The following is a 57,671-nucleotide window of genomic DNA, read 5'->3' as shown; positions in this document are numbered from 1 at the left end:
CAATTTTCTGCGGTACCAGTACATTATAGAAGGTGACAATAGCCGTTGGGTCATTCTCGAAATCATAGAAGCGGATATTTCTGCGTTCCGTCCACTTTGTTGCTGGTCCGGAATATTCCATGAACTCGCTATACCAAGCCGTATCATAGAAATGATCCAAGGTCACCAGCCCATCAACAGAGGACAGGAATCGATGATATGGATTGTCTACATACAGATAGAAGGATTGAATATAGGGCTTGGAGCTCGTAAAAGCATTCAGAAAGCTGGAAATAATCGAATTGGCTGTCGAACTCTCATAGGTGTAAGAGGGATTTTTGAGCACAGAAGACAACTCATTGAAAATATTCGTATTATCATACAGAGCCAGATACAACGTATCCAACTCATTCAGAATCATTTCCAGTTGGGTCTGCGATTGCAGCAGCAGGAAGCTGCTGTTCTGATTAATATCTGCCTTAATATCATGCTGTACCGAAATGGTAGAGAGCGAGCCGAGAATAATGATAGGGATGAGCAATGGGATCAGAAAAGTCATCAGCTGCTTAATAAAATATTTCTCTCTCATATAGAGGCTTGTCCACTCCGGTATTCACTAGGCGTCTTCCCATAATAACTTTTAAAAGTCCGAGTGAAATTTTTGGCGTTGCTGTAGCCGACCATCTCGCTGATCTCATAGGTTTTATAATTGAAATCCTGCAGCAGGTGGAGAGCCATCTCCATCTTGGTCTGAATCAGGTAGTCAGAGAAGTTCTGTCCCGTCTTCTGTTTAAAGAAAAAGCTGAGATAGTTGGCGTTCATATAAACCTGCCGAGCCACTTCCTCAAGCGTAGCCTCCTTGTAGTTCTGCTTCACGTATTCCTTCACTTTCTTGATGACCAGGCTCTCGTCACCCTTGCTATAGCTATAATCCGGTGCGGTATCCTCCGATTCTAAAGAAGTTCCTCCCGCCTCCATTTCGTTACGAAGCTTAACGAATACATCCATCAGCACATGATATTTGGCCGGCTTGAGCACATAATTCATGACCCGGTAATGCAGCGCCTGCCTGGCATATTCGAAATCCCGATATCCGCTAAGAAATACAATCTTAATATTTTGCTTATGGTTATATAAATTCTCCGCTAATTCGATTCCGGACATAACGGGCATTTTAATATCAGTAAAAACAATATCTACGCGTTCCTCTCCGTCTATGAATTGGAGGGCTTCCAGTCCGTTATTGACCTGGCCAACAATTTGGAAGCCAATATCATTCCAGGGAAAATAAATGGCTAAGGCTTCACGCGTCTCCGCCTCGTCATCGACAATTAGAAGATTATACATCATTTCACCTCATGTATTTTAAGGAACTCTTTAGCAGCTTACAGTAATTATATCAGAGTCACTGTATTTGTAATGTAAGCGATTTTAAAAGATTGCGGAATGCTGTAAAAATGATTCTTTTTACAACAATAAGATACCTGGAACCGATATACAGTGTATAAATGATACCTTTTTCTAAGATGGGCTACCTTAAAAAAAAGGGAAATCGGCCGCATAATTAATGAAACGCTTACAAATAATCAGCGATCCAGATCAACTCTAGCGTTTCACTCTATAGAGACTTACACGGTCTCATCCCAATGGAAAGAAAATGTGGACAAAGGAGACATGAGATGATGAGAGGAAAAAAAGTAGGACTGGCATTTATTGCCACGGTGATGGTTCTTGTCCTTCTTAGTGGTTGTTCCGGGGGGAATAGCAAATCAGAGGATGGAAAAGCGAATGCTGGCCCAGCGGAAGGAGATAAGAAAGTTACCCTGCGTTTCAGCTGGTGGGGGGGAGAGGATAGACACGCGGCTACAATTGCCGCAATCGAGGCTTACAAACAAATAGCCCCGAATGTGACCATCGAAGCAGAATATCAAGGCTTTGACGGGTATGAGCAGAAGATCAAGACCCAGCTGTCCGGTGAGACCTCTGCTGACATCATGCAGCTTGACTTGCCATGGCTGCAGGAGTTGACCAGCAAGGGAGACTTCTTCGTTGATTTGAAGGACTTTTCGAGCTTTGACTTAAGTGGGTTCGATTCGAACTTCCTGAACAACTTTGGTCAATACGACGGTAAGCTGGTAGCTGTGCCTACCGGTGTGAATGCCTATTGCATGATTATTAACAAGACGCTGGCGGACAAGCTGGGCATCGCAGTCGATACGCAATGGGACTGGGATTCTATCTATGAAGCCGGGAAGAAGCTGCATGCGGAGGACAGCTCCAAATATTTGCTGCTCGCCGACCACGCGGCATTGCGCCAGGATATGATCACGATGTTGAAGCAGCGAACGGGCAATCAATGGGTGAACGAGGACTACACCGTAGGCTTCAGTAAAGAGGATGCTACGGCAAGCTTTGAGTGGCTTCATAAGGCGATGGAAGCTGGCGTATACCAGCCGATCGGAGAGAGCGATCTGTTCTTCGGCAAAATCGATCAGAATCCGAAGTGGATTAATCAGGAGATCCCGATGGCTCCGTCCATGAGCAGTACGATGCTATCGCTCAAGACCGTCCTGCCGGATGATGTAGAGATCGTTACCAGCCTTCCGGTAATCGCCAAAGAAGCCAAAGACTCGGGCGTTCTGGTCAGACCTTCCCAATTGTTCGCCATTAGCAACAAGAGCAAGCATCAGGAGGAAGCGGTTAAATTTTTGAACTGGTTCATGAATGATCCGGATGCGGCTGCGATCCTGGGGGATGTACGATCTGTTCCACCGGTGAAATCGGCTCAAGCGGCAGCAGTTGCGGCAGGCAAGATCGATCCGGCGATTACGAATGCAGTTGAATTAGGCCTTAGCCATGCGGGGATCGTTGACAATAGCATCGCGAACAACTCGGAAGTGCAGAAAGTACTTGAAGATATTATTCAGAAGGTTAGCTATGGAAAATCAACACCGGAACAGGCTGCGGATGAATTGATATCCAGTCTGACATCCAAGCTTGAGGAGATCAAGAACAGATAGTTAAGCAGCGAATCATGTGAGAGCTCGTAGGGTAGGAAGGGAGAGAGTCCGTTATGTCTATGTCTCCAACTGCATGGACCAAGCCACAGAGTCAGACGGGACACAAGATAAAGGCCAAGAAAAACTACCAGTACATCGGACTGTTATACATCGCACCTTGGATTATAGGCTTGCTAATCTTTCAATTTTATCCGTTTCTATCATCCTTGTACTATTCGTTCACGGATTACAATATGGTCAGCACTCCTAAATTTATCGGCCTGGACAACTATATTAAGATCTTTACAGCGGATCCAGAGTTCTATCAATCATTAAAGGTGACAGGGATATATGTGTTGCTCGCTGTTCCCGTGAAGCTGGCTTTTGCGCTGTTCATCGCCGTGCTGCTTAGCGCAAAGCTAAAGGGGATTAACATCTTCAGAACGGTGTACTATTTGCCTTCCATTCTGGGCGGGAGCGTCGCAATCTCTGTATTATGGCGCTTCTTGTTCATGAAGGAAGGGGTTATCAACAATCTGCTGAGCTATTTGCATATCGGTCCGGTTGATTGGCTTGGCAGTCCGGATGTGGCTCTGTATACACTCGGCTTGCTTACCGTATGGCAATTCGGTTCATCCATGGTGTTATTTCTGGCCGGTCTGCAGCAGATCCCTAAGGATTTATATGAAGCCGGGGCGATCGATGGTGCTTCCAAGCCGGGCATGTTCTTTAAGATTACGGTGCCGCTGCTTACGCCTATCGTATTATTCAATCTGGTCATGCAGATGGTTAACGCCTTTCAGGAATTCACCGGAGCGTTTGTCATCACAAACGGCGGACCGATGAAGTCAACCTTCCTTTATGCGTTGAAGCTGTATGAAGAGGCCTTTAGCTTCTTTAAAATGGGTTATGCTTCGGCTCTTTCCTGGATTTTGTTCATGATTATTATGGTCGTTACGGCGATTATCTTCAAGACATCCAACAGCTGGGTATATTATGAGGACGGGAGAGGATAAATGATGAAAGATTCCAGCAGCAGGTCCAGCACGATACTCAATTATTCTTTTCTAATTATTCTTGGCTTCGTAATGGTATACCCGCTCATCTGGCTGTTCGCGTCATCCTTCAAGACGAATGCTGAAATATTTGGCTCCAGCAAGCTGATGCCAACGACCTTGGTGTGGGATTCCTACACATTGGGTTGGCAGGGCACCGGACAATACGGATTTAATGATTTCTTCATTAATACATTGCTCCTGGTTGTGCCAACGGTGCTGTTCACGATTATTTCCAGCGTGATCGTTGCCTACGGCTTCGCCAGATTTGAGTTCCCTATGAAAACAGCGCTGTTCTCAATCATGATCGCTACGCTTATGCTGCCGAATGCTTCTATTATGATTCCACGCTACATTTTGTTTAACAAGATGAAATGGCTGGATACCTACTTGCCATTTATTGTTCCGGCGGCTTTCGCAACGGGGGCCTTCTTCGTATACATGATGATTCAGTTCCTGCGCGGTCTTCCACGTGATTTGGACGAAGCCGCGACGATTGATGGCTGCAACTCCTTTACAGTATTGACGCGGGTGTTGATGCCGCTTTGTAAACCGGCGATCTTCTCCGTGGGCATCTTCCAGTTTATGTGGACATGGAATGACTTCTTTAACTCGATTATCTATATCAGCAGTGTGAAGAGATTTACCGTATCGCTGGGTTTGCGTCTATCCCTGGACGCATCCTCGGCCGTATCCTGGAACCAGGTGCTGGCGATGTCTGTAGTCAGTATTGTTCCTTGCATTCTGCTCTTCTTCTTCGCCCAGAAATACTTCGTGGAAGGCATATCGACAACGGGGTTGAAGGGGTAGGAGATATAGTAAAATCCCGATGATTATGTGATCATCGGGATTTTAATTTTAAATTCAGGATTGGATAGGGGCGGCCCTCGCCATCGGTCGGTTTCTCGCTAACCACGGTAAAGCTGCTTTTTAAATAGAATCGTGTGGCGTTTTCATTGTCTTTATTCACATCCACACTCGTTACTCCATAATCTTCGATCAAAGAGCGGATCATTTGTGTCCCATATCCTTTTCCGGTCAGATCGGGATCTAGAAATAACATTTCGAGATGGGATTGATGAACCCCCGAGAATCCGATCAATTGATCTTCAATATACCACAGCCGGACATCAAGATTGGGAAAATATGAAGGAATCTCTTCCTTTAGCTTAAGCCTATCATCGACCGCCAAAAAATGATGGGTAGCTATAACCGACCTCTCCCATAGCTCCAAAATAAGCTCGTAGTCGTTCTTCGCAGCTTTTCTATTAAGCATTTTATACTCCTTTCATAATAACTCTCCACCGAGAAGAGATTCAGCACCAGAATATACGCCAGTTCATGAACGGCAATGCCCAGCTTCAAGTTAATTAGCCTTATTATCCGCAATCATAAAGTTTACGAATTCTTTGACGACGGATAATTCCAGGGAAGACTCCTTGTAGTTGATCCAGCTTTCTGTGTAAAATTCTTCATCCATATCTTCCGTTTGAATTTCTTCGATAAATAAGGGATCATTCTCTTCCAGGCAGAAGGAAGGGACAAATGCCGTGCCTAGCCCGTTCATAACCATATGTTTGCAGGTCTCGACATAATCTGTTCTGATTACGATCTGCGGAACGGAGTGGAATCTGCGCGGCCACCATACATTAAAGACCCTCTCAACAGAGGGAGTTCCAACATAGATCAAAGGCTGCTGCGGCAAATCTTCCAGACGGAATTTATTTTTTGATATCATACATATTTTACTGCGGTCAATCAGGGTTTTCTGCCCGACCCACCGGTGCCCTCCGCTTTCAATCCCAATATATATATCGCCGTTCTCAAGCTCTTTCAGAATCTCTCTTCCTAATCCGGTTTTAAGCATTATTTTTACTTTGGGGAACTTTCGGCTGAATCTTCGAATAATAGGAGGCAGTTTATAGAGAGCAAAATTATTGGACACTCCAATTTTTAGTGTTCCTTGGACTTCATCGCCCATGTTTTGGATATGTTCGATAATGCGATCCCGTTCGGCCAACAGCTCCCTGCTGTGTTCAACCAAATATTCCCCGGCAAGTGTGAATTGAACTCCCTTTTTCTCTCTGATCAGAATATCGGTATTTAATTCCTTCTCTAATTGATGAATTCGATAGGTAATGGCGGGCTGTGAGAGAAAAAGAAGGTCTGCTGTCTTTTTTATGTTTTTTTCTTTATAAAGCTGCTGCAGAATGGCGATATCCCTGAAATCCATAAACTGATCCCCCCATCTAAAGTGATTTGCTATAAAATTTTTTTTCGATTCTCGATAAAAAACCAATATTTTATAGGAAAGCGGATTCAACTTATGATTATACCATAAACAAACGGTTTGTTAGTTTTTTCACAAAAGACGTCTTTTGTAAATGATCAGGAATATTTAGTAGGCCACGGAAGGGAAGAAGACCAGGATGATGAGAATTTCAATTACTTCTTACAAGACGGATTTTACGGACCAGGAATTAAAACAATTAAGCCAGCTTGGGGTGGATTGCATTGATTTTGGCGGCGGCAACGCCTTTCCGGGTGTAAAGGAGCAGGGGTATCCGGATCTCGACGCCATACTGGCCTTAAGAAAAAGGCTCCGTTCATTTGGCTTGGATGTTAATCGAGTGACCTTGCCCGACATTACCAAGAAATTTATGAATAATGAACCAGGCAGTGAAAGGGAAGTCGAAAATTCAATCCAGGCGATAAAAGCATTTGGCGAGGCGGGAATTACCTTAGCGAGGCAAAGGTTTGAAGGCGACACTTTTCCGAACTCAACAATAAAGTATCGCGCTCTGCAAAGAGGGGGAGCTATTGCCCGCGGAGAGAGTATTTCTTTTACAGAAGAAAAGCTTCCATACACTACGCTGGAGAACTATGAGAAAATGCTGGACCGTTTCTGTGACGCCTACAAGCAACTGGTTCCTGCAGCCGAGGCCAGCAACGTCTTGCTGGGCATGCATCCTTCCGATGTTCCGCACCCGGGAACACTTTTTGGCGGGCTTGGCTATCACAGAATTATTGACCTGTTCCCAAGCAAAAATGTCGGTTATGTCTACTGCGTAGGGACTAGGGCAGAGGAAGGCGGCAGCTCGCTAGTGCTGGATGAAGTTAGTAACTACGGAAGGAAAGGCAAGATATTTCTTGTGCATTTAAGAAATGTCAGAGGAAGTCTGGCAACCACGCGAGCCTTTGAAGAAACCTTATTGGACGACGGGGATATCAATATATTCAAGCTGTTGCTCGAACTGGACAAAGTGGGATACGACGGCTGCCTGAATCCTGACCATGTCCCGATTCTCGAAGGCGCTGAGCCAGATATTCATCCCAGCTGGCCTAATACTTGTATCAAATGGAACTACAACAATGTCGGCTACGCCTATTCGATAGGTTATATCAGGGCTCTGCTGAACGCATTGACAGAATACCGGGGCAAATAGATCGCCTTGACAGGCCAAATCCATCGATTTAAGAGGAGGTATTGCAATTGAGTTCTGAAAGCGTCGAATACGCCAATCAAAATGGCCCCGCTCCGAATGTGCCTGCACCGCGCAGAAGCAATGTCCGTTATTTGATCCTGGCGATGCTGTTTATTGTAACGGTCGTGAACTATATAGACCGCTCGGCGTTAGGAGTTGCGGCCCCGCTGCTGCAGGAGAGTCTGCTTATCGACTCCGTGAAGTTGGGTCTGGTCTTCTCTGCCTTTAACTGGGCCTATACCATATTTAATATTCCCGGTGGCTGGCTTCTCGACAGATTTGGTGCCAAGAGAGTCTACGGGATAGGTCTGCTGCTGTGGTCCGCATTTACGATGTACCAGGGCTTCGTCAGCACGATCGTGGCGTTGTTTATATTACGGTTTTTGGTCGGACTCTGCGAAGCCCCGTCATTTCCCGGCAACAGCCGATTGACCACGATGTGGTTCCCGCAGGATGAGCGCGGCAGAGCGGTATCTATCTACAACTCGGCGCAATATTTCGGTTTGGCCCTTTTTACGCCGGTAATGGCCTGGATCTCGGAACGCTTCGGTTACGAATATGTTTTCTATTTAGCCGGTGGACTTGGCATTATTATAGCGATTCTCTGGTTTATATTTATCCATGAACCTTCCAAGCATCCCTATGTCAATCAGGCGGAGATCGACTATATTAATGCCGGCGGCGGGTTGACGGACGCGGATTCCAAGAAGGTAAAGGTGAAGTGGAGTCATATCAAACTGCTGCTGACAAACCGCCAGTTGATTGGAATTTACATTGGTCAATATGCCTTAAATACTATCGTCTGGTTCTTCCTGACCTGGTTCCCGTCCTATCTGGTCAAAGAGAAGGGAATGTCCTTGATCCAGACCGGATTTGCCGCCTCAGTGCCTTATTTGGGAGCTTTTGTTGGCGGAATTCTCGGCGGAATTCTTTCCGATCTGCTTCTGAAAAGAGGGAAATCGCTTGCTGTGGCCCGTAAGGTCCCGATCGTTATCGGCTTCCTGTTGTCCAGCACGATCGTCTTAGCCAATTTTACGCAAAATCACTTCCTGGTCATTATGGTTATGGGCATCGCGTTTTTTGCCAAGGGCATGGCCGGTCTTACCTGGTCCCTCGTTGGGGATATGGCTCCCAAAGAGCTTATCGGCCTGAGCGCGGGTATCTTTAATACCATCGGGAATACGGCGGGGATTGTGACTCCGATCGTGGTCGGCTATATTATCGCCCAGACGAATTCTTACAGCGGGGCATTAACCTTTGTTGGCGCCGTCCTGTTAGTTGGTGCATTGTCTTATATCTTTATTGTTAATAACCCGCAGCGGATCGAGCTGCCCGAAGAAAGATAGAAGTACAATAAATTCAATTTGGAAGGGGAGTAAAGGAATGAAAGTTGGTTTTATTGGATTGGGAATTATGGGCAAGCCGATGGCAAAAAACATCCTGAATGCAGGTTATGAGCTCACGGTATTTGATATCCATGAGAAGAACATGGAGGAACTGGTGAAGTTGGGGGCGAAAAAAGCGTCGGACGGCAAGAAGACAGCGGAACAGTCGGACGTAATTATTACGATGTTGCCCAATTCGCCCAATGTTGAAAATGCTTTATTTTCTAAAAACGGCATAGCAGAAGGTTTGTCTAAGGATAAAGCTGTCATTGATATGAGTTCCATATCTCCCGTTGCAAGTCGGGAATTTTCACAGCAATTAGCAGAGCTGGGCGTTGAGTTTTTGGATGCGCCTGTTTCCGGAGGAGAACCCAAGGCCATTGACGGAACAATAGCTGTTATGGTTGGCGGCAAAAAAGAGGTTTTCGATAAATATTATGATTTATTGATGTCTATGGCCGGATCGGTAACCTATGTCGGTGATGTAGGCGCAGGCAATATTACAAAGCTGGCCAATCAGATTATCGTTGCTTTGAATATCGCAGCAGTCAGTGAAGCGATGGCTTTGTCCAAGAAAGCTGGGGTAGATCCCCAACTGGTCTTTGAGGCGATCCGGGGAGGACTCGCCGGAAGTACGGTAATGAATGCGAAGGTCCCTATGATTTTATCGAGAAATTTCAACCCTGGATTTAGAATTGAGCTGCATATTAAAGATTTGCAAAACGCTCTGGATACCTCTCATTCCATCCATGCATCTCTTCCGTTAACCTCGCAAATTATGGAGATTCTACAGGCTCTTAAGGTGGATGGACATGAAAAGGACGACCATGCCAGCATCGCCAAGTATTACGAGAAAATAAACAATTTGACGATTGAATAGAGGTCTGTGCCCTGACTTCCTTATAAACGGATAGGAGAATAAAATGCTTAATACTGACCCGATCAAAGGAATCATTGTTCCGATTGTCACCCCGGTAGACAAAGACGAGAGACTGGATGAAACCAGGCTGCGTTTTATGGTGGACCATGTCATAGAAGGAGGTGTCCACGGTATCCTTGCTTTTGGGAGCAACGGGGAGTTTTATATGTTTGAGGAGAATGAACTTCAGCGGGGATTGGAAGTGATCCTGGAGCAGTCACATGAGCTTGTCCCGGTATTTTTCGGAATCGGAGCGATCCGTACCCGAAATGCAGTGCGCCTGGCCAAAATGGCTGAAGCTACGGGAGCCGATGGAGTCTCCATTCTGCCGCCGATGTTTATCAAACCTAGCTCCGAAGAACTGTTTATTCATTTTAAGACCGTCGCGGAGGCAATCCCCGATACGCCGGTACTGCTCTATAATAATCCCGGAAGAATCGGCTACTCCATGTCCGCTGATCTGGTAGAGAGTTTAGCGCGTAATGTGGAGAACATTGTGGGAATCAAAGATTCAAGCGGTGATTTTACCCTATTAAGCGAGTATATCAGGCGGACCCGAGATATCGGCTTTAAAGTTCTGGCTGGCAAGGATACGTTAGTATATGCCGGGTTATGTACGGGAACCGTAGGAAGTGTCTGTTCGACGGCGAATATGTTTGCTCCGCTTGTAACGTCGATATATACCAAATTCGTTGCAGGGGACTTGGAGGGCGCCTTGGAGGCGCAATTCAGGTTAAATCCGGTAAGGATATCCCAGGACAAAGCGGGCTTCCCGGCTGCGACCAAGGACATGGCGAATATACTTGGGCTGGATGTCGGTAATCCAGTCAAACCGAGTCTGCGAAGTGAGGACGGATTGCTGGATTATATGAAGAAATACATGCAGGAAGCAGAACTGCTTGATTAATCATGCTTCCTCAGACTAAATTTATGCATGATCAAAACCCAAAGAGATGGCCTCTGTTTTATGAGAAGCCATCTCTGTTTTGCGTTTCAGGCTGGTCTGGCAAAGCAGGAAGTGGATGAGGAAAATCTTGTCCATGTTTCTCAGGTTTCACCCTGTAGCGTTTTGGGCTCGTACCGTAGTATGCGCTGAAATGTCTTGTAAACGGATGGATAGACACATATCCTAGCCTTTCAGCAATGGAGGTTATGCTCAATTCGCTCTCAATGAGCAGCTGGGATGCTCGCTGCATACGCAGTTTATGGTGATAAGCTCTTGGTGTCATCCCGGTCTCACGGAGAAACAGCTCATGGAAATAAGTGCGTTTGAGTCCGCAGAACAAGGCCCAGGCTTCCACCGATCCTCTCTGATCCGGATGCTTATTCAAATGTGATAGCAGACGGATAATCCGATAATCAGAAAGTTGATAGGAATGAAGCGCACTATACCAGTTCAATATCCAGGCATAGAGCAGGCTGTTTGCCGCTTCATTTGAATAGTAACGGGATGCGCTGAAGGTGTTCACAACCGTGGTGAACAGGTCAAGAAGCATAGGATAGGACTGCAATGAGAACACGCTAGGCAGTTGATCCAGTTCGCTGCACGGGAGAACTGACGAGAGAAGGCTCTCATGCAGCCGTTCAGGCGCATAAGCAAACGAGCGGTTTAAAGAACGCGGCTGAGTTGTATCCCACAGATCAAAATAAATATTGTAGGAAGATAAGGGATGATCCGAGGAAATATGAAAGGCATGTTTTTGACCTGGACGGAGAAACACCAGGGTCTGCTTATCTATCGGATAAATCAGCCCGTCGACTTCCATCTTTCCCGGCCCGTCTGTGAACAAATGAAAGGCGAATACGCTGCAGGAGCGAAGCCGTTCATTGGAACTGCCATCATATAAATAAGTCATCACATCGCCTACATAAGGAGTCAGCTCTTTTAATGATTTCAATGGTAATATCCCCTTTGATCCTATTACGAAGATTAGCGGATAATTTATCAAATTAATGAATGGTTGTGCAAATACAATAGATCATACCAATGATACTCTATAAATAATATTTGCAACAAGAACAAGGCTTGGAATAGCGGATGAAATATCAAATAAAAACAGATTTTCGATAAAAAATGGATTCAGGAGAGTTAAAAGCGATGATGAATGAATGTAAGTTATGGTACGATCATCCGGCTGCCCATTGGTCGCAAGGATTACCGATAGGCAATGGAAGAATCGGAGCGGTTATTTGTGGCGGAATCGAGCGGGAAAGCTGGAGCATGACCGAGGTTACATATTGGTCAGGTCGCCCGGAGCGGGTTGTATCTGCTTTTAAAGGGAAGGCCGATTTAGAGAGAATACGGCAGCATTTCTTCTCCGGAAATTTTGCCGAAGGAGATCGGCTGGCGAAGGAGCTGCTGCAGCCGCAGAAACCTAACTTTGGAACGAATTTGCCGCTGTGTGAATTGAAATTTGCTTATAAGGCTACCGGAACGGTGACCGACTTTATCCGGGAACTGCTGCTTGATCAAGCCATTTCAAGAGTCTCTTATCAGCTCGATGGGGCAGTAGTGAATCGTGAAGTATTCGCGACGCAAGCTGGCGATATTGTTGCATCTCGAATATGGGCGGATCGTCCAGGCATGGTATCCTTCACACTTGGTATAGAAGGCAGTACAGAAGCTTTTGAGATAGAAACTGCCAGTCAGACCCTCCATTTTAAGAGTTGTGCGCTGGAGAAGGTGCATAGTGACGGAACCTGTGGGGTACGCAGTCAAGGTCTTGTGCATGTCCAAGCTTCCGGTGGCGCAGTGTACAGTCATGCGGATAAGCTTGTTGTTTCCGATGCGGATGAAGCCTGGATTTATTTTGCTGTGGGTACGGATTATCAAGCGGGGGATCGCTGGCATGAGATTCCTGAGCAGCGGTTGGAAACCGCACTTGTCAAAGGATATGACCAGCTCCGGGAGGAGCATGTTGCAGATTATCGCGGCCAGTACGACAAAGTAAAAATTCAATTGGGTTTATCGGAACAGGCGACTCTTCCCACGGATGAACGAATTCGTATGTTCAGAGAGGGGCAAGACCGAGATCCACAACTGTTTGCTTTATTTCTGCAATATGGACGTTATTTAACCATTTCGGGATCGCGTGCAAGTTCACCGCTGCCGATGCATTTGCAAGGCATTTGGAATGATGGTGAAGCTTGCCGTATGGGCTGGAGCTGTGATTACCATCTTGATATTAATACAGAGATGAATTATTTCCCGACGGAAGTAACGAATCTGGCCGAAAGCCATCTCCCTTTAATGCGGTATATCCAGAGCCTTGCACAAGCTGGGCGGACAACGGCAGAGGATTTTTACGGCTGCGAGGGCTGGGTGGCTCATGTATTCTCAAATGCTTGGGGGTTTACGGCTCCGGGTTGGGAGACATCCTGGGGGTTAAATGTAACGGGCGGACTTTGGATTGCCCGGCAAATGATTGAGCATTATGAATTTAATCAGGACATTCAATTTCTGAGGCAAGCGGCTTATCCTGTACTCAAGGATGCGGCAGCTTTCTTTCTGGATTACATGACAGTACATCCTGATTACGGTTGGCTGGTGACAGGGCCGTCGAATTCGCCGGAGAATCATTTCTATGGGGTGGACCGAAGCCAGGGAGTCCAGCAATTATCCATGGGCCCCACATTAGATCAGGCACTGGTCAGGGATTTGTTTACCTTCTGTCTGCAAGCGGCCGGATTGCTGCAGATAGATGATATGCTGCAGCAGCGTTGGAAGGAAGCTATAGCCAAGCTGCCGCCACTTCAGGTCGGCGGAAAGGGGCAGCTTCAGGAATGGCTTGAGGATTATGAAGAAGCCCAGCCTGAGCACCGCCATCTGTCACATCTGTATGCATTGTATCCAAGCAGCCAGATCACGCCGGAAGGAACGCCGGAATGGTCAAAAGCAGCCAGAGTCAGTTTAGAGAACCGAATGCTGCAGGATGAATTGGAGGATATTGAATTTACGGCAGCATTATTCGGTTTGAACTTCGCTCGTCTTCACGATGGAGAGAGGGCATACCATCATATCTCTCATTTAGTTGGAGAGTTATGCTTCGATAATCTGCTTACGTACTCCAAGCCAGGAATCGCTGGCGCAGAGTCCAATATTTTCGTCATTGACGGGAACTTTGGCGGTACGGCCGCTATTGCCGAGATGCTGCTGCAGAGTCATACGGGTGTTATTCACTTGCTTCCGGCTTTGCCACAGGCTTGGCAGACCGGCTCCGTACAGGGATTTCGCGCCATAGGAAATGTGGAGATCGATATGGCCTGGGAGAAGGGGCTGTTAACGGAAGCTGTGGTACGTACTTTTTCCACATCTCCCGTAGTTATCCGGTTCGGAGAATACCAAGTCAGACTTGACGCTGAGCCGGGTGGTTTGTACCGCCTGGATAGCCGTTTGAACCTGCAATAACTTAACGAATTAATAGTAGAGGACAACGTACAGTCGGGGAATTGGGCTGGGGTTGTTTTTTTTGAAGATATAGTAGAATCCTCTCAAATAATCCCTTGTTTTGGGGATGAAGTCTGGGAAATTTACTGTGATGCTAGAGAGCCGGAAGCTAAGATCATGGTTTATGGAGTATGGACGATGATGTGTGATGATTAGCAAACTAAGCTGGATACTTCGAAGTGGTTAAAAAAAGCTTCATGTAATTGCAAGTATTTGCAATCACGCATTAATAAGTAAGGAGCCTTACGCTAACGCGCCTTTTAGCGGGATAGTCGCTTTTAAGGAATGGTGGTCGGCCGAAAGGCTAGCTCTACGTGTTCTACGTATTCTACGTACGAAGAGCTAAGTTGGGAGATCTAAGTTCGGAGATCTAACGGAAATGTAGTCCGTTATAGGGCTAAAATCAATAGGATGCAGATTCTAACGGAACTGAGGTGCGTTATTTAGGCAAAAACCAAGGGAAAACCCTTGGTTTGGATCAAATAACGTCCCCTAGTTCCGTTAGAAATTTAAATAGCCTTATTTCATCGAAATAAGGGCTGTGATTTCCGTTAGCAGTATTTGGAGTTCAGCAAATTATGCGCAGAATCTTGGAAGGCGCAAAGGTTAGTGAAGTGCGGAAGCTGGGGCGCAAATGCAAAGTGTTGAAACTGCGCATTAGCTAAATTTGGAGATCTAACGGAAATGTAGTCCGTTATAGGGCTAAAATCAATAGGATGCAGATTCTAACGGAACTGAGGTGCGTTATTCAGGCAAGATCCAAGGAAAAACCCTTGTTTTGGATCAAATAACGTCCCCTAGTTCCGTTAGAAATTCAAATAGCCTTATTTCATCGAAATAAGGGCTGTGATTTCCGTTAGCATCATTTGGAGTTCAGCAAGTTAATGTGCAGAATCTTGGAAGGCGCAAAGGTTAGTGAAGTGCGGAAGCTGGGGCGCAACGGCTAGAGTAGAAGTGAAGTGCGGAAGCAGATGTGCAACGGTTAGAGTAGAAGTGAAGTGTGGAAGCAGATGTGCAACGGTTAGAGTAGAAGTGGAGTGTGAAAGCAGATGTGCAACGGTTAGAGTAGAAGTGAAGTGCGGAAGCTGGGGCGCAACGGCTAGAGTAAAAGTGGAGTGTGGAAGCAGATGTGCAACGATTAGAGTAGAAGTGAAGTGTGGAAGCAGAGGTACAAAGGTTAGAGTAGAAGTGAAGTGCGGAAGCTGGGGCGTAAAGGTTAGAGTAAAAGTGAAGTGTGGAAGCAGAGGCACAACGGCAAAGAAGTTGGAAACAGAGCACTAAGAGCTAAGCCGGAGAGCTAACGGAAGTGTAGGCCACTATAGAGCCGAAAATAATAGGTTGCAAATGCTAACGGCTGGGTCAGTCAAAAGTTCTTAGGTTCTGAGGTCTAAGAAGCCAGCGAATCCGCTGCCCTCCTTATGGGGAGAACCTAAGGTTACAGGTCATAGCCTAATTGGGCTGTCATTTTTCTGGGCTATGATTTTTCGAGATGAACTTTTGACTGACTAATATCTAACGTACCTGGCCGTCATAAATATAAAGTTGGTTGAAAGACTACGCCCTGCCGAATAACACACACTATTCGCTTAATCCGTACTAAATTTGATGCGACTAACTCTTAATGGCCCCCATCATGATCCCTTTAACAAAATATTTCTGAACGAACGGGTAGACGAGTATGATTGGCAGGGTAGCTACCATAGTTACAGCCATCCGGATGCTTTCGCTGGATACCGGCATTCGGGTATTGCTCTTAGCAAGCTGCTGTGCGTCTGACATCATACTTGCTGTCTGGAATTGATTCAGTATTTTAACCATAACCGCCTGCAATGTTTTAAGCTCCGGCTTATAGGTGTAGATATATGAATCATACCAGGAATTCCAATGGCCGATGGCCAGAAACAAGCCAATGGTAGCCAGCACAGGGACACAGAGAGGCATAATAATCCGGAAGAAGATATGAAGATCGTTCGCACCGTCTATTTTGGCAGACTCTTCAATTTCACCGGGAAGCTGCTCTATGAAAGTTCTTACCAGAATCATCAAGAATACGCCGATTAGGCCCGGAAAGATGAACACCCAGAACGAGTCGATCAGTCCAAGCGATTTGATAATCATATAGGTTGGAATCAACCCTCCGCCAAAGTACATGGTAAAGACAAAAAATAAAGAGAAGAACCTCCAGCCTAGCAACTGCCGTTTGCTTAGAACATAAGCCAGCATGGAAATGCAAAAGATGGATATCGCCGTCCCTATGACAGTACGCAGTGCGGTAACCTTAATGGCACTCCATATTTCAGGATTTCGGAAAATAGTACGATAGCTGTCAAATGTGATCTCTCGCGGCCAGAAGTAAAGCCCACCTCGCAGGGTGTCGGTTGCATCGTTCAATGAGATAACGAGTATATTCCAGAACGGGTAAAAGGTCACGATAAAAATACCTGTCAGAAATAAGTATAAGGATGCATCAAAGATATATTCGGTTATGTTTTTTTTGCTCTTCACTTGGGGACCTCCTCGCTGACTAGAATAATGATTGACCATTCAACTTTTTGGCGGTGAAATTCACAATGCAGACGATGATAAAGGCCACGACTGAACTGAACATTCCAACTGCTGAGGCATAGGAGAACATGCCATTCTGAATCCCATACCTGAACGAATAAGTTGACAGGACATCGGAATAATCGCGGGTAAGCTCATTCCCCAACAGGAAATGCTGGTCAAATCCTGCATTTAAAATACCGCCCAAAGCCAAAATCAGGAGGATCACGATCGTCGGCTTTAAGTGAGGAAAGGTGATATAACGAATTTGCTGGAAGCGGTTGGCTCCATCCACCTTGGACGCCTCATACAGCTCGGGATTAATGGATGAAATAGCCGCCAAGTACATAATGGAACTATAGCCCATATCCTTCCAGGTGTTGCCAATAGCTACAATCCACCAGAAATATTTGCCGTTTTGTAAGAACAGGATACTTTCATTGGTAATATGAAGAAATTTAAGAATCGCATTGATGGCTCCATCGGATGACAGCAGGGTGACGATAATATTCGCTGCAATAACCCAGGAGATGAAATAGGGTAAGTAAGAAGCGGTTTGAACGGTTTTCTTAAAGGCGACATTTTTGATTTCATTAATGGCTATTGCAATAATAATCGGCATCGGAAAAGAGAAGCACAGGGTAATTAAAGTAGAGGCCAGCGTGTTGCGCATAACCTTGAGAAAGTCCCCGTTCGTGAAGAAATACCGGAACCATTCGAAGCCGACGAATTCACTATGGAACAGGGTCGTCCAGAAGCTCCCCAGATTAGGCTTGTAATTGACGAATGACATATAAAGGCCCGCCATAGGTGCATAGGCGAACAATATGGCCCAGATCAGCGCGGGAAGCATCATAAGGAACAAATATTTCTGTTCTTTGAAAATCGGCCAAAGCTTGGGCTTGCGCCTAGGAATCTCTATCCCAATTCCATCTCGTGTATTTATGTTTGATTGCATGTGTTACACCTCGCTGTTCATGTTATACCCAAATTATAAGTGGCCCAAAAAATGAATGTCGATATGACAATGTTCCGAATGATGCTTGAAAATAACTTTCATTCTGAAAGGGGATTCAGAAATTTCCCGATACCACGTTATAATGCAATTGAAGAATACTAGGTGAGGGGTGGGCATCATGTATAGCATTTTTCTAGTAGATGATGAAGAAATCGAATTAGAAATGATGCGTGATATCATAGGTTGGGAAGATATGGGGATCTATGTTGCGGGGACTGCCATCAATGGCAAGGATGCGATGGAGAAGATTGAAGTCATTCAACCTGATATTGTACTTACAGATGTTCAAATGCCTATCATGAACGGGATTGATCTGGCCAAACAAATTATCAAGCAGTTTGATTGGATGACGATCGTATTTTTGACGGGACATGATGAATTTAATTATGTGAAGTCTGCTTTGAATGTGGGAGCCGTAGGTTATTTGCTGAAACCGCTTGATCTTGAAGAGATCGCCGATGTTATGGATCGCGTGAAGGAAAAGTGCGAAGAAGTTCGATTTAAGAATAAGTCCATTCAGGTAACCAAATCGAATATTTTAAAAGAATTGATCTATGAGAAGCAGCCGCAGCGCAAGCAGAAGCTGGTTGATAGCTTTCAGCATCTGGACCGCAGGAAGGATGTGCTTGGATATACGGTAGTACTGGCTCAGTTTGATAATCATGCTTGGGAGCAGGAGAGCTCTGCGGAGGATGCTTTAAGTCAGCTGCGAGCATATACGGACGAGTTTTGCAGAGAGCATCAGGTTCATTGGAATGATACCTCTCTTCGCGAAGGCGAAATGTGTATATTGGTGGATACAAGCCAGCCGGAAATCAACAGGAGCTTCTGGACCGAACTCGCCTGGGGCCTCCGGCAAAGCTTGCCTTTTACGGTGACACTGGCCGTATGTGAGAAAAAGGATGCCCTCATGAATATCCAAAGCTTGTATAATTACGCCAAAAAAGTAATGGATGAGTTGTTCTACTGCGGATATGGCAAAGTGATCTTTGCATCGGATATCGAGGTGAATTTCGATAGCAATCAGATGCCTCCTTTTCCGGAGCATGAAGTGTTTGAAGCTGTGCAGGCACTGGAGGAGGAGAAGGCTGTTGCGAAGCTGCGGGAGTATTTCTCCAGGCTGAAGCTGCTGCGAATCCGCAAGGAGTATATTTTTGATTGGGTGCTTGAATTGATTGATAAGCTGCAGCATGAAATTCGCAGCAGACATTCGGAGTCGCAAGGCTCGGCAGGACAACGCGCGGAACTGTTCCATTCCATCTACGACTGCCTGACGATCTATGAGGTCGAGGAGGTCGTTGTGCAGATCATAAAGCATACGATCGACATGATGAAAGATCGATTTACCGATAAAAATTTAAAATTGGTTCATCAGGTAAGCAGTATTATTCAGCAAAAATACTATGAGCCGCTTACGATTTCCAGCTTATCGGGGCAAGTCTATCTTTCGCCGAATTATTTGCGTTCTATCTTCAAGGAGAAAACCGGTGTAACCATTCATGAGTATTTAACAGGAATTCGCTTGGAGAAGGCAAAGGAAATGCTGAATGATCCATCGTTAAAGGTTCAGGATATTGCTATGAAAGTTGGCTACGAGAGTACTTCTTATTTTATTTCTTTATTTCTGAAAAGCCAGGGAGTCACGCCAAATGAATATCGAAAAAAACTATAGCAATCTGTCATTTATACAGCTGCTGGGGCGATTATCGAATGGAATCAAAAATCTGAGATTACGCTCGAAGTTCATTTTGATTTTTCTAATCTCGATCGTTCCTTTTTTCGGATTGATTTATTACTCGTACACCACTACCAGGGACCAGATTACCGAGCAGACCTATGCCAGCCTGAGCGGGACCCTGAATCAGATTAACAATAATATCGAGAATCGCCTCGACTACTACCATCAGTTATCCAACATATTGTATATGGACTCTCAATTGCGCAACTTTTTGTCCAATAATTACGAGAAAGCCTTCTATTATCTAGATGCCTTTGAATATATCAATCGTACCTTTTCTTCCATGCTGGCTATGAACACAAATGTGAAGGGCATTACGGTGTATACGAACAACAAAACGTTGTACTCGGATGGAGAGTATATCCGTTACATGGAGGAGCTTCCCGAAGAGGTTAAGAACCTGGCGCTTCAGGAAACCGGGGATACGATATATACCAGGACGGAGGCCAACACAATTACGCTGGCCCGTTCGCTCAGTTATTTCAGCCTGATGCATCCTTACGGAGTGCTGGTGATCCAGATTCATGATGTCGAGCTGTTCTCGCTTATTGAGAAGGAGAATATGAACAAAAGCGTCTATATCATTGATGAAAAAGGGGATGTTGTAACCTCGGTGGATCAGGATATGAAGTATAGCCGCCTCTATGATACTTTTCCGATCGAAGAAGAGCTGCAATCGAATTTTGGAAAGTTTGATAAGATGGTGAATGGCGAGGAACGTTTTTTTACATACAAGCAGCTAAGCAATGGCTGGAAGACGGTGATTACGGTCCCCTATCACGAGCTTCTAGAAAATACAAACCGGGCTACGACGCGGATTATTTGGATCTCAGCCATCGCTTTTATAGCTTCGATGCTCTTGATCTATTTAACGACGAAAGTTATTACGAAACGGATAGAGAGACTGCTGAGCCAAATTCGCAAGGTGGAACGCGGTGATTTTCAGGTATCGGTGAAGCCGATGGGACATGATGAAATCGGACAGCTCTCCTTTGCCTTCAATAAAATGGCCTCAAAAATCGAGAATTTAATCGAAGATGTCTATGTCAAGGAAATTTCCATGAAAGAGGCAGAGCTTAATACGCTTCAAGCGCAGATTAATCCCCATTTTTTGTACAATACTTTGGCCTCGATTTCTTCATTGGCGTTGAAGGAGGGGGGGACCCAGGTCTACAAAATGGTGAGCTATCTGGCGAAATATTATCGGGTGTCGTTGAATAAAGGCAAACGAATTATACTTATTCATCAAGAAATCGAGCTTGTGAAAAACTATATTTCGATTCAGGAGATACGTTTTCGGGGAATGCTGCATATGCATTATGACCTGGATGAACAACTCTTTAAATATAAGACAATCAAACTGATCCTTCAGCCATTTATCGAGAATTGCATTCATCATGCAATATGTGACGAGTCGGGGATTAATATCATTGTTAAGGTCTATTCCGATGGGAATGACATTGTATTTCAAATTATCGATGATGGTGCAGGGATGAGCTCAAGGCATGTGGAGGAAGCCTTCCAAAAAGCAAATAATCTTTCCGGTTATGGCATTAAAAATGTAAATGACCGTCTTCAGCTAACCTATGGAGAACGTTACGGGGTCAGCATATTTAGCCGTATCGGGATTGGGACGACCGTGACGCTGCGGATTCCCAAAAGTCATTGCTAACGAGACTATAAAAGATAAAGCCTATTTTCTTCACGAGTAAGAGAATAGGCCATTTTTATGGCAGAATATGAAAGACATTTTCCACTATGAATTATAACATTGCGTTATAGATTCTCATACTGGACCTTCTTACAATTAACTTGACAATAGATATTCGTCCAATCAACTCATGAGAGGGGTTAAGGTATGAAGAAGTTAAAGGTAGTTCTGGCTGCAACAATAGTGTTGGGCCTGCTGGCCGGCTGCGGTGCCAAACCGGCTTCAAATGGAACCTCAACAGGAAGTAACGCAAATGCAGTAGACGATACTTCACCGATTAAGCTAACGTGGTTTGATAAAAACACAGGGGATGCCTTCGACAATCCGGTTGCGAAAGCGATTATAGAGAAAACGGGAGTAACAGTGGAGATACAACAGCCCACAGGAAATCCTCTTGAAAAGCTAAACTTAATGCTGGCAAGCAATGATCTGCCGGATGTGCTGCTCATAGACCGCGGCAGTGACATCATGAATAAGTATATAGCTTCCGGAGCGGTTATTCCGCTGAATGATCTGATCGATCAATATGCTCCGAATATAACGAAGATGTACGGTGATACCTTGAAGAAGACCAGAAGCGAGGACGGGAAAAATTATTACCTTGCCAACTGGTACGGACTGGAGCAGTATCCGGTATTCGGTTTCCTTATGCGCATGGATATTCTGAAAGAGCTGGGAGTAGGGGACAAAGTGAACAACGGCGAGCCCTTCACTGCGCAGGAGTTCGAGGATTTGCTTGTGAAGTTTAAGGAGAATTATCCTACGATCGACGGCAAGCCTTCTATCCCGATGACCTTGAACGGCGAGGACATAGGCAGTGTACAGTGGACGTTCAAGGGAATGTTCGGCTTAAAGCCATTTTATGAAGTTGACGGCGAGTTGAAAAAAGATATACGCGATCCTCGCTATCTTGAGATGATGCAGTTCATCAATTCCTTATACAATAAAGGATTGATAGATAAAGAGTGGGCTACGCTCAAGACGAAGCAATACGAACAGAAAATTGCGGCCGGAAATGTATTTGCTACTGCAAACGCTTCCTGGAACGTAGGATCACCAAATACTTTGCTGAAGGCGGATGCGCCTGAAGGGGCAAATGCTGAAGAACGACAATTGTACCAGTATAAAGTGCTTGGCCCTGGAGTCTCCGCGGATCAGACCACATACGGACCCAAGAGTTCTCTGGGCTGGGATGGCGTCATGATCTCGAAGACCAATAAAGACCCGGTACGTACAATTAAAATGCTGGATTTCCTGGCCAGTGAAGAAGGCCAATATTTGCTAATGTGGGGAGTGGAAGGCGAGCATTGGGATATGAAGGACGGTAAACATGTGCCGCGCCAAGAGGTATTGGATGCATTCACGAAGGACTGGGATGAAGCCTCCAAGTCGACAGGCATTCGCAAGTGGACCTGGGTGATTAAGAACGGTCCGGGATCGGATGGCACGCCTTATGATCTGATTGGTCGCTATAAGTCCGATCCCACGACAGATTTAGCCATTAAGAACCTTGCCGATACATCGTATGATACCGCGCCTTATGATAACCTGGGTCCTGCCGGAGGGACACCTGAAGCGATTATGGATCAAAAGGTCAATGAGACGATTAATAAATACTACTTAAAAATGGCCCTGGCCCCGTCCGAAGATCAGGTTGTTGAATTATACAACACGATGATGAAGGAAGTTGAAGCCGCAGGTCTCAGCAAGCTGGAGAAAGTATATAACGAGAACTATCAGTCCCGTTTGGAATTGTGGAAATAAGCGGATGAAGCAGGTGAAGACATTGGCTATTAAATATCATGAACAACATCGCATCTTTGCGATTCAGACGCTGCAAAGCTCCTATGTATTTGCGTTGAACGATCGGGGAAGGCTCCAGCACCTTTACTGGGGCTCTCCCGTAGATCTTGCAGATTGTATCCCTTTGCTGGGAACCTGGTCGCATAGCTCTTTTGATGCAGAAGTTGAGAGAGAACGGGAAGAGTATAGCTTCTGGGGGAACCTGGTGTATACCGAGCCGTCGCTTAAGGCGACGATGCCGGACGGCGTACGCGATCTTGTAATGAAATACAGTGAGCATCGGATAACCTTGCAGGAAGGGCAAGAGAAACTGGTCATTATATTGCGGGATGAATACTACCCGCTCGAGACGCAGTTATCATACACAGTAATTCCGGAACTGGATCTGATCGAACGTTCAGCCCAAATTGTAAATACCGGCGCCGAGAAAATGGTGTTGGAAAACGTCCAGTCGGCAGCCTGGTCGATACCCTATCTGCAGGATTATCGGATGACACATGTTACCGGCAAATGGTCCGGTGAATTCCAATTACGGGATACGGTGCTGTCGGAGGGAAAAAAAGTGCTTGAATCCCGCAGGGGATTTACGGATAGCCACGCCAATCCCTGGTTCGCAATCGATAATGGTCAAGCAACAGAAGCAACCGGGGAGGTATGGTTCGGCGCACTAGCATGGAGCGGCAACTGGAGGATTACAGCGGAGAAGACGGCGTTCAATCTGGTAAAAGTGACCGGCGGGATCAATGATTTTGACAGTGAATGGGTTCTCGGTGCAGGGGAGTCTTTCGAGACGCCAGTTTTTGTAGGAGGCTACACGGCGGATGGATTCGGAGAGATGAGCCGGCACTTGCATCAATACCAATACGATTATGTCATTCCTAGCCAGGTGCCGCGCAGGGTGCTCTACAATTCATGGGAAGCGACCTATTTCGATGTGAATGTGCAGGATCAGATGGCGCTCGCAGAGCGAGCCGCCCGCATGGGCGTAGAGCTGTTCGTTGTTGATGATGGTTGGTTTGGCGGACGAAATCATGACCGTGCAGGTCTGGGAGACTGGTTCGTGAATCCGGAGAAGTTCCCGAACGGCTTGAGCGAGCTGATTCGCAAAGTACAGGATCTGGGGATGGAGTTCGGCATCTGGGTTGAACCGGAAGCGGTGAATCCGGACAGCGACTTGTATCGTGAACACCCGGATTGGGTCTATCATTTCCCGACACGAGGACGAACAGAACTGCGGAATCAATTGCTGCTTAATATCTCCAAACCCGAAGTAAAGCGCTACATCCTAGATTTTATGGCTCAGCTTCTCACTAACCATAATATTTCGTTTATGAAATGGGATATGAATCGGACGATTACAGAACCGGGCATGAAGGATCATCCGCTGAATCAGCAGAAGGAAGTATGGATTCGGCACGTGCGCGCGCTCTATGAGATTTGGGCAGAGCTTCGCGAGCGATTCCCGCAGGTGGCCTTTGAGACCTGCGCGGGCGGGGGCTCACGCATCGACTTAGGCATTCTTCGTTATGCGGACCAGGCCTGGCCAAGCGACAATACCGATGCTTTTGATCGCTTAAGTATTCAAGAGGGCTTCTCCTATGCTTATGCACCTAAGCTGATGACTTGTTGGGTAACTGAAGAGGTCAGCGGCATGAACAAGCGCATCACTTCTTTGAAGTACCGGTTCCACAGCGCGATGATGGGAACGCTTGGCATCGGTTCGAATCTGAACAGATGGAGCGACGGATTGATAGAGGAGTCCGCTGGCTACATTAAGCAATATAAGGAAATTCGTCCGTTGGTGCAATACGGCAAGCAGTATCGGCTCGATGAATGGAAGCGCCAAGGTGTTATGGCAGTACAATATATCGGCCAAGATGCAGCTGAGTCGGTCGTGTTCGCCTTCCTTCATTCACAGCATCTGGGCGAGCCACTTCCGCGCCTGCGGCTGCAAGGCTTGAATCCGCTCAAGACATATGTCATCGAGGGGCAGGATGGAGAATGGAGCGGCCGTGCGCTTATGAATATCGGGATAGACCTCCCATTGCGCGGAGATTTTGATAGTCTCTTATACCGGATTCGGGAACAATAAAATAAACCAAAGGGGAAGTTACCCCTTTCGCGTATTTCGATAAGCGGAAGGGGACTTCCCCATTATTTTTTTGAAGAGGCGGGAGAAATAGTAAGGGTCCTGAAATCCGAGCTGGATGCTGATCTCCTTCACGCTCTGCTCTGTCAGATCAAGATACTGGCAGGCCCGCTGAATCTTGAGCCGCAAATAGTAATCAATGGGCGAGTAGCCTGTCGTTTTTTTAAATACATGTGTATAGTGCGGGACGGACAACTTGGCTTGATCCGCTAATTCCTGCAAGGTAACATTCTTATCCAGATGCTCGGTCATGTACTGGAGCGATTCCTCCACATCGTGTTTTTTCTGCCGGTTCAAGGCCAGATGCGGATGTTGCAGATTGAAACGAATAAAAGCGGCAAGATGGCCTGCCAGTTGCGAGACATATATGATGCGGTCCAGTGAATATCCCTTCTGCAGCAGATTGTAACTATCCTGAAAAAGCTTAATGATTTGAGAGGAATGCTCCACTGATACGGGGGTTGGCGATGTATGCTCATCGATGCCTTCGAAATAATCCCCAACCTGCTCCCCCTTCATATGAAACCAATAAATAGTCCATGGGCGATCTTCAGAGGAGGCGTACTCATGAGGCGTATGGGCCGGGATGACGATCAGCGCCCCTTTTTGCATCGTTTGCTGTTTCTGTCCGGCCAGGCGAATCCATCCTTCCCCCTCGATACAATACAAGATGATATAAGACTCGCTTCCTGTCGGCCGCTCTCGATAGTGGTGCTGCGCATGCGGAAAGTACCCGATATCGGTGATATACAAAGGCCGAATCAGAGGGTGAGCCGCGTAGGCCTCAAGGATATGGTCCGGAAGAACAATGAGCAGTTGCGACATGAAACCGTCTTGTTTTTTGATTTTATCCATATGTTCAATATGCCGTTTCCGCAGGAGGTTGTCAAATAAAAGTAGGTGGGTAAATCATAAGATAGTCCATCAACTTCATTGGATCGTGAATGGTGTTTGCGGGTATTCCACCGTAAGATGAGGGTAACAACAGCCACCCTAATGGAGAAAGGATGAATCCTGTTGATGGAGCAGGCGGAAGTAAAAGTGTGGGAGGAAACATTAGATATTCCAACCTATGAAGTAGGAGAGCCGGACAAGAACCCGATGTTTCTGGAGAAGAGGGTCTATCAAGGCAGCTCCGGACGAGTCTATCCGCATCCGGTGATCGATAAAATCTATGATGAGAAGGTCATGAAGCCGTATCAGGTTATATTTCTGGAGAATGAATATTTGCAGATTCAAATCATGCCGCAAATCGGGGGACGGATATACCGTGCGGTCGATAAGACGAACAACTATGACTTTGTATACTATAACCAAGTGATTAAACCCGCGTTGGTTGGCCTCATAGGGCCTTGGATTTCCGGCGGAATCGAGTTTAATTGGCCGCAGCATCACCGCCCGAACACATTTGGTCCTGTCGAGTATCATATCGCCGCGAATGCGGACGGGAGCAAGACGGTGTGGGTAGGAGAAATCGACCGGATGTACGGCACAAAAGTGACGACGGGGTTCACTCTATATCCGGGCAAAGCTTATCTGGAGATCCACGCCCAGATGTATAACCGCACTTCTGAACCGCAGACCTTTCTGTGGTGGGCGAACCCGGCCGTCGCCGTGCACGATCAGACGCAATCTGTATTTCCTCCGGATGTGCATGCTGTATTTGACCATGGAAAAAGGGATGTATCCAAATTCCCGATCGCAACCGGGACCTACTATAAGATGGATTACTCGGAGGGCGTTGATATTTCGAGGTACCGCAATATTCCTGTGCCGACTTCCTATATGGCCTATCATTCGGATTTCAACTTTGTAGGCGGTTATGACCATGCCAAGCAGGCGGGCATCCTCCATATTGCCAATAAGCATATCTCGCCCGGGAAGAAGCAGTGGACCTGGGGGAACGGAGAGTTCGGACGAGCATGGGATCGCAATCTGACAGACGAAGATGGTCCGTACATTGAATTGATGACAGGGGTTTACACCGATAATCAGCCGGATTTCACCTGGCTGCAGCCTTACGAGGAGAAGAGCTTCAAGCAGTATTTTATGCCATATAAGCAGGTCGGCATGGTGAAGAACGCTTCTGTTGATGCTGCCGTAAACCTCGAAGTGAGCGGAAGACAAGCGACGATTCATGTCTATGCGACATCTGTCTTTGAGAATGCCCGGGTCATTCTAAAGGGTGCCCGTGACACCTATCTTGATAAGCGGCTCACCCTGTCCCCGACAGATACGTATACGGCAACCCTTCAGCTCGCCAGTACGGATCAGGCAGCAGACCTGACAGTTACGGTACTGACTGCGGATGGCAGAGAGTTAATCTCGTATCAGCCTCAGTCGAAGAAGCTGGAGCGGATACCGGATCCTGCGAAGGCCATTGGCGCGCCGGAAGAATTAAAGAATACCGAAGCGCTTTATTTGGCAGGCCTCCATCTTGAACAATACCGTCATGCCACTTCTGAGCCTGATCCCTATTATTTAGAAGGATTGAAGCGCGACCCTCGGGATATCCGTCTGAACAATGCATATGGCCAGCTCTTATTGCGCAGAGGAATGCTGGAACAGAGCGAAGTGTATTTCAGAAGAGCGATTGAATCATTGACGCGTCATAATGCTCGTCCTTATGATGGCGAACCATTTTATAATCTGGGGAAAAGCTTGAAATGGCAAGGCAGATTGGACGAGGCTTATGCGATGTTCTACAAATCGGTCTGGTCTGCGGCCTGGCAGTCTAACGGATATTATTCGCTGGCTCAAATTGCGTGTGAGAAGCAGGAATATGAAGAAGCGCTTGGACTGATCGAGCGATCGTTGGATATGCAGCAGCGGAACTATAAAGCCCGCAATCTGAGAACAGCCATCCTGCGCAAGCTGGGCCGTGTGCCGGAAGCTATGCAGCTAGCCGGGGATACAATAAAGCTGGATCCGGTAGAATTCGGTTCCCGCAATGAGGTGATCCTCCTCTATGAGCTTTCGGGTGAACACGAAGAAGCAGCCCAGGCGAAGCAGCGATTGACGCGACTGATGCGCGACGATGTCCATAACTATCTGGCGCTCGCTCAGGACTATGCCGAGGCGGGAATGTATGCCGAAGCCTTGGAGGTATTAAGCCGTATTGAAGCGATCACAGCCGGGCGAGTGTACCCGATGGTTCATTATTATCAGGGTTATTATAGCAACAAAGGCAATGATACAGCTGCGCGTGATTCCTACTATCGCTTAGGCGCGCTTGCAAATCCGGCCTACTGCTTCCCGAATTCCCTGCAGGATGAGCTTGTCTTGCGGCAGGTATGTGCGACCCATCCTCTTGATTCGAGAGCACCTTATTATTTGGGGAATCTGCTGTATGACAAGAAACGCCATGGCGAAGCGATCGCTTGCTGGGAGACAGCGGTGAAGCTGGATGAATCGTTCGCGACTGCGCATCGCAATCTGGCTTTGGCTTACTACAATAAGAAGCATGATCCGGAAGCGGCGCTGCAAGAGCTTGAGAAGGCATTTGCCTTAAATCCTTCGGATGCCCGCGTCTTCTATGAGCTTGATCAGTTGTACAAGAAGCTTGCGTATTCATCTGAACAACGCTTGGCGAATTTGGAGCAGCACCAGGAACTTGTCCTGCTCCGCGATGACCTGTACCTGGAATATATTACGCTGCATAACTCTTTGCACCGCCATGAGGAAGCCATCTCACTTATCTTGAACCGGCATTTTCATCCGTGGGAAGGCGGCGAAGGCAAAGTGCCGGCGCAGTATGTGCTGGCGCATGTTGAATGCGCGAAGAAGCGGCTTCAGGAGGGCCAGGCTGAGGAAGCTATCGAGCATCTTCTGGCAGCAAAGCGGTATCCGCAGAACATTGGCGAAGGTAAGCTGGATGGGGCGCAGGAGAACAATATCCATTATTACTTAGGCCTTGCTTATCGTATGTTGGGGCTGCAAGAGCTGGCGGCGGAATACTTGACCGAGGCTTCGCAGGGTCTCGCCGAGCCGACTAGCGCAATGTACTATAATGACCAGCCGCCGCACATGATATTCTATCAGGGCGCTGCTCTGCGCGAGTTAGGGAATGAGAAGGCGGCGCGAGGCCGGTTCAATAAACTTGTAGACTATGGTGAGCAGCATATTTTTATCGATCAAAAAATTGATTATTTTGCTGTATCCCTACCGGACTTTCTCGTCTTCGATGAGGATTTGAATAAGAGGAACCGCATCCATTGCTTCTATATGATGGGGCTTGGCCATCTGGGTCTGGGTCAACAGGGCGAAGCTGTGCGGAATTTCCGGCAGGCGCTTGAGCTGGATCCTCATCATCAAGGCGTGGCCATTCATTTGCAGCTGGCTTTGGGAAGCTGTAATCCATAGATACCTTACAAGAACGCAGCCGTGAATGATACCGCGGCGCGTTCTTTGTTTTTTGCAGAAAGTTTAAGGGAAAAGGGGAGGATCGCATGTTCTTTTGGAAGCGGCAGCGGATAGAGGGATATGAGCGATGGACAGGGTTGAATTCCATGATGCAGATTACAATTGCCCCTGAGCTGGGAAGCAAAGTCATTTCGCTGAAGAATGTTAGGACCGGAAGGGAGTGGCTGGCCCAGCCTGATCAAGGTTATGGAAATGGCGGTTACGCCAGCTCCTTCGCAGCTAGTGACGGCAGCGGCTGGGACGAGATATTCCCTACCGTGAATGGCTGTAATTATCCGACGTTCCCTTGGCAGGGGGTAGAGCTGCCGGATCATGGTGAAGTGTGGTCGCTGCCTTGGCAGACTAGCGCACAGGATGGGAAGCTGAGGTGCGAGGTCCATGGAATAAGATTCCCTTATCATCTAAGCAAAACCTATTCTTTTACGGAAGAGGAACGCCTGCGGATCGATTATCGGGTTAGGAATCTCAGCCCATTTCCGTTCTCGTTCCTATGGGCGGCGCATCCGTTGTTTCGTGTCAAGGAAGGGATGGAGATGATTGTACCAAGTGAGTTAAATAAGATCGTGGTTTCCTATTCCCAAAATCGGCGTTTGGGGGAGATGGGGGATGCTCACTTTTGGCCCAATCCTTGTATGGATGCGGGGGAGATCAGATTGGATCGGATTGAATCAGAAGCGGCGAGAACAGCCGAGAAGTTTTATTTTCAGGGGGAGCTGCCGGAAGGGAGAGCAGCGCTGTACGACCCGGGAACAAAAGAGCGGCTGACGCTCCTGTTTCCAAAAGAGAAGGTTCCATATTTGTCGATCTGGGCGAACTATGGCGGCTACCGCAATCAGTATCATGTGGCGCTTGAGCCGGCAACCGGGTTCCTGGATGATCTGTCTTATGCAATGGAACACGGACAGGCTGCGATTATTAAAGAGCATGGCACTTACCACTGGTTTTTGGAAATCGAGATGTCTCTTGCAGACCAAGCGTAGAAATCGAGCGGATAAGATTAGTCATTTCCCGTTATAGATCGGAACATTGTTGTATAGAAGGCGCTTAATTATGTCTTTTATAATGATAGCAAGTTGCGACTTAGCATCAAGGAGAGGGAGTATTTGCATTCTGTTTGTAAAGACAAGGAGGCATAACACCGGAATGGACCATGGAAATAACGTGAACGTTAGTGTGGAGTCGGAGTCGCTGGTTCGCATGGATAATGGATGGGTACGCGTCGAGATCCATTTGGACAACGGGGAGTATTCGGCTGTCGGGCAAGGCTTATTTTTATTGCAGGGTGTGCGCAGTGCGTTTCGTTGGAAGGGCCGGGAGTATCATACAGGTCTGTATGAGCGCCATAAATGGAGGGAGGAAGACGCGCTTGAGAACGGCTTTGGCAGCGGAAAGCATATTGTGGTGCAGCATGAAGATCCACGTCTTCCCCGGATAGAACAGCATTTTTATTTATATGAGGATTCATCCTTTTTTCTCACAAAGGTGGTTGTTCAGCATGAAGAAGAGATTCGAACCAATCGGATCTCGGTCATAAATACCAATGAAGATCTGTTTGACCGCAATGCTGATCTTGGGGATGAGCTGTATGCGCTTCGGGTGCCCTATGATAATGACAAGTGGGTCCGCTATTTGGCGCAGCCTTTTCCGCTTGAGACGGAAAGTTATGAGGTTGCTGCCTTGTTTCTGCCGGACAGCCGCCAGGGTCTGATTCTGGGGTCCATCACTCATGATCAGTGGAAGACAGGGGTCCGGATAAAGGGAGAGCAAGCAGGCAAGCTGGATGAGCTTGATCTGTATGGCGGGGCCACGGGGATGATGACCCGAGATTCACAACCGCATGGTTACTTGAAGGGGACGCGGGTCGAATCACCGCTAGTATTTGCAGGATTTTTCGCGGATTATCGGGACGGACTTGAAAAATACGGCTGGGCTAACACATGTGCAGTGCCTCCTTTGCCCTGGAAGCTGGGTGCTCCGTTCGGCTGGAATAGCTGGTCGGCCGCGATGAGCAATCTGGATTATGAGTTGTATACCTCCACGAGCGATTTCCTGCATCAAGAAGTACAGCCGTTAGGGTTCCAGAATGAAAATACGCTTTATATCAATTTTGATGCCTTTTGGGATCGATTAACGAAATCGGAAATGGAGGATGCGCTGAACAGAGTCCGCAGGAACGGACACAAGCCAGGGACCTACTGGACGCCCTTTGCTTTTTGGGGAAGTCCTGATCAGATGGTCAGCCCGGTCGAAGGAACAGATGGCCAATATACGTACAGTGATATTTTGCTGCGTGATGCGGACGGAGAGATTCTCCCGGATATTGCCGGCGGTCTGGCTATTGATCCAACACATCCCGGAGCGCTTCAGCGTATCGATTGGTTCACCAATAAGATGCTCTCGGAAGGGTTCGAATATATCAAGCTCGATTTCATGGCGCATGGTGCTTTGGAAGGCAGACATGATAACCCGGACATCACGACAGGAATTGCCGCCTACAATTATGGCTTGTCCTATTTAGCAAGCAAGTTGTCGCCGGAAGCGACCGGCAAATCGATATTTATCAACCTGTCTATCGCGCCGTTATTCCCCTATGCCTATGCGCATAGCCGACGGATTTCATGCGACGTATTCGGGACGATTGCGGATACGGAGTATTTGCTGAATTCTTTGACGCATGGATGGTGGATGAACAATACGTTGTACCGGTTTAATGATCCCGACCATTCTGTGATCTATAGGAGCTGCAATCAGGAGGCGACGACTCGTCATGAGGGGCGTAGCCGGCTGACAGCCTCGGTTATTGCCGGAACGGTATTGCTGCTAGGCGATGATTTCCGCTATGAGGAGGCTGCCTGGCGCGCCAAGGCCTGGCTCAAAAATCGGGAGATCCTGGAGGTTGCCCGATTAGGTAAAACATTCAGGCCGTTGGAAGGAAATTGGCAAGACAGGGCGTCAGATACTTTTATGCTGTTAAATCATGATCAATCGGTCTATATTGCCGTATTTAATTTTGATGGACAACAGTCCGTCCGCAAATCCGTTCCTTTGCATCGTGCTGGACTTGCTCCGGGGGGAATATATGATGCCTTTGATTTATGGGAGGGAACGGCGAGCGAGGTTCAGGAAGAACTGGCTGTAAGCTTGGAGCCTGCGGAATCTAAACTATTCAAGTTGACCCTGAAGAACAAGTAAAAGGAGGAAGCGCTATGCATATCCAGCGATTTGGCTTCATTTCAAAAGTCATGATCCTATGTTTATGTTTGGTTCTTATGTGGCCTATTTCAGTTCATCAGGCGATAGCAGATGGAAATACCGGGGTGACATCCGGCTCACGTGCCTACGAGGCAGAAGCTGCGGTAAATAGCTTATCGGGCAAGGCTGAAATAACCGATTGTCCGGTGTGTTCAGGCGGACGCAAGGTAGGTAATTTATACGGCGGTTCTTCGCTTCAATTTAATAATATAACCGCAGAAGTTGAAGGGGTGTATAACCTGAGAATCTCTTATATCTCCGGAGATTCCAGGCCAGCTGCTATATCGGTGAACGGGGCGGAGCCGGAACGGGTTGATTTCCCCAAGACAGCCGATTGGAACACCGTAGGAACCTATGATTTTCAGGTTTACCTATCCCAAGGAAACAATACGATTCTGTTCGATGATCAAGGGGGATATTCTCCGGATATAGATAAAATCGTATTAAGCTACGTATCCGATGATGGAGCCGGATCCGGAAATGACGGAGATATCGGAGAGCTTGGAGAGCAGGTCAGGGTTTCAAAATACGGGAATATTACCCTGACAGAATATAAGCAAGGCTTCAAGGCTTCAAACCCGTCCTATGATTTGCTCTACAATACAAGGACTGGCTTATCCCAATATAATTGGCACGGAAGGTTCGTCGCCAAGGGGTTGTATAGCGAAGTGAAGCTCGATCGGATTGTGGCCAGCATTGATTATGAGCAACATATTTTTGAAAAGGCAGACATTAAGTCCTTTCAGGATGCAACCGGTTCCGGTATTAAATTAACCGTCAGTAATGAGCAGCAAGACTTGCCTAAGCTTCAGCAAATCTATTATATCTACAATGAAGGTAATTATTTGCTTACAGAGATAAATGTATCCCGTTCCAAGGCGTTAGGGATCGCGGAGATTGCGCCGGTAGTTCTCCATTCCAAAGGCGGCATCGACCTTGGCAGTGATAACGACAACCGGGTGCTGGTCGTTCCGTTCGATAACGATAACTGGTCCAGATATCAGGCGAAGACGATCAATACGTTTTTGAATACGGACAATTACACGAGCTCGGAGCTTACAGCGATATATGACAACACAAGCCGCATCGGTCTGGTAGTAGGTTCGGTGACGCATGATATCTGGAAGACAGGCATTGCCTGGAGCGGGACTAATGACAAGTTGAACAAGCTGCGTGTGTATGGAGGATTCACATCCTCCGCCTCAACGCATGACAGTCTTCCACACGGTGTGGTCACAGGGCAGCAGATCAGCTCGCCGAAGGTTCTTATCGGGTATTACAGCGATTATCGCGACGGATTGGAGGAATACGGCCGGATCAATGCGGCCATTGCCCCTCCGCTGGCCTTCGGGCAAAAGGTGCCGACAGGAGTCCCGGTGGGATGGAATAGCTGGGGTGCATATGACAGTGGGCTAAGCTATGAGAAAGCAGTAGCCGTCTCAAATTATTTTAAGGCGAATCTGCAAAACGCCTCCTTCGAAAATGAGGGCAACCTTTATATTAATCTGGATTCCTATTGGGATAACATGACGGATCAACAGTTGTCAGACCTCGTGAAGCTTATTCATAATAACGGGCAGAGAGCAGGAATTTATTACTCGCCATTCGTCTATTGGGGAGACAATATGAATCAGGAGGTTGAAGGCACTAACGGCAAGTACACCTATGGGGATATCGTTCTACGAGATCCGGCAGGCAATATTTTGCCAAAGCTGGACGGAGCTTATGCTGTAGACCCTACACACCCGGGAACCAAGCAGCGCATTGATTACTATATGAATCGCTTTAAGCAGCAGGGCTTTGAATATATGAAGATTGATTTTCTAAGCCATGGAGCGCTTGAAGCCAAGCATTATGACCCGCAGATTGAGACAGGCATTCAAGCGTATAATCAGGGGATGGCTTATGTAAATAAAGCGTTGGACGGTACCATGTTCATCAGCGCTTCGATAGCCCCTTTGTTCCCAAGCCAGTATGCGCACAGCCGCCGCATTTCCTGCGATGTTGACGGCAGTCTTGGCAGCACGGAATACCAGCTGAACAATTTAACTTATGGATGGTGGCAGAACGGGACCATTTATCATTACACAGATCCCGATTATATGCACCTTACCAAAGGGGGCTCGCTTGAGGGAGCGCAGTCCCGCGTCAATGCCGCTGTTATTTCGGGAACGGTCTATCTCAATTCCGATGACGTATTGGATGGGACGGCACAGCAGTATATGAAGCGTCTCCTAACCAATCCTCGCGTAAATGAGCTTGCTGTCAAAGGGAAGGCCTTCAAGGCTGTGGAAGGAAATACGGGAACCCAGGCTGCTGATATGTTCGTCTTGGCCGAGGGTCAGGACACTTATTATCTTGCTGTATTTAACTATACTCAAGATTCGGTCGGGCGCCAGATTGATCTGGCGAGGGCCGGCGTAACAGGGAACAGCAATGACGCCTATATGCTGACGGATATTTGGACAGGGGAGAACTGGAAGGTGAATGGAGTGTTCGACATATCTTTAAAACCGGCTGAATCTAAACTGTATAAGCTTCAAAGAAAATAACAGGTACTGGCTTCTGTTCTGGTATTACACATTGGATGGAAATTCAGCCTAAAGAGACGATTCCCACATATCGGGAATCGTCTTTTTTTAGAATGAGCGTGGCGGATGGGCAGGTTTCTTTACTCCGGCCGTGCAATAGCGAAGATCTCGCCCAACTTCGAATAGTTGTTGCCGGCGAGACGACTGACTGGCTTCAGCTTTTCGGCATCAATCCGGCCGTTCTCGTACAGATCGTCTTCGATATGGAAGCAGATGACCCTGCCGATAATAAGGTCGCAGGTAGGGGATGAAGGAGTTCCACCCAGTTCAATTGCTCTCTCCAGTACGCATTCCATGCGGATTTTGGCCTCGGCAATGCCGGGGACTTTGAGCTTTACGCTAGGAACAGTGGTAAGCCTGGCTAAGTCTAATTCACTCTGATTAGCAGGCAGATTGGCGGCCGTCTGATTGATCGCTTCAATATAATCCTCATCGGAGATATGAACGACAAACTCTCCCGTCTCTATGATATTTCTTGAAGTATCCTTATAGTCGCCTTGCTTCCGTTGAATCGATACAGAGATCATTGGCGGATCAGCGGTGACGACATTGAAGTAGCTGAACGGAGCGGCATTTACTACACCGGCATGGGATTGTGTTGTAATAAAGGCTGTAGGACGCGGGATGATGCTGCCGATCAGCAGCTTATAATTGTCTCTTTCCGCCTGATTTTCCGGGTAAATCGTTAGCATAGGTCACCTCTGTTTGTGTAGTATTTTAGTGTGCCCTGGGGTTCGGATTCAATGAGAAGGCGGGGTCCAGGGGAAGGCCGCTAATTCAGACTGTCGAGCTAGCTCTTGCAACTGCATCAATATTAGCCTGTTAGCTAATCAGCCAATCGGCTATCCGTTTGAAGCTCTAACGAAACTGCAGATCGCTATTTCTCTATAAACAGCGGTGAAAACAACCTAACGAATCTCAATATCGCTATTCAGGGGAAATCCCCGCTTCAGACCGCATATTTGCTTCAATAGCGATCCCCAGTTTCGTTACAATTTACAGCAGTCCTTTTTGGCCTCAATAGCAATCCCCAGTTTCGTTAAAGAAGTCAACGCTTGTGGAAATTCTGGAATACGGCACTCTACGGTTAATAAATCAGCGAGTAAATTAAGTAACTTTATAAAAGTAAGTATAACACGACATTTTACAAAGATAAAGTTATGCGCGGAATGAGCTGTTAATAGGAGGGAAGAGAGTTCTTTCAGCACCATTTACGAGTCATCGCTTGCGGATCAGAGGAGCGAGGTGCAAAGTGTATAATACCGCCGAAATAGAGCCAATTGTGGTTGGAATACAGGCGAAGGGGCCGCTTAGTAAAGAGGAGGCGGAACGGGCCAACAATCATCTCCTCGGGCTTCAGTCCGACGAAGCTGCCGACGAATAGATGGCCGGATTCATAGATGAGAATAGACGAGAGCAGTGGCGAGAATATAGTACTAACTGTATAAGATGGCCTTGCTTGGGAACGGCACAACGGCGGGCAACAAACCTAGCAAGGTTAGAATGAACGGCAATGGCAGCGGTCGAAGCATTTTTTCATATTACCCCTCACTTGCAGGAATGGGATAGATTACATGTCTATGAAGTGCAATCGCTATAATAGGGAAGGATGGACTTACAGATGATACGATATTTTCAGCAAACATGGTATATTAGCAACAGCATTATTTTTTCAAATAAAGGAGAGATTCCTGTGTATAGCAAGCTGAGTGCCTATTGTACCTCCAAAAAAGGAGCGGTTCAGGATTATCCGTTTGGTCCAGAGCCACTCGTCATGAAGGTGGGGGGAAAGATGTTCGCCCTACTGAGCGAGCAAGGACAGCAAGACACGGTGAACATCTCATTGAAATGCGATCCGATCATTGCCGAGAACCTGCGGGAGCAGCATCAATGCGTAATAGCAGGGTACCATTTGAACAAAAAGCATTGGAATACAGTCATTGTGGACGGCAGTCTTCCGCTTGCGGATCTGAAAGCGATGATCGATCATTCTTATGATCTTGTATTCCGCAGTCTGACAAAGAACGAGCGCGAATCTATCACGAAGAACCTGAGAGTCAAATAGAAGGCAGTACGGACATATTCGTCATTACACATTGCTAAAAGACAGGAGTTGATTGCATGATAAACTTGCTAGTACGTATCTATGGATATGGCTCTGAGCAGAGGGTTCCAACTGATCTTTGCTTAGGGCCGATCTCATACTGAACTGGAGCTCTCTGCTCCTCTATATATCGCAATAAGTTATATAGATGGGAGTAGAAAGATGAAATATCAGAATGCACAATCGATATTGCCAGAGGAACTGCTGAGCAGTATCCAACAATATATCCAGGGCGACTATTTATATATTCCGATCCGGCAAGAGCAGAAGCGGCAATGGGGAGAGTGTTCCGGCTACAGGCGGATGCTTGAAGAGCGGAACGCCGAGATCCTGCAAAGCTTCTGTTCAGGTATATCCGTGAAGGAACTTGCGCATCATTATTATTTAAGTGAGCACAGCATACGAAGAATTATTCGCGAGCAGCGAAGCGGACGACTTTGATGCTGGGTTATGCTTGCCCTTTTCCCTAGCTATGTTATCGGCTAAGCTTAGTCTTGAACAACATAGATACAAGGAGGCAGCTATGAATAATTACCATTTGCTCCATATCGAATTTGAGTATGGGGGGCATAAGCAGGTGATTACCCCGGTTCTTCTGCAGGATGAGCAGGATACCATTCTCATTGACTGTGGCTACCCTGATTTTATGCATCTGCTGGAAGCAGCGGCTGACAAGCAGGGGATCGCCTTCGAGTCGATTACCAAGCTGATCGTGACCCATCACGACATCGATCATATCGGTTCCCTTGCGGAGATCAAACGCTCTTATCCGCATATCAGGATCATTGCGCATGAATGGGATGCACCCTATGTTGAGGGAACAAGACGTTCGCTACGGCTTGAGCAAGCGGAATCCACGCTCGATGTTATACCGGATGAAGCCAAACCGCAGGCAGAGGAGTTTATTCGATCACTGCAGTCGCTCGAACCGGCGCTTGTCGATCAGACGGTGCACAGCGATGAGCTTTTGCCTTGGTGCGGGGGAATTGAAATTGTTCATACACCCGGTCATATGCCAGGTCATATCTCGTTATATCTCCCTTCCAGCAAAACATTAATTGCAGCAGATGCCGTAGTTATTGAGCAGGGTCAGCTGAATATTGCGAATCCACAATTTACCCTTGATTTGGAAGAGGCGGTACGCTCTGTCCAGCGTTTGCTGGATTATGATATAGAGCGAATCATTTGCTATCACGGGGGTCTCTATAATGGAGATGCAAAAGAAGCCCTGCAGGAGCTCGTCCAGAAATATAAATCATAGAGGGACAGTAAGGTGCTTATATGAAGCCTTCTTTTCGCAAGACGAAATGAAGGCTTTTTGCTATTCGTATTGCTGGCGACGTGCGCGGGCCTGAGGAGAGATTGAGTTTGTAAATTAATAATGATATGATGAATATCATAATGATAGTCTATATATCATAATGATAGTCTATATATCATTAACTATATTGACAATTTACTTACCAATCACAAAGGGGATGTAAGTATGGCAAGTATGTCAGGGAAAGTAGTAATCATCACAGGTGCGGGAAGCGGTATGGGTCGTGAAGAGGCTATTTTGTTCGCTAAAGAGGGAGCCAGTGTGGTAGCTACAGACATTAATGAAGCCGCAGTGCAAGCTGTAGTCCAAGAGATTGAAGCGGCGGGAGGACAAGCGGTTGCTTATGCACACAATGTAGCTTCTGAGGAAGAATGGGTAAAGGTTGTGGACGGAACCATACAGAAGCACGGTAAAATCGATGCCCTCGTAAACAACGCAGGTGTGTCTTTGCCTGCCGGATTGCTGGAAACCACGGTCTCTCAATGGGATAGAGTGATGGACATCAATGTAAAGAGTGTCTTCCTGGGAATGAAATATGTGATTCCACATATGCAAAAGATGCAAGGAGGATCCATTATCAATATATCCTCGATTGCCGGATTGACAGGCAGCAGCGGTGCCGGTGCATATACGGCATCGAAGGGAGCGGTTCGGATGTTGAGCAAAGCCGCGGCCGTTGATTTCGGCAAGGATCATATCCGCGTAAACTCCGTTCACCCCGGTTTTATCGAGACTCCAATGAGCTCGGATCTGATTAAGAATGAGCAAATGCTGCAATGGTTCCTGATGCAGACGGCGCTGCCACGCGTGGGCGAAGCCTCAGAAGTGGCCAAGGCTGTTTTGTTCCTTGCTTCGGATGCATCCTCTTATATTACGGGGATTGAGTTGCCTGTAGACGGCGGTGTAACTGCCAAGTAAGCGGCGGGACTTGAATATAACGATCATCGGTGGCTTGATTTCGGTGTTATACCGAAATTAGGTCGCCGATTTTTATTTTTATGGTCGACTAAAGGCTGATGAGGAACAGAGTAATTGAATTTTGTGCATTAGTGGGAGAAATCAATTGATTTCGTAACAATAATACTGTATGATACATAGTATAAATCATATACTGTATGACACATAGTAAGTTAAGTTGAAAAAGAGGTGTACTTCAAATGAGTACTCTACTGAATTCTCTCATAACGGAGCTTAGACGAGGAACATTGACTTTAGCCGTATTAAGCCAATTGCGAACGCCTCAATATGGATATTCACTAGTACAACTGCTGGAGGAGTCAGGCATCGGGATTGATCAGAGCACATTGTATCCTTTGCTAAGGAGGCTTGAGAAGCAGGAATTGGTCACCAGCAGCTGGGATACAACCGAAAGCAGACCGCGTAAGTATTATGTGCTGAGTGAATATGGATTTGAGATTTACGGGCAATTGAAGCAGGAGTGGTTAAGCAATTCGAAAGAATTGTACCGTTTATTAGCAGAGGGGGATGACGATGGATCTGATTGATATTTACATTCAGGAAGTCACCAGGCGGCTTCCGGAGAAGGATCGGGATGATGTATCCATGGAGCTTCGCTCCACAATTGAAGATATGCTTCCCGATGATTACAACGAGGGTGATATCAAGGAGGCGCTTGCGAAGCTGGGCAACCCGGCCGTATTAGCCAATGGCTATATGGATCGCCCAATGCATTTGATTGGGCCGCGTTATTTTGAGATTTACGTGTCATTGTTAAAGATGATATTACCGATTGCCATCGTTATTTCGATAATTTCTACCGTTGCTGAGCATCTGATTAATTATGGCGGAGGCACCGAATTAAATTTAATGATCGATACTGTTGTAAATCTGATCGTTCGGGGAATTGTCGGTTCATTCGAGGTAATCTTGCAATTCTTCTTCTGGATCACGGTGATATTTGCGATTATTGAGCGAGCGGATGTGAATAAAGGCTCTGCACCCGTTACTCCAAGATCTAAACAGTGGACACCGGATGATTTGAAGAAGCTTGCGTATATTCCTAAGAAGAGGTCCATTTCTAAGGTGGATGTGTTCGGAAGTTTGTTATGGACGGCGATCTGGACAAGTTTGTATTTCTATGCCGACCATTATGTAGGTGTATACCTGGGATCAGAGAACGGGGTTCAATTGCAGTATCCAACGTTTAACCAGGGAGTATTGCTCCAATATTGGCCGCTTGTACTTATTCTGGCTGGACTTGAGGTTGCGTTGGCTCTTTATAAATATATCGCTGGTCAATGGACCAAGGGATTAGCAATATTCAACATGGCTGTGCAACTGATAGATATTATTATCATGATCGTTATTATTCTCAACCCGAATCTCTTGAATCCAGGCTTTATCGCTTATATAGCTGATTTGTTCATAGTTAGCACCGAGGGAGTAAGCACCTCCATTGTTGGAGGAGTAATATTCATCTTTATCTTTTTCGGAGCGCTTAGTGTTTATGAGGGATTTCGCAAGGCCAAAATCCGTTAATGTTTGATTAGGAAAAGGGTTATCTCGCAGGTAGAAGGTCTACTGCTGAGATAACCCTTTTTATGCTGACATTAGATCTTCCACTTGAACTGAGAACTTAGCTTGATGATATCTGCAGCGCACGGCCCTCCGGCATATGCTTGGGCTGATCTCGGATGATCGTCCCGTCTTCAAGATGCAGCCAGGTATCAAAGCTATGCTGACCCTCCATTAACTGAATTACCCGAGCTCCGGTAGTGAACGGCTGATCCAAGTAAGCGTTTCGGGTGGTCCGTCCGTAGCATAGGCGAATCCCGTAAAGGGTTCCCCAGAAGTCGTTGCCGTGGTCATGACCGACAAAGGTGCCCATGATGTCGCCCATCTCGACCATAGCTGCGAAGAAGCCTGTATTCAACGGCGGGGCGCAGATTAATCGTTCCAGCTTCTGTCCATAGCATATAGTGAAATCCCAAATATCGCTATATTCAGGGAGCGGGATATGGAAGAAGCCGAGCGAAGGCAAGGGGGTTCCACCATGATTTGCTGTCAGTTGATGGGAAGTCCTTGTATACCAGTCGATCTGGTTTCTTCTGATCCAATCATAGTAGTCGATTCCTCTATGAACCAAGGGCGAATAGCTTCCTGTGTCGAGAAAATAAAGCGCTGCAGCAGGCAAATGCTGTCCATCCAGAATCTCAAGTACGTAGTTGCCAGAGCCATGGACACCTGGGGGATCGGGCTTTGCGTAACAGAACTTATGCATCAGCTGGAGCCTGTGCAACTGCTCACGGGTGAAATCCGGCGCCTCGGAATCATGGTTGCCAAATACGGCTGCCCAAGGAATCTGCAGTTCCTCTGGCACCGCTACAGCATCGCGGAACGCCTGCACCGGGTCCGGGCTCTTATTGCTGGCGATGACATCTCCGGTATACACTACAAGATCCGGGCGCTCCGCCTCAAGGATCGCCCTCATCATGGCACTCATTCGTGCTTCTTCCTCACACGGCTCACAAAACTCTGTGTCCGTGAATTGAACAATCTTGAACGTTCCGTTTTCCCTGAAATGCAACTGCTTTCTCATCTCACACCATTCCTCCCTTTCCGCTTTTGAAAGACACACAACCGCTAACGAAACGTGGTATCGCTATTTGGGCTCCAACGAACAGTCCCGGATTTTAACGAAACTGTGTATCGTTATTGGAGCAAAATTGGCTTCCAAAGCGGCGATTTGTCCTGAATAACGATACGGTGTTTCGTTAAAAAAATATCAGCGCTGTTTTTGCTCAAATAGCGTTCTGTAGTTTCGTTACGCTAGAGGCACAACCGCTAACGAAACGTGGTATCGCTATTTGGGCTCCAACGAACAGTCCCCGATTCTAACGAAACTGTGTATCGTTATTGGAGCAAAATTGGCTTCCAAAGCGGCGATTTACCCTGAATAACGATACGGTGTTTCGTTAAAAAAATATCAGCGCTGTTTTTGCTCAAATAGCGTTCTGTAGTTTCGTTACGTTAGAGGCACAACCGCTAACGAAACGTGGTATCGCTATTTGCGCTCCAACGAACAGTCCCCGATTCTAACGAAACTGTGTATCGTTATTGGAGCAAAATAGGTTTCCAAAGCGGCGATTTACCCTGAATAACGATACGGTGTTTCGTTAAAAAAATATCAGCGCTGTTTTTGCTCAAATAGCGTTCGGTAGTTTCGTTACGTTAGATGCATAACCGCTAACGAAACGTGGTATCGCTATTTGGGCTCCAACGGACAGTCCCCGATTCTAACGAAACTGTGTATCGTTATTGGAGCAAAATTGGCTCCAAAGCGGCGATTTACCCTGAATAACGATACGGTGTTTCGTTAAAAAAATATCAGCGCTGTTTTTGCTCAAATAGCGTTCTGTAGTTTCGTTAGGGTAGAGGCACAACCGCTAACGAAACGTGGTATCGCTATTTGGGCTCCAACGGACAGTCCCCGATTCTAACGAAACTGTGTATCGTTATTGGAGCAAAATTGGCTTCCAAAGCGGCGATTTGTCCTGAATAACGATACGGTGTTTCGTTAAAAAAATATCAGCGCTGTTTTTGCTCAAATAGCGTTCTGTAGTTTCGTTAGACGCACAGCGAATGATGCAAAAACGAGCAACGGAGTGAATAACGGTCAATGCACGATTCAACAACGAACCCGACGCACAACGATCGACGAAGTGAACAACGAACAACGAACCCGACGCACAACAATCGACGAAGTGAACAACGAACAACGAACCCGACGCACAACGATCGACGAAGTGAACAACGAACAACGAACCCGACGCACAACGAACAACGAACCGACGAGCAGCGAGCAGCGTATAATTAACAACCAACGAAGCAAGTTTCGTTTACGTTTCGGGCCACAGCGAGCAACGAGCAATGAACAATGAAACAAACAGCAAGCTTCACTTGCCCAATAAGCGTTTCTAGCTAAATAAAGCAGCGGGGACTTTGCCATCCCAATTCGCAGGCAGTTCGAAACCCAGGGCATGAAGCGCAACTGCCGCTGTATCTACGATGAATAGCTCCGGAAGAACAGTGTCGGCAGCAACCCCTGGACCGGCGCAGCCCCAGAATACATTTTTGTCCATCGGATGATCGCTGCCGTGGTCATGCTTGTTAGCTCCGCCACCGCCATGGTCGGTAAGGAGGATCACGAGGCTGTCCTCAAGCAGGCCTTGCTGCTCAATTGCGCGCAGTACGCGGCCAAAAAGCTCATCCATTTTGGTAATCGCTTTTAGATAATTTGGCGAATCCGGACCATAGCCATATTTATGGCCGGAGGCGTCCGGATCATCGAGCTGCATGTAGAGCAGCTTCACGTCGCTGTTGTTCCGAATGTAAGTCTCGATAGCCCCCACGAGCTCATCGTCCGGCAGCGTCTCCTTGTGAATACCGAACCCTTCCTCAATGATCCCGTTGACGATAGGCGCCCAGCTGGAAAAGGCGGCAAGCTTGGCTTCAGGCTGAGCCTCCCTTATCATTCGAAAGATCGAAGGATATGGCGAACTTTCAGGATAGGCCTGAGTAGACGCTATCTCATTATTTAATCCGTGCTTCTCCGGGACGACACCATGAAGGATGGAGCCCCAGCATTCCGCACTGATCGTAGGCGACTGGGCCTGAGCCATATATGTAACAGCCCCGTTGCTCAAAAATGCATCAATATTTGGCGTATCCGTATGCTGAATGAAGTTTCCTGCTCCGTCCATTCCTAGTATAAAGACACGTTTAATCTGCTTGGTGTTCATGATAGAATACCCTCCTCAATAGATGTATGAAGCGATATCACGCCCTAAGCATAATGATCGCGGATAGGGCTGTCAATGCCTTTTATTGACTTGTTATAGGCTTGTTTTTGACTTGATAAGAAGAAGTCACGAACGTGTTATGAGAAAGTCATCAAGATGGTGGTTGGGGTGAGGGGGAGACTCTAGAATGAATACTGTAAGGGTTTACACAACTTGGGCGGAGGGGCTGGATCATGAGGAACATAATGCAATTAAAGAGAGATATTAAGAAGTACAAGTGGCTGCTGCTAATGACAGTACCGGGGATCGTCTATCTTTTCATTAACAACTATATTCCAATGTACGGAGTTATTCTTGCCTTCAAAGACTATAATTACGTGGATGGAATCTGGGGAAGCCCCTGGTCAGGATGGAATAACTTCAAATTTCTGTTCAACTCGCAGGACGCTTATATCATTACTCGTAACACATTCCTATACAATCTTGTCTTTATCACTTTAAATCTCGTTCTGTCTGTAACCATCGCACTCTTAATTAATGAGATTAAAGATAAAGTCGTCAGCCGTTTCTACCAGAGCACATTCCTGCTTCCGCATATCATTTCAATGGTTGTGGTTGCTTATCTCGTCTTCAGCTTCTTGAATGCAGAGAACGGGCTGGTGAACAGATTATTGTTAAAATGGTTCTCCATGGATGGAATCTCATGGTATGGGGAGCCGAAATATTGGCCCTTCATTCTGGTGATCGTCAATGCCTGGAAAAGCGTTGGATATTGGTCGATCATTTATTTTGCATCCATCATTGGGATTGACAAGGAGTATTATGAGGCGGCAACAATCGATGGAGCCAGCAAATGGAAGCAGATGACCCGGATAACTATTCCATTGATCATGCCGGTGATTATCACGTTGACCTTGCTCGCTGTAAGCACGATCCTTCGCTCGGACTTTGGATTGTTCTATCAGGTTCCTATGAATACCGGGGCGCTTATACCAACAACGCAAACCATCGATACCTTCGTGTACCGCGCCATGCTCCAATCCGGTGACGTTGGGATGTCTACGGCAGCGGGATTATATCAATCAGCGATGTGCTTCATTCTCATTTTGGTAGCCAATTCTGCAGTCAGACGAATAAATAAACAGAGTGCATTGTTTTAGCCGGGAGGGAGAGGACAACGTGAGAGAACTAAATATATCCAAGCGAATTGGCCCTGCAATGATCCATCTGTTTTTTTGGTGTTTTACCATTGTATCCTTACTTCCGTTTGTCTTGATTTTTATGGTCTCGATATCAAGCGAGGACTCCATTGTGCAAAAGGGATTCTCCCTATTTCCCAACGAGATCAGCTTTGGCGCCTATCAGTTTCTGTTCAACGATTTTTCTGAAATTTCCAAGGCTTATGGAGTCACCATCGTGGCTACACTTGTTGGTACCGTTGTAAGCCTGCTAATTACAGCGCTCTTTGCTTATCCTTTATCGAGGCCCAATCTGCCATTCAGGCGGACCATTTCCTTCTATCTCTTTTTTACGATGTTGTTCGGTGGGGGCCTGGCACCATGGTATATCACTTATGTGAATATGCTCGGACTCAAAAATACGATCTTCTCCATGATTATTCCAAATCTATTGCTAGGCGCTTTTAACGTGTTCCTGATGAGAAGCTTCTTCGCCTCAACCATTCCTGAATCGGTTATTGAGTCGGCCACGATTGACGGAGCGGGTGAACTAACGATCTTCTTCAAGATTGTCGTTCCGTTATCCCTGCCGATTATGGCGACGATTGGTCTCTTTAATACTTTGGCTTACTGGAATGACTGGTATAATTGCATGCTATTTATCGACAATCCGGAGCTCTATAACATCCAGTATTTGATGACCAAAACGCTGACTAATATTCAATTTCTGATCGCAAAATCAAATAGTACAGCGCAGGTTGGAGAGCTGCTGGCCAAAATGCCGCGCGAATCAGTACGTATGGCACTTGCCATTATCGGGGTGGCTCCATTATTGTTCGCTTATCCATTCTTCCAAAAATATTATATCAGCGGAATTACGTCTGGGGCAGTAAAGGGCTGAGTATCGAGATAGCTTTAGAGGATGCAGGCAGAGCGTTTCATTACTTCAAGGAGGTGGGGCTACCGATACTGATGAATTGGAGTGCAATTCCGGGGGATTAGGTTAGGACAAGAATGATATGAGAGGAGAACAGCGGGAATATGAAGAAGACGTTAAATTTACTGTTCGTAATAATGCTGTGCAGTGCGCTGGTATTGACGGGATGCGGCAAGGGGGATACCAATAAGGGCAATACGAGTGCAGCTGGAAATGAAAATAAAGAAGGGGATAGTGGACTTAAACCGTATAAAATTACGATGGTCTATCCCGCCTCGGCTGCCAAGGATCTTCAGCTGGTCCAGGACGAAATGAGTAAATATTTGACAGAGAAGATCAATGCGACCATCGAGTTGAAGCCGATCGAATGGGCCTCCTGGGACGACAAGACGAATTTGATGAAGGTATCAAATGAATCATTCGACCTCATGTTCACAGCTAGCTGGTTCTCGTATGCGAAGGATGCCGCCAAAGGTCAATACTTGGAGCTTGATGATCTGATGAACGAGTACGGCAAGGATATCCCTGGAGTTCTTGGCGACGACTTTATTAAGGGATCAAGAATCGATGGCAAACTGTATGCCCTTCCGACCAAGAAAGAGTTCGGCCAAGGCTTTGGCTTCGTGCTCGATAAGAAGCTGGTTGATAAATACGGCTTCGATACCAATGGTTTAAAGTCTATTGAGGACATGGAGCAAATGTTCAAGGTCATTAAGGAGAATGAACCGGACGTGGCCCCGGTTGCATCGGCCAAATTCACGAATATTTGGGAGGCAGCCAATTACGATAATATCGTTGCCAATCTTGGCATTCCTCGGGGCAGCAAGGAGCTCAAAGCGATTGATATGCTGGAAGATCCTCATTTTATTGAGTTCTATAAACGGATGCATCAATGGAATCAGAACGGTTGGTTCGATAAAGATATCCTGACTTCGACGGATGATCAAGGGGTTAATATGCTTAAGGCGGGCAAGGCATTTGCCGTTGCCCAATCCTTGAAGCCTGGTAAGGATAAGGAAATGAGTATCAGCGCTGGCATCGAATTGGTGCAGGTTGAGACATTTGAACCTTTCACGACTACAGGGGATGCACAGGGAGCGATGCTTGGCATTTCCCGAACTTCCAAGGACCCGGCCAGGGTAATGATGTTCCTGAATATGCTCTATACGGACCCGGTATTGTTGAATATGCTCGATTGGGGTATTGAAGGCAAGCATTATGTGAAGGTAAGCGATAATGTGATTGATTTTCCGGAGGGTGTAAACTCCGATATACAAACCTATCCTAACCCGGGTGGCTGGATGTTTGGCAATCAGTTCAACTCATATTTGTGGGTGAACGAGGATCCGAACAAATGGGAGGAATTTCAGAAGTTTAACGACAGATCGGAGCGATCTATCGCATTGGGCTTCTCCTTTAACCAGGAGCCTGTAAAATCGGAGATGGCGTCGCTTGCCAACGTAATGAAAGAGTTCGACGCCACTTTACGGTCGGGTGCTGTGGATCCAGAGCCGCTGATTGAAAAGTGGAAGGAGAAACGTAAATCCGCTGGCTTTGACCGAGTGAAGGCCGAGGTCGATAAGCAGCTCGCTGCGTGGGCTGAGACGCAGAAATAAACAGTTGCAGAGGTGAATAAAAAGGAATTCCGAACTGGGACGATTGCCGTGGTCCTATCTAAGGATTCCTTTTTGTCCTACCTGAAATTATACTCGGTGTAGATGAACCTCAGTACAGTACAATTTGAGACGGGTGCCTCTTTGGAAGATAGGGGTTCGCTAATTTTGCATGATCCGGGGTAGATAGTATGTTCCTGAAGTCGAATATTAAGCAATCGCTGCGCTTCAAGCTAATTATTGGTTTCGTAGTCATCACGGTACCTTTGGTTGGACTAATGCTCTATTACAATTATTATGCATCGAACACGATACGCGAGCAGGTCGCCGAGTCCAATAAGAACTCGATGATCCTGTATTCCCAACAGATCGAGGTGGCGCTGAACAAAGAGACAAATTTTCTTTACAACATCGCTGTGGAAGATCCTAATCTCGCCGCATTACCACAGCTGATGGATAAACCGAATGAATACTTTCTCGCAAAGGCGATGATTATTAGTACCATTTCCCGTTACCATCGCTTTGACAACAGTGTTGATATGCAGTTCATTTATTCATTGCGAAACCAAGATTTCTTTACTACACAAATCAAGGATAACTCCTATGAAAGGCTGAATGCCATCAAGACAACTGTAGAGAAATTGGTCAAGGAAATTAAGCCGGATAGCGACTACTTCCGGGAGTGGAAGGCTATAGAATATAGCACAGGGAAATATGCGCTAGTCCGCATAGTAAGCACAGGAGACGGTTTCTATGTAGGCGCCTTTATCGAATTGAAGAATCTGGTTATTCCGTTAGATATTATTCATTCCAAGGAAGGATTCGCCGGATTTTTGAACAGTCAGGGGAGGTTGATAACTAATGCGGGCGCAATCACATCCAATCGTTCCATCTCCATAGAATCGAAGCTAAGTGGCGAGTACCAGGTTGTGAAGCAAGAGGATCGCAGATATATTGCAGTCACGAATCCGGTTCAAGGCACAGACGTTATTTTGAGTGTATTTATTCCCGAAGACCAAATGCTGAAGGATCTGGAGAAATTAAGTCGCGGTATTGTTCTCATTTCGTTGGGCGCGTTAGTAATCCTGGTCATTTACCTCGTCTATTTGAATGACATTATACTTAAGCCCATGAATAATCTCGTCTTAGGGATGCGTCGGATCAAGCACGGGGACTGGAATATCCGGCTTCAATCCTCCAAAGCCAAGGAGTTTGCGATTATTAACGAGACGTTTAACAGTATGGCCGCTGAAATCCATGAATTGACGAGCAGTGTATATGAGGAGCAGGTTAAAGCGCATAAAGCTGAGCTCAAGCATTTGCAGTTGCAGATTAACCCTCATTTCCTCCTGAATACAATCAATATTATTTATAATCTGGCCGAGATCAAAAATTACAGCGTCATACAGCTGATGTGTATGAATCTAGTTAAGTATTTCCGCTTTACGACGAGGACGAATCAGGTTGCTGTCACGATCCAGGAAGAAATGGAGCATATGGAGAGCTATATCAAAATTCAGCAGGTTCGCTTTCCGGAACGAATTACCTATGAGATTCAGATGGAAAAGAGTGCGGAAGAGGCTGCGATTCCACCGCTGCTGATTCAACCGTTCATTGAAAATGCCGTTAAGCACGGCTTTGACTTTATGGATCATCCGTTTCATATTTATATCGCTGTTGGCTTAATGGAACAGGACCGGGTACGGATTGTGATCATGGACAACGGCAACGGATTTCCACAGGAAATGCTGGAGAAGCTGAAGTCCGGCAGCTTTTTAGAGCATCAGAACGGAGAACATCTGGGCATTTCCAATGTGCAGTACCGGATCAAGCATTTATTCGGGGAAGACGCCAGGCTGGAGTTCGATAATGCTCCGGGGGCGCGAATTCAAATGGTGCTTCCATTTCGTACGGTAGAGCAATTTACATCTTATTGACCAGAGTGGGGGAGAAGCATGTTTAAGGTACTGATTGTAGACGACGAGATCTATGCGGTAATGGGAATTCGCAGCGGTGTGAATTGGGAAAGGCTGCAGGTGTCCGAGGTATACGAGGCCTATAATATGCGGGAGGCATTGAAAGTGTTTGAGCAGACATCGATTGACGTCATGATCTGCGATATTGAAATGCCAAAAGGGACAGGAATTGAGCTGCTGGAGAAGGTGAACGAGATCTCTTCTGAGACGGAGACCATTTTCCTGACCGCCCACTCCGCCTTCAATTTCATGAAGAGAGCCATTCAGTTGGATGGATTCGACTATTTGCTGAAGCCAATTGAATTCGATGCACTGGAGGACACGATTCATCGGGCGCTGGAGTCTATTTTACAGGAACGGGAATTATACAAATTGCGTGAGCAGTATAAGCCTTATTATGAGATGTGGCGCAAACAGAAGCCTCTGATTACCGATAAGTTCTGGAATGATCTGTTTTCCGGCCGGATTGTATGCTCCCCGAACAATATCGAGGGGATTTTGGAGAAGCATCAGTTGTCCGGGCTGGAGCAGTTCGTCTTTCTGCCTGTGCTTGTCAGCGTGGAATCCTGGTTGCGCGAGTTCAATACACGAGATGAGGAGATTATTGAGTATGCGATTCGCAAAGGCGCTGCCGAGGTGCTGCTCCCAAATGGCAGAGGGGAAGTAATCCAGACCAAGCAGGGGGGTAACATCGTGATCATCATGGGGGATCAGGAAGAGATGAACGATCTTTCCGAATTGCCTACGCGATGCGAGAAATATATTCAGAGCTGCCTTGAATATTTTGACTGCAATATTTCCTGTTACATTGGCAGGAACGTTAGCTTGTATGAAATTGCGGACGTTTGCAAACAGCTTCTGGAGATCGAGTACAACAATGTGAACAGATCCAATCAGGTCTACACGCTGGCATCGTATTGCAATCCTTCTATTCAATCGATGATCCCGCGGATATCAACGTGGACGATTCTGCTGGAGCAAGGCAAGCTGGAGGAGCTGCAGGAGGAAATCCGCAGCAGAGTATCGGAGATAGGACAGTTCGAGCGGTTGTCTATGGCTGAGCTGGAGGGCTTCCGCAATGAATTTATGCAAATGGCGCACTATGTGCTGCATAAGAACGGGCTGAATGCGGTGGAACTGCTGAAGGGCCAGGACGGGCTGCTGCTGAATGACCAGCCACGCAGCCTTCTGCAGCTGGAAGAAGAGGTGCTCCAGGTGGCCGGAATCATCCATGATGAGCTGCACCAGAATCATTCGGTCATTCGGCGGATTCAGTATTATATCACCGAGCATCTGAATGAGCCGATTACTAGAGAGCAGCTGGCCAGTTATGTGCACTTGAATCCGGCTTACTTATCGCGACTGTTCAAGCGGGAGCTAGGGGAGTCGATCACGGATTATATTTTGAATACACGCATGTCCTTGGCTAAGGACCTGATCATGAGTTCAACGTTGCCGATCTCGGATATCGCTAAAACCTTGGGTTATTATAATTTCTCCTATTTCTCCAAAATGTTCAGAAAAGTATATGATGTCTCTCCGCAGCAGCTTAGACAGCAGTCCGCAGACGGGCGGACAGAAAGAGAAGCGCTATAGGAATAAAAGTAATAAACAGCGAAGCTGGATGACTTTAAACGCCAGAATAAGTAAAAAAATTAGAACAAAAGTAAACAAACTTAAATTGTTAGCGCTTTCTTATATACCTACAATAGAAGTACAACCACGAATGACCAGCAAGTACATCATCTGTGCAGGAGGGGGAGCATGACGAGACAAACCAGTTCAAGGAACAAGCTTACGTGGACCATCGCAGGTTTGTTAGTTCTTACCGTTTGTACCTCAGCGGCATTTGCGCGGGGAAATTCTGAGGCGAATGACCCGGGGGATGAAATCATAGCAACCGTTGATGGTGTTCCCATCACTGTACAGGAGTTTAAGAGGGCCATTCAAATAAATAAGCCCAGAGTAATGAACTATTTTCATGAAAGGTATGGCGCAGAGCAGGTTTCGTCTTTCTGGACAACCTCTATCGGTGGGGAAGTTCCTCTGGATAAGCTTCAAAAAGCAGCCTTTGATGAGAGCGTAGATATAAAGGTCAGACAGATGGTTGCCAAAGAGCAAGGGGTGCTTGGAGATATTAGTTATCGCGATTTTTTGAAGCAGCTTGAGCAGGAGAACGAGCGTAGAGCCAAAGCAACCGCCAAAGGACAGGTCATCTACGGGCCGATCCAATATAACGAAGAAGCTTATTTTGCATATATCATGACCAATGCGGCAACCACCGTGAAGCAGAAGCTGGAGGAGAAATTGCGGCCTGACGAGGTGACGCTCAAGTCTTTTTATGATCAACATAAAAAGGAGCTGTACGCACATCCCGGTGAGGTAAAGGTAAGTATTATATCCCTATCCTATTTAGATTCGACACAGCACATCGATCAAGATAAAAAAGAACAGGCGTATAAGCAACTAAAAGAAGCAGAGACCAAGCTGGCTGCTGGAGTCTCTTTCGCAAAAATAGCCAAAAGCTATTCAGATCCGGGAACCGAGCAGGAGCTTATTATCCACCTGGGGAATGTCCGTCAAAACTCCAGAAGTCCGGTTGCGAGAGCAGCGGAATCGATGGAACCAGGTGAAACCAGCGGTATTATTGATGAGAACGGCAGGTTGTATATCCTGGATTGCATCGCCAAAACGGAGCCGGGTACTGCATATCGCAGTTATGACGAGATCAGGGAACAAGTCCGCAAGGACTTCATCGACAGCAAATATGAAGAAATGATCTGCCATAAGCTGTCCAAGGCTGTTGTCGAAGTAGACCAGGATCTGCTCAATAGTTTGCAATCTTTTGAGAGCTTTTAGGTTAGGTCCTACTGTGATGTAAAAGCTTCACAAGAACTTTGTGGGCAATTACATATGACGGAGACAAGGTCATTAAGTACCAGGGTTCCCGTCAAAGAATTTAATAAGGAGGTATACACATGCTTCAAAGGACAGCTAGGAAGATCGCGAGTATGATGTCGGCCATCGTATTGTTGTCAGGGCTAACGACATTTGCTGTATCGCCTGTCAGAGCTGAGATGACTTCAGGAACGACGTATTATGTGGACAATGTAAACGGCAGCGACAGTAATCCCGGTACAAATCCCGAAGCGGCGTGGAAGTCGCTCATCAAAGTGAATGAGACAAGCTTTGCTCCTGGGGACCATATTCTGTTTAAAGCCGGAGGCTCCTGGCAAGGCCAGCTTTGGCCCAAAGGTTCGGGGGTAGACGGTAATCCAATCGTCATCGATATGTATGGAATTGGCAGCCAACCCCTGATCGCAGGTGTAACCTCGGAACTATCGACGGTTTTTTTGAAGAACCAGGAGTATTGGGAGATCAATAACCTGGAAGTCACGAATCCTTCATCGGAGCCGTTTACAAGGGATTGGAAAGGCAGTCGTGGGGAGCGTCGTGGCGTGTATGTGCTTAATGAAGAAGGTGGAATTTTAAATCACATTTATATTAAAAATATGAATATCCATGATGTGGACGGTGTTTATACAACACGATCCGGCGGTATTATTATTGATTCAGTGGGCTCATGGGTGCCAAGTGCGTTTAATGACGTTTTGATTGACGGCAATACGTTAACCGATGTGGATGCATACGGGATATATATCAGTTCTAACTGCATCTTACGTTATGGCATGGGCGATTTATGGGAGTGGGTGCCGAAGCCTTATGGCCCATGGACGCCATCTACCAATGTGAAGATATCCAACAACACGGTCGTGCGGGCAGCTACGGGCGGCATCGCTTGGAATGTCACGGACGGGGCGGTGGTGGAGCATAATAGCGTGCAAGAGGCCACCTATTTAGCAACGAATGCGTCTATCTGGTGGGCTTACGCGGATAATAGCGTCGTTCAATATAATGAATCGTTCGCCAGCCGTAACGGTTCGGAAGATGGAACGGGATTCGATGTGGATGCCGGAAACCTGGGTTCGCTGGTGCAATACAATTACAGTCATGATAATGCTGGCGGATTTATGCTTTATGTCAATGACACCTATAACACGATCAATACGATTGTCAGATACAACATCAGTCAAAACGACAAAGCGCGCATTTTCCGTTACAGTGGTTCGATCGACACGGTTTTAAATTACAATAATACGATTTATGTCGGCACAGCCTCAAGCAACCCAGTTATGAGCGACTACTTTACAAAATCCTCAGGCAGTCCGAAAAATATATATAACTACAATAATATATATTACAGCATGGGAGACAAAGGCTGGAATTTAACTGGACAAACCTTCGATAATAACGCTTATTATGGCGGAAAAACGTTGGTCAATTCTGATGCACACAAGGTGACCGCAAATCCAAAACTTGAAAATCCGGGTAGCGGAGCACAAGGAATGGATACGGTGGACGGCTACAAGCTACAAAGCGATTCTCCGCTGATCGGCGCCGGTGTTCCTATCGCGGACAACGGCGGAAGGGACTATTTTGGGAATGCATTGTATAACGGCGATCCGGATATCGGGGCTTTTGAATACCAAGGAGATGTGCCCCCTGCTACCGGAAAGACGCCGATCGTATATACACCTGCGCCGATCAAGCCACTGCCGACTCCACCAGGGCCGGAACCGGGGAATTTGGCACCACTGGCAACAGCAACAGCCTCTGTTCCTACGTTGTCCAGCAGTTCGATTAAGAGCCTGACGGATGGGTCATATGACAAAGCATGGTCAAGCATAGATCGGGGCGTGACATTCCCGAACTATATTACCCTTGATTTCGGCAGTAAAATGGTAACGATCAATCAGATGAAGATCGTCACGAGATTCGGAACGGGCCAAGGCATCACGAAGTTTGATCTTGAGTATTTCAATGGTACCGATTGGCAGCCTTTAAAGACGGGTATCGAATGGGTTTGGCAGTACAGCGACCAAACCAATGAGACGAAAGTGCTTGATTTTGACGCGACAACTACTTCTAAAATCCGTTTGAAAATAAATGCGGCAAATTTAAAATGGGGCAACTTCGCGATAAACGAGCTGGAACTTTATAATAAACGATAAAGGCTGGTTCTACTTATAATTAGGTCAATCAGTGAGGTATCTGGTTGACCTTTTTCCCTCCTATTATAGAACTTTAAAATGTAAAAAGGTCAAAATATTGCAAGTTAAGGTAAATGTTTTTAAGTTGTTTATCTTCACGGGTGGGTCTACAATTTTTAATGATATAGAGGAGGAAATCGAATCTGGCAGGAGAAATATTTTATGGCCGAAACTTCAGGCGTATAGCCCGCGACGTTGTGCTAAGTAGATAACATGAAATGAAGAAGCAGAATTCTGAACGGAAATGGGCACTTTGAATTTTCTATTAGCTTCGATCTACCAGCTTGGGAGGTGACACCTGTGAGATCAGATAAGCCGAAATCGTACGCTTTCAACAATAAGAACCTAAAAAGGAATCTCCCGCAGGGATGGTTCCTTTTTTGTTAGCCGGTGTGTCTACCAAACATTCATCCATCATACAGCAACGGGGGTAAAGCGATGAAGCTTAGGATCGCTAGAAAGAAATCGAAGTGGTACGTATATCAGAAAGTTATCGCCATATTTATTTTGTTATTGCTGCCGCTCATTACGATGAATATCTGGTTCAATTACAAAGGAATGTCGATCAGTAAAAATGCAATACTGAGTTCCTCTTTAGCGGGCGCTACCTTCTACTCCAAACAGCTTGATAAAGAGATGTATTTCATCCGAAATTTACAGCTGCAGCTGTTAAATGACAAAGATTTGCAGAAGCTCAGCTTCCGCGGCAGTATGCTGGAGAACTACGAGGAAGTCGAGCTGATTGAGCAGGTAAGGGATAGACAAATGGCGTTGATCGCCTTCAGCGATTATATCGTAAATGCCGGCGTTTATGTCGAGGCCGTGGGTAAGACCATTTCGACGATCACCGGAGTAACGAATACGCCAAATTCAGAGATGAGTCTCATTGCTTCACTTCTCTCCATGAAGCCGAAGCCCTCGTTCTACCAGAGCGGGGATCGGATCTTTCTGATTGAAAGCGAGAACAACGACGGAATATGGTCTTATATCGAAATTTCCAGGCCCAAGCTGCTTGAAGCATTAGAGCAAATTGCCGATTTGTATCAGGAGTCAGAAGTACTGATAGGCAGCAAGGAATTAGGAACCGTGCTGACGACCGCAAAGGAGGTGCAGGAATCGAATATGATTCTTGGACAAATCTCTGAGCAGAGTCTCCAGGAACAGAGCACCTCTGAAATGAAGAAGGTTCATGGTGTTAATTATTTTATTATCCATAACGATGTTAGCGCGCTGAATTTATCATTGATTATGTATGTTAATCAGAACGAAATTACCCGTCCGTTGAATCAGTTTACGACCTGGTCCTATTTATTATTCATTATCGCTATTATGATCATGGTGCTGTACGCTTTCTCGGTTAATTTAATGATTCACCGTCCATTATCACGCCTGGTCAAGGCGTTCCGGATGCTGGAGGCTGACAATTTGAACATTATGATTGAGTCGCGAACCAATGATGAGTTCCATTACGTGTTCAGCAGCTTCAACAATATGGCGCTCAAGCTGAAAAATTCGATTCGGGAAAATTATGAGCAGAAAATCGCCTTGCAGCATTCACAGCTAAAGCAGCTTCAATCGCAGATCAACCCGCATTTTCTGTATAACAGCTTTTTTAATATTTACATGATGTGCAAGGTAGGAGATGCCGATAGTGCCGCCGAGCTCTCTCAGAAGCTGGGTACTTACTATCAATATATTACGAGAAGCGGGTCGGATGAGGTCCCCTTCTACAAGGAGTATCAGCATGCGCTTGATTATTGCGAGATTCAGTGTATTCGCTTCTCCAACCGGATTACCTTCGAATATAGCGATGTGAAGGATGTACCACCTTCGATTTCGGTACCCAGACTGATTATTCAACCCATTGTAGAAAATGTGTTCGAGCATGCCTTCGAGGATGGGACGATGGAGGGGGTGATCTATATGGGGACGGAATATGCGGACAGCAGGTTGCGCGTTACTGTGGAGGACAACGGAAAGCTGGTGACTGGGGCAATGATCGAGCAGATGCGCGACAAACTGGCGACCGAGTCGAAATATATGGAGAAGACCGGACTCATCAATGTGAACAACCGGCTACAGCTGAAATACGGAAAAGGCAGCGGCTTGTTCGTCTCACGCAGCGCTTATGGCGGCCTGAGAGTAGATCTGATTATTGTGGTTGAAGAAGGG

At 46.6% G+C, this 57,671-nt stretch carries 43 protein-coding genes (2 of these 43 cut by a window edge); 31 read left to right on the top strand and 12 right to left on the bottom strand.

Annotation, left to right across the window (positions count from 1 at the left end; translation table 11 throughout):
• Positions 1–568, bottom strand: partial view of a sensor histidine kinase gene (locus BN1360_RS03305; protein ID WP_068778476.1) — the beginning only. It extends 1,193 nt beyond the left edge of the window; the window shows 568 of its 1,761 coding nt (coding positions 1–568); it begins with the start codon at positions 566–568; its stop codon lies beyond the left edge, outside the window.
• Positions 565–1,326 (bottom strand): response regulator transcription factor, encoded by a 762-nt coding sequence (locus BN1360_RS03300; RefSeq protein ID WP_068778475.1) that lies wholly within the window; start codon positions 1,324–1,326, stop codon positions 565–567. Before BN1360_RS03300 ends, BN1360_RS03305 begins: the two co-directional genes overlap by 4 nt.
• Before the next feature lie 332 nt (positions 1,327–1,658).
• Here BN1360_RS03300 and BN1360_RS03295 point away from each other — a divergent pair, with 332 nt between their 5' ends.
• From BN1360_RS03295 to BN1360_RS03285, 3 genes are read left to right on the top strand one after another with little or no spacing between them, the layout of a single operon-like run.
• Positions 1,659–2,999, top strand: coding sequence for an ABC transporter substrate-binding protein (locus BN1360_RS03295; RefSeq protein ID WP_229520783.1), 1,341 nt, complete (start codon positions 1,659–1,661; stop codon positions 2,997–2,999).
• Between the two features lie 59 nt (positions 3,000–3,058).
• On the top strand, positions 3,059–3,994 hold the full coding sequence (locus BN1360_RS03290) for a carbohydrate ABC transporter permease (RefSeq protein ID WP_068778499.1): 936 nt from the start codon (positions 3,059–3,061) through the stop codon (positions 3,992–3,994).
• Entirely contained in the window at positions 3,995–4,843 is an 849-nt protein-coding gene (locus BN1360_RS03285) for a carbohydrate ABC transporter permease (protein ID WP_229520782.1), read from the top strand.
• A 31-nt stretch (positions 4,844–4,874) separates the two neighbouring features.
• On the opposite strand, the gene BN1360_RS03280 is transcribed toward BN1360_RS03285, so the two are convergent.
• Both BN1360_RS03280 and BN1360_RS03275 read right to left on the bottom strand, forming a co-directional pair.
• Entirely contained in the window at positions 4,875–5,309 is a 435-nt protein-coding gene (locus BN1360_RS03280) for a GNAT family N-acetyltransferase (protein ID WP_068778473.1), read from the bottom strand.
• Between the two features lie 90 nt (positions 5,310–5,399).
• Positions 5,400–6,266 (bottom strand): LysR family transcriptional regulator, encoded by an 867-nt coding sequence (locus tag BN1360_RS03275; protein WP_068778472.1) that lies wholly within the window; start codon positions 6,264–6,266, stop codon positions 5,400–5,402.
• Positions 6,267–6,462: 196 nt separating this feature from the next.
• Between BN1360_RS03275 and BN1360_RS03270 the strand changes: the two genes are divergently transcribed.
• The 4 genes from BN1360_RS03270 to BN1360_RS03255 all read left to right on the top strand — a co-directional run bounded on the left by BN1360_RS03270 (position 6,463) and on the right by BN1360_RS03255 (position 10,729).
• Positions 6,463–7,479 carry a mannonate dehydratase gene (locus tag BN1360_RS03270; protein WP_068778471.1) on the top strand — a complete coding sequence of 339 codons (1,017 nt, stop codon included), beginning with the start codon at positions 6,463–6,465 and terminating at the stop codon, positions 7,477–7,479.
• Between the two features lie 143 nt (positions 7,480–7,622).
• Positions 7,623–8,864: an MFS transporter gene (locus tag BN1360_RS03265; RefSeq protein ID WP_068778497.1), complete on the top strand. Its 1,242-nt coding sequence runs from the start codon at positions 7,623–7,625 to the stop codon at positions 8,862–8,864.
• 37 nt (positions 8,865–8,901) lie between these two features.
• Positions 8,902–9,783: a 2-hydroxy-3-oxopropionate reductase gene (garR, locus tag BN1360_RS03260; RefSeq protein WP_068778470.1), complete on the top strand. Its 882-nt coding sequence runs from the start codon at positions 8,902–8,904 to the stop codon at positions 9,781–9,783.
• Between the two features lie 43 nt (positions 9,784–9,826).
• The gene (locus tag BN1360_RS03255) at positions 9,827–10,729 is read left to right on the top strand and encodes a dihydrodipicolinate synthase family protein (RefSeq protein WP_068778469.1); all 903 of its coding nucleotides are present in this window, start codon (positions 9,827–9,829) and stop codon (positions 10,727–10,729) included.
• A gap of 58 nt (positions 10,730–10,787) precedes the next feature.
• Here BN1360_RS03255 and BN1360_RS03250 read toward each other — a convergent pair whose 3' ends face one another.
• Positions 10,788–11,720, bottom strand: coding sequence for an AraC family transcriptional regulator (locus BN1360_RS03250; RefSeq protein ID WP_069188277.1), 933 nt, complete (start codon positions 11,718–11,720; stop codon positions 10,788–10,790).
• 200 nt (positions 11,721–11,920) lie between these two features.
• Here BN1360_RS03250 and BN1360_RS03245 point away from each other — a divergent pair, with 200 nt between their 5' ends.
• Complete coding sequence (locus BN1360_RS03245) at positions 11,921–14,230, top strand: glycoside hydrolase family 95 protein (RefSeq protein ID WP_324254236.1); 2,310 nt, start codon at positions 11,921–11,923, stop codon at positions 14,228–14,230.
• A 1,650-nt stretch (positions 14,231–15,880) separates the two neighbouring features.
• On the opposite strand, the gene BN1360_RS03240 is transcribed toward BN1360_RS03245, so the two are convergent.
• Both BN1360_RS03240 and BN1360_RS03235 read right to left on the bottom strand, forming a co-directional pair.
• Positions 15,881–16,774 carry a carbohydrate ABC transporter permease gene (locus tag BN1360_RS03240; RefSeq protein ID WP_068778468.1) on the bottom strand — a complete coding sequence of 298 codons (894 nt, stop codon included), beginning with the start codon at positions 16,772–16,774 and terminating at the stop codon, positions 15,881–15,883.
• 19 nt (positions 16,775–16,793) lie between these two features.
• The gene (locus BN1360_RS03235) at positions 16,794–17,771 is read right to left on the bottom strand and encodes an ABC transporter permease (protein WP_068778467.1); all 978 of its coding nucleotides are present in this window, start codon (positions 17,769–17,771) and stop codon (positions 16,794–16,796) included.
• A gap of 178 nt (positions 17,772–17,949) precedes the next feature.
• On the opposite strand from BN1360_RS03235, the gene BN1360_RS03230 reads away from it, so the two are divergent.
• The 4 genes from BN1360_RS03230 to BN1360_RS03215 all read left to right on the top strand — a co-directional run bounded on the left by BN1360_RS03230 (position 17,950) and on the right by BN1360_RS03215 (position 25,175).
• Complete coding sequence (locus BN1360_RS03230) at positions 17,950–19,503, top strand: response regulator transcription factor (RefSeq protein WP_068778466.1); 1,554 nt, start codon at positions 17,950–17,952, stop codon at positions 19,501–19,503.
• Positions 19,481–21,241, top strand: coding sequence for a cache domain-containing sensor histidine kinase (locus BN1360_RS03225; RefSeq protein ID WP_068778465.1), 1,761 nt, complete (start codon positions 19,481–19,483; stop codon positions 21,239–21,241). Before BN1360_RS03230 ends, BN1360_RS03225 begins: the two co-directional genes overlap by 23 nt.
• Before the next feature lie 186 nt (positions 21,242–21,427).
• Positions 21,428–23,044: an ABC transporter substrate-binding protein gene (locus tag BN1360_RS03220; protein WP_068778464.1), complete on the top strand. Its 1,617-nt coding sequence runs from the start codon at positions 21,428–21,430 to the stop codon at positions 23,042–23,044.
• A 4-nt stretch (positions 23,045–23,048) separates the two neighbouring features.
• Complete coding sequence (locus BN1360_RS03215) at positions 23,049–25,175, top strand: alpha-galactosidase (protein ID WP_229520781.1); 2,127 nt, start codon at positions 23,049–23,051, stop codon at positions 25,173–25,175.
• 18 nt (positions 25,176–25,193) lie between these two features.
• Here BN1360_RS03215 and BN1360_RS03210 read toward each other — a convergent pair whose 3' ends face one another.
• Positions 25,194–26,087 (bottom strand): AraC family transcriptional regulator, encoded by an 894-nt coding sequence (locus BN1360_RS03210; RefSeq protein ID WP_068778463.1) that lies wholly within the window; start codon positions 26,085–26,087, stop codon positions 25,194–25,196.
• 165 nt (positions 26,088–26,252) lie between these two features.
• On the opposite strand from BN1360_RS03210, the gene BN1360_RS03205 reads away from it, so the two are divergent.
• The 4 genes from BN1360_RS03205 to BN1360_RS03190 all read left to right on the top strand — a co-directional run bounded on the left by BN1360_RS03205 (position 26,253) and on the right by BN1360_RS03190 (position 35,458).
• The gene (locus tag BN1360_RS03205; RefSeq protein ID WP_068778462.1) at positions 26,253–29,594 is read left to right on the top strand and encodes a DUF5107 domain-containing protein; all 3,342 of its coding nucleotides are present in this window, start codon (positions 26,253–26,255) and stop codon (positions 29,592–29,594) included.
• A gap of 86 nt (positions 29,595–29,680) precedes the next feature.
• Positions 29,681–30,634: an aldose epimerase family protein gene (locus BN1360_RS03200; protein WP_068778461.1), complete on the top strand. Its 954-nt coding sequence runs from the start codon at positions 29,681–29,683 to the stop codon at positions 30,632–30,634.
• A 163-nt stretch (positions 30,635–30,797) separates the two neighbouring features.
• Entirely contained in the window at positions 30,798–32,846 is a 2,049-nt protein-coding gene (locus BN1360_RS03195) for an alpha-galactosidase (RefSeq protein WP_068778460.1), read from the top strand.
• Positions 32,847–32,923: 77 nt separating this feature from the next.
• Positions 32,924–35,458 (top strand): carbohydrate-binding protein, encoded by a 2,535-nt coding sequence (locus tag BN1360_RS03190; protein ID WP_229520780.1) that lies wholly within the window; start codon positions 32,924–32,926, stop codon positions 35,456–35,458.
• Positions 35,459–35,577: 119 nt separating this feature from the next.
• On the opposite strand, the gene BN1360_RS03185 is transcribed toward BN1360_RS03190, so the two are convergent.
• Positions 35,578–36,189: a flavin reductase family protein gene (locus tag BN1360_RS03185; protein ID WP_068778458.1), complete on the bottom strand. Its 612-nt coding sequence runs from the start codon at positions 36,187–36,189 to the stop codon at positions 35,578–35,580.
• A 560-nt stretch (positions 36,190–36,749) separates the two neighbouring features.
• On the opposite strand from BN1360_RS03185, the gene BN1360_RS26175 reads away from it, so the two are divergent.
• The 7 genes from BN1360_RS26175 to BN1360_RS03155 all read left to right on the top strand — a co-directional run bounded on the left by BN1360_RS26175 (position 36,750) and on the right by BN1360_RS03155 (position 41,421).
• Positions 36,750–36,881, top strand: coding sequence for a hypothetical protein (locus BN1360_RS26175; protein ID WP_267490876.1), 132 nt, complete (start codon positions 36,750–36,752; stop codon positions 36,879–36,881).
• A gap of 309 nt (positions 36,882–37,190) precedes the next feature.
• On the top strand, positions 37,191–37,562 hold the full coding sequence (locus BN1360_RS03180) for an MmcQ/YjbR family DNA-binding protein (RefSeq protein ID WP_068778494.1): 372 nt from the start codon (positions 37,191–37,193) through the stop codon (positions 37,560–37,562).
• Positions 37,563–37,763: 201 nt separating this feature from the next.
• Entirely contained in the window at positions 37,764–38,042 is a 279-nt protein-coding gene (locus BN1360_RS03175) for a CD3324 family protein (RefSeq protein ID WP_068778457.1), read from the top strand.
• An 82-nt stretch (positions 38,043–38,124) separates the two neighbouring features.
• Entirely contained in the window at positions 38,125–38,862 is a 738-nt protein-coding gene (locus BN1360_RS03170) for an MBL fold metallo-hydrolase (RefSeq protein ID WP_068778456.1), read from the top strand.
• A gap of 225 nt (positions 38,863–39,087) precedes the next feature.
• Positions 39,088–39,840 carry an SDR family NAD(P)-dependent oxidoreductase gene (locus BN1360_RS03165; RefSeq protein ID WP_068778455.1) on the top strand — a complete coding sequence of 251 codons (753 nt, stop codon included), beginning with the start codon at positions 39,088–39,090 and terminating at the stop codon, positions 39,838–39,840.
• 239 nt (positions 39,841–40,079) lie between these two features.
• The gene (locus tag BN1360_RS03160) at positions 40,080–40,427 is read left to right on the top strand and encodes a PadR family transcriptional regulator (protein ID WP_068778454.1); all 348 of its coding nucleotides are present in this window, start codon (positions 40,080–40,082) and stop codon (positions 40,425–40,427) included.
• Complete coding sequence (locus BN1360_RS03155) at positions 40,414–41,421, top strand: HAAS signaling domain-containing protein (RefSeq protein ID WP_068778453.1); 1,008 nt, start codon at positions 40,414–40,416, stop codon at positions 41,419–41,421. The genes BN1360_RS03160 and BN1360_RS03155 overlap by 14 nt, the downstream gene beginning before the upstream one ends.
• A 97-nt stretch (positions 41,422–41,518) precedes the next feature.
• Here BN1360_RS03155 and BN1360_RS03150 read toward each other — a convergent pair whose 3' ends face one another.
• From BN1360_RS03150 to BN1360_RS03145, 3 genes are all read right to left on the bottom strand, one after another.
• Positions 41,519–42,481 (bottom strand): metallophosphoesterase family protein, encoded by a 963-nt coding sequence (locus BN1360_RS03150; RefSeq protein WP_068778452.1) that lies wholly within the window; start codon positions 42,479–42,481, stop codon positions 41,519–41,521.
• Positions 42,482–43,570: 1,089 nt separating this feature from the next.
• Positions 43,571–43,774: a hypothetical protein gene (locus BN1360_RS25815; protein ID WP_229520779.1), complete on the bottom strand. Its 204-nt coding sequence runs from the start codon at positions 43,772–43,774 to the stop codon at positions 43,571–43,573.
• A gap of 85 nt (positions 43,775–43,859) precedes the next feature.
• Entirely contained in the window at positions 43,860–44,684 is an 825-nt protein-coding gene (locus BN1360_RS03145; RefSeq protein WP_068778451.1) for an alkaline phosphatase family protein, read from the bottom strand.
• Positions 44,685–44,917: 233 nt separating this feature from the next.
• Between BN1360_RS03145 and BN1360_RS03140 the strand changes: the two genes are divergently transcribed.
• The 8 genes from BN1360_RS03140 to BN1360_RS03105 all read left to right on the top strand — a co-directional run.
• Positions 44,918–45,844, top strand: coding sequence for an ABC transporter permease (locus BN1360_RS03140; RefSeq protein WP_068778450.1), 927 nt, complete (start codon positions 44,918–44,920; stop codon positions 45,842–45,844).
• A 19-nt stretch (positions 45,845–45,863) separates the two neighbouring features.
• Positions 45,864–46,763, top strand: coding sequence for a carbohydrate ABC transporter permease (locus BN1360_RS03135; protein WP_082789916.1), 900 nt, complete (start codon positions 45,864–45,866; stop codon positions 46,761–46,763).
• A gap of 140 nt (positions 46,764–46,903) precedes the next feature.
• Complete coding sequence (locus tag BN1360_RS03130; RefSeq protein WP_068778449.1) at positions 46,904–48,415, top strand: ABC transporter substrate-binding protein; 1,512 nt, start codon at positions 46,904–46,906, stop codon at positions 48,413–48,415.
• 188 nt (positions 48,416–48,603) lie between these two features.
• Positions 48,604–50,349, top strand: a complete 1,746-nt coding sequence (locus BN1360_RS03125; protein ID WP_068778448.1) for a sensor histidine kinase — start codon at positions 48,604–48,606, stop codon at positions 50,347–50,349.
• An 18-nt stretch (positions 50,350–50,367) separates the two neighbouring features.
• Positions 50,368–51,984: a response regulator gene (locus BN1360_RS03120; RefSeq protein ID WP_068778447.1), complete on the top strand. Its 1,617-nt coding sequence runs from the start codon at positions 50,368–50,370 to the stop codon at positions 51,982–51,984.
• 168 nt (positions 51,985–52,152) lie between these two features.
• Positions 52,153–53,247, top strand: coding sequence for a peptidylprolyl isomerase (locus tag BN1360_RS03115; protein WP_068778446.1), 1,095 nt, complete (start codon positions 52,153–52,155; stop codon positions 53,245–53,247).
• 119 nt (positions 53,248–53,366) lie between these two features.
• Entirely contained in the window at positions 53,367–55,460 is a 2,094-nt protein-coding gene (locus tag BN1360_RS03110) for a hypothetical protein (RefSeq protein WP_179015759.1), read from the top strand.
• Between the two features lie 477 nt (positions 55,461–55,937).
• On the top strand, positions 55,938–57,671 hold the 5' portion of the coding sequence (locus BN1360_RS03105; protein ID WP_068778445.1) for a histidine kinase. Its footprint extends 9 nt past the window's final position; 1,734 of the gene's 1,743 nt are visible here — the first part of the coding sequence; its start codon is at positions 55,938–55,940; its stop codon lies beyond the right edge, outside the window.

It is taken from the genome of Paenibacillus sp. GM2 (assembly GCF_900069005.2).
GTDB lineage: Bacteria > Bacillota > Bacilli > Paenibacillales > Paenibacillaceae > Fontibacillus.
Note: the sequence above shows the minus strand (reverse complement) of the source record. Positions and strands in the feature narration are given on the sequence as shown.

What these genes read in the sequence shown, in the direction of transcription:
- BN1360_RS03300 (WP_068778475.1), bottom strand. Translation starts at nt 1,326, where the DNA reads ATGTATAATCTTCTAATTGTCGATGACGAGGCGGAGACGCGTGAAGCC.
- BN1360_RS03295 (WP_229520783.1), top strand. Translation starts at nt 1,659, where the DNA reads ATGATGAGAGGAAAAAAAGTAGGACTGGCATTTATTGCCACGGTGATG.
- BN1360_RS03290 (WP_068778499.1), top strand. Translation starts at nt 3,059, where the DNA reads ATGTCTCCAACTGCATGGACCAAGCCACAGAGTCAGACGGGACACAAG.
- BN1360_RS03285 (WP_229520782.1), top strand. Translation starts at nt 3,995, where the DNA reads ATGATGAAAGATTCCAGCAGCAGGTCCAGCACGATACTCAATTATTCT.
- BN1360_RS03280 (WP_068778473.1), bottom strand. Translation starts at nt 5,309, where the DNA reads ATGCTTAATAGAAAAGCTGCGAAGAACGACTACGAGCTTATTTTGGAG.
- BN1360_RS03275 (WP_068778472.1), bottom strand. Translation starts at nt 6,266, where the DNA reads ATGGATTTCAGGGATATCGCCATTCTGCAGCAGCTTTATAAAGAAAAA.
- BN1360_RS03270 (WP_068778471.1), top strand. Translation starts at nt 6,463, where the DNA reads ATGATGAGAATTTCAATTACTTCTTACAAGACGGATTTTACGGACCAG.
- BN1360_RS03265 (WP_068778497.1), top strand. Translation starts at nt 7,623, where the DNA reads ATGCTGTTTATTGTAACGGTCGTGAACTATATAGACCGCTCGGCGTTA.
- garR (WP_068778470.1), top strand. Translation starts at nt 8,902, where the DNA reads ATGAAAGTTGGTTTTATTGGATTGGGAATTATGGGCAAGCCGATGGCA.
- BN1360_RS03255 (WP_068778469.1), top strand. Translation starts at nt 9,827, where the DNA reads ATGCTTAATACTGACCCGATCAAAGGAATCATTGTTCCGATTGTCACC.
- BN1360_RS03245 (WP_324254236.1), top strand. Translation starts at nt 11,921, where the DNA reads ATGATGAATGAATGTAAGTTATGGTACGATCATCCGGCTGCCCATTGG.
- BN1360_RS03235 (WP_068778467.1), bottom strand. Translation starts at nt 17,771, where the DNA reads ATGCAATCAAACATAAATACACGAGATGGAATTGGGATAGAGATTCCT.
- BN1360_RS03230 (WP_068778466.1), top strand. Translation starts at nt 17,950, where the DNA reads ATGTATAGCATTTTTCTAGTAGATGATGAAGAAATCGAATTAGAAATG.
- BN1360_RS03225 (WP_068778465.1), top strand. Translation starts at nt 19,481, where the DNA reads ATGAATATCGAAAAAAACTATAGCAATCTGTCATTTATACAGCTGCTG.
- BN1360_RS03220 (WP_068778464.1), top strand. Translation starts at nt 21,428, where the DNA reads ATGAAGAAGTTAAAGGTAGTTCTGGCTGCAACAATAGTGTTGGGCCTG.
- BN1360_RS03215 (WP_229520781.1), top strand. Translation starts at nt 23,049, where the DNA reads ATGAAGCAGGTGAAGACATTGGCTATTAAATATCATGAACAACATCGC.
- BN1360_RS03210 (WP_068778463.1), bottom strand. Translation starts at nt 26,087, where the DNA reads ATGGATAAAATCAAAAAACAAGACGGTTTCATGTCGCAACTGCTCATT.
- BN1360_RS03205 (WP_068778462.1), top strand. Translation starts at nt 26,253, where the DNA reads ATGGAGCAGGCGGAAGTAAAAGTGTGGGAGGAAACATTAGATATTCCA.
- BN1360_RS03200 (WP_068778461.1), top strand. Translation starts at nt 29,681, where the DNA reads ATGTTCTTTTGGAAGCGGCAGCGGATAGAGGGATATGAGCGATGGACA.
- BN1360_RS03195 (WP_068778460.1), top strand. Translation starts at nt 30,798, where the DNA reads ATGGACCATGGAAATAACGTGAACGTTAGTGTGGAGTCGGAGTCGCTG.
- BN1360_RS03190 (WP_229520780.1), top strand. Translation starts at nt 32,924, where the DNA reads ATGTGGCCTATTTCAGTTCATCAGGCGATAGCAGATGGAAATACCGGG.
- BN1360_RS03185 (WP_068778458.1), bottom strand. Translation starts at nt 36,189, where the DNA reads ATGCTAACGATTTACCCGGAAAATCAGGCGGAAAGAGACAATTATAAG.
- BN1360_RS03175 (WP_068778457.1), top strand. Translation starts at nt 37,764, where the DNA reads ATGAAATATCAGAATGCACAATCGATATTGCCAGAGGAACTGCTGAGC.
- BN1360_RS03170 (WP_068778456.1), top strand. Translation starts at nt 38,125, where the DNA reads ATGAATAATTACCATTTGCTCCATATCGAATTTGAGTATGGGGGGCAT.
- BN1360_RS03165 (WP_068778455.1), top strand. Translation starts at nt 39,088, where the DNA reads ATGGCAAGTATGTCAGGGAAAGTAGTAATCATCACAGGTGCGGGAAGC.
- BN1360_RS03160 (WP_068778454.1), top strand. Translation starts at nt 40,080, where the DNA reads ATGAGTACTCTACTGAATTCTCTCATAACGGAGCTTAGACGAGGAACA.
- BN1360_RS03155 (WP_068778453.1), top strand. Translation starts at nt 40,414, where the DNA reads ATGGATCTGATTGATATTTACATTCAGGAAGTCACCAGGCGGCTTCCG.
- BN1360_RS03150 (WP_068778452.1), bottom strand. Translation starts at nt 42,481, where the DNA reads ATGAGAAAGCAGTTGCATTTCAGGGAAAACGGAACGTTCAAGATTGTT.
- BN1360_RS03145 (WP_068778451.1), bottom strand. Translation starts at nt 44,684, where the DNA reads ATGAACACCAAGCAGATTAAACGTGTCTTTATACTAGGAATGGACGGA.
- BN1360_RS03140 (WP_068778450.1), top strand. Translation starts at nt 44,918, where the DNA reads ATGAGGAACATAATGCAATTAAAGAGAGATATTAAGAAGTACAAGTGG.
- BN1360_RS03130 (WP_068778449.1), top strand. Translation starts at nt 46,904, where the DNA reads ATGAAGAAGACGTTAAATTTACTGTTCGTAATAATGCTGTGCAGTGCG.
- BN1360_RS03125 (WP_068778448.1), top strand. Translation starts at nt 48,604, where the DNA reads ATGTTCCTGAAGTCGAATATTAAGCAATCGCTGCGCTTCAAGCTAATT.
- BN1360_RS03120 (WP_068778447.1), top strand. Translation starts at nt 50,368, where the DNA reads ATGTTTAAGGTACTGATTGTAGACGACGAGATCTATGCGGTAATGGGA.
- BN1360_RS03115 (WP_068778446.1), top strand. Translation starts at nt 52,153, where the DNA reads ATGACGAGACAAACCAGTTCAAGGAACAAGCTTACGTGGACCATCGCA.
- BN1360_RS03110 (WP_179015759.1), top strand. Translation starts at nt 53,367, where the DNA reads ATGCTTCAAAGGACAGCTAGGAAGATCGCGAGTATGATGTCGGCCATC.